60 protein-coding genes and 1 other RNA gene (2 of these 61 cut by a window edge) are annotated in these 57,671 nt (G+C 38.3%); 25 read left to right on the forward strand and 36 right to left on the reverse strand.

Annotated features, from left to right (window positions below; all coding sequences use genetic code 11):
* A protein-coding gene (locus DRF67_RS03945) for a TonB-dependent receptor (protein ID WP_115926855.1) crosses the window boundary here: on the reverse strand, window positions 1-2,710 show its 5' portion. The gene continues 476 nt to the left of window position 1, outside the view; only the first 2,710 of its 3,186 coding nucleotides appear in the window; it begins with the start codon at window positions 2,708-2,710; its stop codon lies beyond the left edge, outside the window.
* Between the two features lie 206 nt (window positions 2,711-2,916).
* Between DRF67_RS03945 and DRF67_RS03950 the strand changes: the two genes are divergently transcribed.
* Window positions 2,917-3,807: a DUF72 domain-containing protein gene (locus DRF67_RS03950; protein ID WP_115926857.1), complete on the forward strand. Its 891-nt coding sequence runs from the start codon at window positions 2,917-2,919 to the stop codon at window positions 3,805-3,807.
* Between the two features lie 100 nt (window positions 3,808-3,907).
* Here the strand turns inward: DRF67_RS03950 and DRF67_RS03955 are convergent, their stop codons facing one another.
* From DRF67_RS03955 to DRF67_RS03980, 6 genes are all read right to left on the reverse strand, one after another.
* Window positions 3,908-4,501 carry a hypothetical protein gene (locus tag DRF67_RS03955; protein WP_115926859.1) on the reverse strand — a complete coding sequence of 198 codons (594 nt, stop codon included), beginning with the start codon at window positions 4,499-4,501 and terminating at the stop codon, window positions 3,908-3,910.
* Between the two features lie 39 nt (window positions 4,502-4,540).
* A complete protein-coding gene (locus DRF67_RS03960) occupies window positions 4,541-5,185 on the reverse strand; it encodes an HD domain-containing protein (RefSeq protein WP_115926861.1) in 645 nt (214 codons plus the stop codon).
* Window positions 5,185-6,027, reverse strand: a complete 843-nt coding sequence (locus DRF67_RS03965; RefSeq protein ID WP_115926863.1) for an alpha/beta hydrolase family protein — start codon at window positions 6,025-6,027, stop codon at window positions 5,185-5,187. The genes DRF67_RS03960 and DRF67_RS03965 overlap by 1 nt, the downstream gene beginning before the upstream one ends.
* 91 nt (window positions 6,028-6,118) lie before the next feature.
* Window positions 6,119-7,009 carry a ribokinase gene (locus tag DRF67_RS03970; RefSeq protein WP_115926865.1) on the reverse strand — a complete coding sequence of 297 codons (891 nt, stop codon included), beginning with the start codon at window positions 7,007-7,009 and terminating at the stop codon, window positions 6,119-6,121.
* Between the two features lie 65 nt (window positions 7,010-7,074).
* Window positions 7,075-7,710: a DUF4241 domain-containing protein gene (locus tag DRF67_RS03975; protein WP_115926867.1), complete on the reverse strand. Its 636-nt coding sequence runs from the start codon at window positions 7,708-7,710 to the stop codon at window positions 7,075-7,077.
* Between the two features lie 92 nt (window positions 7,711-7,802).
* Window positions 7,803-10,418 carry a valine--tRNA ligase gene (locus DRF67_RS03980; protein WP_115926869.1) on the reverse strand — a complete coding sequence of 872 codons (2,616 nt, stop codon included), beginning with the start codon at window positions 10,416-10,418 and terminating at the stop codon, window positions 7,803-7,805.
* Window positions 10,419-10,545: 127 nt separating this feature from the next.
* Here DRF67_RS03980 and DRF67_RS03985 point away from each other — a divergent pair, with 127 nt between their 5' ends.
* The gene (locus tag DRF67_RS03985; protein WP_115926871.1) at window positions 10,546-11,010 is read left to right on the forward strand and encodes a DUF1573 domain-containing protein; all 465 of its coding nucleotides are present in this window, start codon (window positions 10,546-10,548) and stop codon (window positions 11,008-11,010) included.
* Window positions 11,011-11,133: 123 nt separating this feature from the next.
* Window positions 11,134-12,003 (forward strand): PPK2 family polyphosphate kinase, encoded by an 870-nt coding sequence (locus DRF67_RS03990; protein ID WP_115927096.1) that lies wholly within the window; start codon window positions 11,134-11,136, stop codon window positions 12,001-12,003.
* A gap of 59 nt (window positions 12,004-12,062) precedes the next feature.
* On the opposite strand, the gene rnpB is transcribed toward DRF67_RS03990, so the two are convergent.
* Window positions 12,063-12,386: RNase P RNA component class A (gene rnpB, locus DRF67_RS03995), an RNA gene on the reverse strand.
* A gap of 258 nt (window positions 12,387-12,644) precedes the next feature.
* On the opposite strand from rnpB, the gene DRF67_RS04000 reads away from it, so the two are divergent.
* Genes DRF67_RS04000 through DRF67_RS04010 form a run of 3 tightly spaced genes read left to right on the forward strand, consistent with a single transcriptional unit; the run spans window position 12,645 to window position 15,486 of the window.
* Window positions 12,645-13,136, forward strand: a complete 492-nt coding sequence (locus DRF67_RS04000; RefSeq protein ID WP_115926873.1) for an RNA polymerase sigma factor — start codon at window positions 12,645-12,647, stop codon at window positions 13,134-13,136.
* Window positions 13,129-13,803, forward strand: a complete 675-nt coding sequence (locus tag DRF67_RS04005; protein ID WP_115926875.1) for an MFS transporter — start codon at window positions 13,129-13,131, stop codon at window positions 13,801-13,803. The genes DRF67_RS04000 and DRF67_RS04005 overlap by 8 nt, the downstream gene beginning before the upstream one ends.
* A gap of 60 nt (window positions 13,804-13,863) precedes the next feature.
* Window positions 13,864-15,486: an AMP-binding protein gene (locus DRF67_RS04010; protein WP_115926877.1), complete on the forward strand. Its 1,623-nt coding sequence runs from the start codon at window positions 13,864-13,866 to the stop codon at window positions 15,484-15,486.
* 69 nt (window positions 15,487-15,555) lie between these two features.
* On the opposite strand, the gene rpoN is transcribed toward DRF67_RS04010, so the two are convergent.
* From rpoN to DRF67_RS04030, 4 genes are all read right to left on the reverse strand, one after another.
* Window positions 15,556-17,019, reverse strand: a complete 1,464-nt coding sequence (gene rpoN / locus DRF67_RS04015) for an RNA polymerase factor sigma-54 (protein ID WP_115926879.1) — start codon at window positions 17,017-17,019, stop codon at window positions 15,556-15,558.
* A gap of 160 nt (window positions 17,020-17,179) precedes the next feature.
* Window positions 17,180-18,628, reverse strand: a complete 1,449-nt coding sequence (gene asnS, locus DRF67_RS04020) for an asparagine--tRNA ligase (protein WP_115926881.1) — start codon at window positions 18,626-18,628, stop codon at window positions 17,180-17,182.
* Between the two features lie 137 nt (window positions 18,629-18,765).
* Window positions 18,766-19,365, reverse strand: a complete 600-nt coding sequence (locus DRF67_RS04025) for a CDP-alcohol phosphatidyltransferase family protein (protein WP_115926883.1) — start codon at window positions 19,363-19,365, stop codon at window positions 18,766-18,768.
* The gene (locus DRF67_RS04030; protein WP_115926885.1) at window positions 19,362-20,003 is read right to left on the reverse strand and encodes a hypothetical protein; all 642 of its coding nucleotides are present in this window, start codon (window positions 20,001-20,003) and stop codon (window positions 19,362-19,364) included. Before DRF67_RS04030 ends, DRF67_RS04025 begins: the two co-directional genes overlap by 4 nt.
* 105 nt (window positions 20,004-20,108) lie before the next feature.
* On the opposite strand from DRF67_RS04030, the gene DRF67_RS04035 reads away from it, so the two are divergent.
* Entirely contained in the window at window positions 20,109-21,035 is a 927-nt protein-coding gene (locus tag DRF67_RS04035; protein ID WP_115926887.1) for a helix-turn-helix domain-containing protein, read from the forward strand.
* 246 nt (window positions 21,036-21,281) lie between these two features.
* Here DRF67_RS04035 and rimM read toward each other — a convergent pair whose 3' ends face one another.
* From rimM to DRF67_RS04065, 6 genes are all read right to left on the reverse strand, one after another.
* Entirely contained in the window at window positions 21,282-21,824 is a 543-nt protein-coding gene (rimM, locus tag DRF67_RS04040) for a ribosome maturation factor RimM (RefSeq protein WP_115926889.1), read from the reverse strand.
* Window positions 21,825-21,838: 14 nt separating this feature from the next.
* Window positions 21,839-22,405 (reverse strand): 30S ribosomal protein S16, encoded by a 567-nt coding sequence (locus tag DRF67_RS04045; protein WP_115926891.1) that lies wholly within the window; start codon window positions 22,403-22,405, stop codon window positions 21,839-21,841.
* 106 nt (window positions 22,406-22,511) lie between these two features.
* Complete coding sequence (locus tag DRF67_RS04050; protein ID WP_115926893.1) at window positions 22,512-23,096, reverse strand: hypothetical protein; 585 nt, start codon at window positions 23,094-23,096, stop codon at window positions 22,512-22,514.
* Window position 23,097: 1 nt separating this feature from the next.
* Window positions 23,098-23,607 carry a nitroreductase family protein gene (locus tag DRF67_RS04055; RefSeq protein ID WP_115926895.1) on the reverse strand — a complete coding sequence of 170 codons (510 nt, stop codon included), beginning with the start codon at window positions 23,605-23,607 and terminating at the stop codon, window positions 23,098-23,100.
* Between the two features lie 125 nt (window positions 23,608-23,732).
* Window positions 23,733-24,347, reverse strand: coding sequence for a DoxX family membrane protein (locus DRF67_RS04060; RefSeq protein ID WP_115926897.1), 615 nt, complete (start codon window positions 24,345-24,347; stop codon window positions 23,733-23,735).
* Window positions 24,348-24,457: 110 nt separating this feature from the next.
* Window positions 24,458-24,907 carry a hypothetical protein gene (locus DRF67_RS04065; protein ID WP_115926899.1) on the reverse strand — a complete coding sequence of 150 codons (450 nt, stop codon included), beginning with the start codon at window positions 24,905-24,907 and terminating at the stop codon, window positions 24,458-24,460.
* A gap of 131 nt (window positions 24,908-25,038) precedes the next feature.
* Here DRF67_RS04065 and DRF67_RS04070 point away from each other — a divergent pair, with 131 nt between their 5' ends.
* Window positions 25,039-25,401, forward strand: coding sequence for a DUF805 domain-containing protein (locus DRF67_RS04070; RefSeq protein ID WP_115926901.1), 363 nt, complete (start codon window positions 25,039-25,041; stop codon window positions 25,399-25,401).
* 132 nt (window positions 25,402-25,533) lie between these two features.
* On the opposite strand, the gene DRF67_RS04075 is transcribed toward DRF67_RS04070, so the two are convergent.
* Window positions 25,534-26,064, reverse strand: coding sequence for an SRPBCC family protein (locus DRF67_RS04075; RefSeq protein WP_115926903.1), 531 nt, complete (start codon window positions 26,062-26,064; stop codon window positions 25,534-25,536).
* Between the two features lie 207 nt (window positions 26,065-26,271).
* Between DRF67_RS04075 and DRF67_RS04080 the strand changes: the two genes are divergently transcribed.
* The 6 genes from DRF67_RS04080 (at window position 26,272) to DRF67_RS04105 (ending at window position 32,456) form a co-directional block, all read left to right on the forward strand.
* Complete coding sequence (locus tag DRF67_RS04080; protein WP_115926905.1) at window positions 26,272-28,290, forward strand: M3 family metallopeptidase; 2,019 nt, start codon at window positions 26,272-26,274, stop codon at window positions 28,288-28,290.
* Between the two features lie 150 nt (window positions 28,291-28,440).
* On the forward strand, window positions 28,441-28,824 hold the full coding sequence (locus DRF67_RS04085) for a tetratricopeptide repeat protein (RefSeq protein ID WP_115926907.1): 384 nt from the start codon (window positions 28,441-28,443) through the stop codon (window positions 28,822-28,824).
* Between the two features lie 28 nt (window positions 28,825-28,852).
* The gene (locus DRF67_RS04090; protein ID WP_115926909.1) at window positions 28,853-29,053 is read left to right on the forward strand and encodes a YqaE/Pmp3 family membrane protein; all 201 of its coding nucleotides are present in this window, start codon (window positions 28,853-28,855) and stop codon (window positions 29,051-29,053) included.
* Window positions 29,054-29,135: 82 nt separating this feature from the next.
* A complete protein-coding gene (locus DRF67_RS04095) occupies window positions 29,136-29,867 on the forward strand; it encodes a class I SAM-dependent methyltransferase (RefSeq protein WP_115926911.1) in 732 nt (243 codons plus the stop codon).
* An 80-nt stretch (window positions 29,868-29,947) separates the two neighbouring features.
* Window positions 29,948-31,228 (forward strand): serine hydrolase domain-containing protein, encoded by a 1,281-nt coding sequence (locus DRF67_RS04100; protein ID WP_115926913.1) that lies wholly within the window; start codon window positions 29,948-29,950, stop codon window positions 31,226-31,228.
* 124 nt (window positions 31,229-31,352) lie between these two features.
* Entirely contained in the window at window positions 31,353-32,456 is a 1,104-nt protein-coding gene (locus tag DRF67_RS04105; protein WP_115926915.1) for a serine hydrolase domain-containing protein, read from the forward strand.
* Window positions 32,457-32,480: 24 nt separating this feature from the next.
* On the opposite strand, the gene DRF67_RS04110 is transcribed toward DRF67_RS04105, so the two are convergent.
* Both DRF67_RS04110 and DRF67_RS04115 read right to left on the reverse strand, forming a co-directional pair.
* Entirely contained in the window at window positions 32,481-33,899 is a 1,419-nt protein-coding gene (locus tag DRF67_RS04110) for an MFS transporter (protein ID WP_115926917.1), read from the reverse strand.
* A gap of 39 nt (window positions 33,900-33,938) precedes the next feature.
* Window positions 33,939-34,493 (reverse strand): TetR/AcrR family transcriptional regulator, encoded by a 555-nt coding sequence (locus DRF67_RS04115; RefSeq protein ID WP_115926919.1) that lies wholly within the window; start codon window positions 34,491-34,493, stop codon window positions 33,939-33,941.
* Window positions 34,494-34,681: 188 nt separating this feature from the next.
* Between DRF67_RS04115 and DRF67_RS04120 the strand changes: the two genes are divergently transcribed.
* From DRF67_RS04120 to DRF67_RS04155, 8 genes are all read left to right on the forward strand, one after another.
* Complete coding sequence (locus DRF67_RS04120; protein ID WP_115926921.1) at window positions 34,682-35,062, forward strand: VOC family protein; 381 nt, start codon at window positions 34,682-34,684, stop codon at window positions 35,060-35,062.
* A gap of 95 nt (window positions 35,063-35,157) precedes the next feature.
* Entirely contained in the window at window positions 35,158-35,778 is a 621-nt protein-coding gene (locus tag DRF67_RS04125; RefSeq protein WP_115926923.1) for a hypothetical protein, read from the forward strand.
* 75 nt (window positions 35,779-35,853) lie between these two features.
* Complete coding sequence (locus DRF67_RS04130) at window positions 35,854-36,348, forward strand: GNAT family N-acetyltransferase (protein ID WP_115926925.1); 495 nt, start codon at window positions 35,854-35,856, stop codon at window positions 36,346-36,348.
* Window positions 36,349-36,358: 10 nt separating this feature from the next.
* Entirely contained in the window at window positions 36,359-37,177 is an 819-nt protein-coding gene (locus tag DRF67_RS04135; protein ID WP_115926927.1) for a helix-turn-helix domain-containing protein, read from the forward strand.
* Between the two features lie 75 nt (window positions 37,178-37,252).
* Complete coding sequence (locus DRF67_RS04140) at window positions 37,253-37,846, forward strand: NAD(P)H-dependent oxidoreductase (RefSeq protein WP_115926929.1); 594 nt, start codon at window positions 37,253-37,255, stop codon at window positions 37,844-37,846.
* A gap of 465 nt (window positions 37,847-38,311) precedes the next feature.
* Entirely contained in the window at window positions 38,312-39,511 is a 1,200-nt protein-coding gene (tyrS, locus tag DRF67_RS04145) for a tyrosine--tRNA ligase (protein ID WP_115926931.1), read from the forward strand.
* Window positions 39,512-39,708: 197 nt separating this feature from the next.
* On the forward strand, window positions 39,709-40,230 hold the full coding sequence (locus DRF67_RS04150) for a 3'-5' exonuclease (protein ID WP_115926932.1): 522 nt from the start codon (window positions 39,709-39,711) through the stop codon (window positions 40,228-40,230).
* A gap of 23 nt (window positions 40,231-40,253) precedes the next feature.
* Complete coding sequence (locus DRF67_RS04155; RefSeq protein ID WP_115926934.1) at window positions 40,254-40,694, forward strand: GNAT family N-acetyltransferase; 441 nt, start codon at window positions 40,254-40,256, stop codon at window positions 40,692-40,694.
* A 46-nt stretch (window positions 40,695-40,740) separates the two neighbouring features.
* On the opposite strand, the gene DRF67_RS04160 is transcribed toward DRF67_RS04155, so the two are convergent.
* The 8 genes from DRF67_RS04160 to panD all read right to left on the reverse strand — a co-directional run bounded on the left by DRF67_RS04160 (window position 40,741) and on the right by panD (window position 48,204).
* On the reverse strand, window positions 40,741-42,252 hold the full coding sequence (locus DRF67_RS04160; RefSeq protein WP_115926936.1) for a helix-hairpin-helix domain-containing protein: 1,512 nt from the start codon (window positions 42,250-42,252) through the stop codon (window positions 40,741-40,743).
* A gap of 3 nt (window positions 42,253-42,255) precedes the next feature.
* Entirely contained in the window at window positions 42,256-43,527 is a 1,272-nt protein-coding gene (locus tag DRF67_RS04165; RefSeq protein ID WP_115926938.1) for a PP2C family serine/threonine-protein phosphatase, read from the reverse strand.
* A complete protein-coding gene (locus DRF67_RS04170) occupies window positions 43,527-44,570 on the reverse strand; it encodes a TerY-C metal binding domain-containing protein (RefSeq protein ID WP_115926940.1) in 1,044 nt (347 codons plus the stop codon). The genes DRF67_RS04165 and DRF67_RS04170 overlap by 1 nt, the downstream gene beginning before the upstream one ends.
* A gap of 17 nt (window positions 44,571-44,587) precedes the next feature.
* Window positions 44,588-45,226, reverse strand: coding sequence for a vWA domain-containing protein (locus DRF67_RS04175; protein ID WP_115926942.1), 639 nt, complete (start codon window positions 45,224-45,226; stop codon window positions 44,588-44,590).
* Between the two features lie 79 nt (window positions 45,227-45,305).
* Window positions 45,306-45,980 (reverse strand): TerD family protein, encoded by a 675-nt coding sequence (locus DRF67_RS04180; RefSeq protein ID WP_115927098.1) that lies wholly within the window; start codon window positions 45,978-45,980, stop codon window positions 45,306-45,308.
* 25 nt (window positions 45,981-46,005) lie between these two features.
* Window positions 46,006-46,581 (reverse strand): TerD family protein, encoded by a 576-nt coding sequence (locus tag DRF67_RS04185; protein ID WP_115926944.1) that lies wholly within the window; start codon window positions 46,579-46,581, stop codon window positions 46,006-46,008.
* Window positions 46,582-46,821: 240 nt separating this feature from the next.
* Complete coding sequence (locus tag DRF67_RS04190) at window positions 46,822-47,850, reverse strand: lysylphosphatidylglycerol synthase transmembrane domain-containing protein (protein ID WP_115926946.1); 1,029 nt, start codon at window positions 47,848-47,850, stop codon at window positions 46,822-46,824.
* 3 nt (window positions 47,851-47,853) lie between these two features.
* The gene (gene panD / locus DRF67_RS04195) at window positions 47,854-48,204 is read right to left on the reverse strand and encodes an aspartate 1-decarboxylase (protein WP_002976902.1); all 351 of its coding nucleotides are present in this window, start codon (window positions 48,202-48,204) and stop codon (window positions 47,854-47,856) included.
* Window positions 48,205-48,603: 399 nt separating this feature from the next.
* Here panD and DRF67_RS04200 point away from each other — a divergent pair, with 399 nt between their 5' ends.
* On the forward strand, window positions 48,604-48,894 hold the full coding sequence (locus DRF67_RS04200) for an HU family DNA-binding protein (protein ID WP_027379880.1): 291 nt from the start codon (window positions 48,604-48,606) through the stop codon (window positions 48,892-48,894).
* A 794-nt stretch (window positions 48,895-49,688) separates the two neighbouring features.
* Here the strand turns inward: DRF67_RS04200 and pdxH are convergent.
* Window positions 49,689-50,330 carry a pyridoxamine 5'-phosphate oxidase gene (pdxH, locus tag DRF67_RS04210; protein ID WP_115926950.1) on the reverse strand — a complete coding sequence of 214 codons (642 nt, stop codon included), beginning with the start codon at window positions 50,328-50,330 and terminating at the stop codon, window positions 49,689-49,691.
* Window positions 50,331-50,354: 24 nt separating this feature from the next.
* Here pdxH and DRF67_RS04215 point away from each other — a divergent pair, with 24 nt between their 5' ends.
* Both DRF67_RS04215 and DRF67_RS04220 read left to right on the forward strand, forming a co-directional pair.
* On the forward strand, window positions 50,355-50,903 hold the full coding sequence (locus tag DRF67_RS04215) for a YqgE/AlgH family protein (RefSeq protein ID WP_115926952.1): 549 nt from the start codon (window positions 50,355-50,357) through the stop codon (window positions 50,901-50,903).
* Window positions 50,904-51,006: 103 nt separating this feature from the next.
* Entirely contained in the window at window positions 51,007-51,588 is a 582-nt protein-coding gene (locus tag DRF67_RS04220) for an N-acetylmuramoyl-L-alanine amidase (protein WP_115926954.1), read from the forward strand.
* Window positions 51,589-51,671: 83 nt separating this feature from the next.
* Here DRF67_RS04220 and DRF67_RS04225 read toward each other — a convergent pair whose 3' ends face one another.
* From DRF67_RS04225 to DRF67_RS04250, 6 genes are all read right to left on the reverse strand, one after another.
* Window positions 51,672-52,487 carry an aminotransferase class IV gene (locus DRF67_RS04225; protein ID WP_115926956.1) on the reverse strand — a complete coding sequence of 272 codons (816 nt, stop codon included), beginning with the start codon at window positions 52,485-52,487 and terminating at the stop codon, window positions 51,672-51,674.
* Window positions 52,488-52,565: 78 nt separating this feature from the next.
* Window positions 52,566-52,952 (reverse strand): START-like domain-containing protein, encoded by a 387-nt coding sequence (locus DRF67_RS04230; RefSeq protein ID WP_027374691.1) that lies wholly within the window; start codon window positions 52,950-52,952, stop codon window positions 52,566-52,568.
* A gap of 188 nt (window positions 52,953-53,140) precedes the next feature.
* Window positions 53,141-54,316 carry an aspartate aminotransferase family protein gene (locus DRF67_RS04235; protein ID WP_115927100.1) on the reverse strand — a complete coding sequence of 392 codons (1,176 nt, stop codon included), beginning with the start codon at window positions 54,314-54,316 and terminating at the stop codon, window positions 53,141-53,143.
* A 164-nt stretch (window positions 54,317-54,480) separates the two neighbouring features.
* A complete protein-coding gene (locus tag DRF67_RS04240) occupies window positions 54,481-56,223 on the reverse strand; it encodes an OstA-like protein (protein ID WP_115926958.1) in 1,743 nt (580 codons plus the stop codon).
* Between the two features lie 3 nt (window positions 56,224-56,226).
* Window positions 56,227-56,700, reverse strand: a complete 474-nt coding sequence (locus DRF67_RS04245; protein ID WP_109623651.1) for a Fur family transcriptional regulator — start codon at window positions 56,698-56,700, stop codon at window positions 56,227-56,229.
* A gap of 67 nt (window positions 56,701-56,767) precedes the next feature.
* A protein-coding gene (locus DRF67_RS04250) for a KUP/HAK/KT family potassium transporter (RefSeq protein ID WP_115926960.1) crosses the window boundary here: on the reverse strand, window positions 56,768-57,671 show its 3' end. Its footprint extends 1,088 nt past the window's final position; 904 of the gene's 1,992 nt are visible here — the last part of the coding sequence; its start codon lies off the right edge, out of view — the gene reads right to left on this strand; the stop codon is at window positions 56,768-56,770.

The following is a 57,671-nucleotide window of genomic DNA, read 5'->3' on the forward strand; positions in this document are numbered from 1 at the left end:
CCGCATCCTTGAAGATATAAGCAAGACCTGCAGCCTGGCCGGTATTAGCAATCGTACTGTTCACAAATCCCCAGGTGAAAGGATTACCGGACTGCGCATTAAAGTATACGTTGGCAGATAATCTGTTTGATCTGGAAACATTAAAGCCATATCCGAGATTGGCAACCACCCTGTTCTTAATGGCAAAATTAGAGGTAGTAAGCTGTGGGTCATTAGGAGTGAGAGACTGGTTCATCTGCCAGTTGCTTTCCATAGAATTTCTGATACCATTGGTAATATCCCGGGCATCTCCATACGTATAGGCAACAAAGAAGTTGAATCCGAAATGATATGATTTTGAAAGCTGTGCAGTCAGATTATAACGGTATCCTTCTTTTGTATTGGACAAAAGATAGGCATTGGAAAAGTTGCTGTTGATATTCGTGGTATAAACAGGCATCTGGTGATTCACATCATAGCTGTAATAGGTAACATTATCCGTTTTATTCACCTGTTGGAATTTAAGATCATACAAAACTTTAGTATAAATACCTTCTAAAGTAAGCTTATATCCTTTCAGGGTATAATCGAACGCTAAAGAGCTTCTCCAGACTCTCGGCATTTTAAAATTGTTATCAATAAGATCTACCTGTACCTTTGAGGAATTCTGCCATTTCGGAAAATTGGAACCTACCAGAGGGTCTCCGTTAGCTGCAATCTGAGCAGCAGTAGGCGCATTGTAATCGTAACTTCCGAAGCCTACCCCATCATTATAATAAGCATACCCTAACCATGCAAAAGGAATTCTTCCAACAAAAATACCGGAACCTCCTCTCATCACCATTGATCTGTCTTCGGTAACATCAATCGTAAATCCTAATCTTGGAGATAAGGTTGGTTTATTAAGATAGGTATTGGTCAGCTGACTAAGCGGAGTGTAAGAATAGGTATTACCATAATAAGCATCCTGAGGTGAATTGGTAACCAGTGAGCTCAGCTGCGGTTTATTGGGCAAATCTGTATAATCTACACGGATTCCCGGTGACAGCCTCACCCTTCCCCAATTGATCTCGTCCTGTAAATAAAGGGAGAGAAGATTCACCTGATATTGGGCATATGGATTATTAAAAAGAGTCTCTCTGTTACTTCCGTTAAAAGGATATGTTCCTCTTATCCTTGCGGGATTTGAATTATAAAAATCATTAAGACTTTTATACGATATTCTGCCATTCAAGGCATTTACAAAACCGTAGTTAATAGAATAAAGCTCATTATGGGTCCCTAATAAAAAGGTGTGGTTTCCTGTTTTATAAGTAAGATTATCCGTAATTTCAAAAGTTTTCTGTTTCATATTGAAAACAGTGGCTTCCCTGTCATTTCCCAATAGAACCGTTCCTCCGTTATAGGCAATTTCTACCTGTGGAAACATCGCATTGCTGGACGTAGGATCTCTGTAGTCATGAATTGAAGAGTACCCCAACACAAGACTATTATTCCATCGGTCATTAAAACGGCTTTTCAGCTCAAGGGTGGTCGTGGAAGCTGTATTTTTCTGTACAAAGTCCATACTTGAAAATCTGAAATTGGCTCCGTCTCTCTCCAGATTGGAAGCCTGCGAAAATACCGTATTGTTCTTAAGGGATAGGGTATGCTTATCATTGATCTTCCAATCCAACTTATTGAATAGCTTGGCACTTTCAGAAAAATTATTGTACCGGTTAAAGCTGCCTACATTAAAACCATATTTATTTTGCACAAAATCTGAGATTTGCTGAGCGGTTGATTCATTGATCAGAGCATTTGGGTCGTTGGCATTATAAAATATGGGATCTGTTCTCTTGGTGTATTCCAAATTGGTAAATAAAAATACTTTATCACGCACAACCGGAAGCCCTACCCTTCCTCCATAGATAAAGTCCGAGAAATCCTTTGGCATCTTTGAATTGTCTCCCACTCTGTTGTTGCCTGTCATCGCGGCATTTCTTCCATAGACATACATAGATCCGGTGACCTCATTGCTTCCGCTTCGGGTTACTGCATTAATACTTCCACCAAGAAAATTTCCAAGTTTCACATCGTACGGAGCGATATACACCTGTACATCCTGAATGGCATCCAAACTTATCGAATTGGAACGTGTGCTGCTTCCGGGCATTCCTGAAGTTCCCGTTTGCCCCCCTAAAGACGGACTGAATCCAATCGCATCATTATTGATAGACCCGTCAATGGTAACGTTGTTATAACGGAAGTTGGTTCCATTAAAGGAATTGTTAGCACTTTGGGGAACCAGCTTCGTCACATCCTGTATTCCACGGTTAATATTCGGAAGCCCGGCGATTTGTGCCTGGCCGATTCCTACACCATATTTTACACTCGTCTTTTTAGAAGTAAGCTTCACCTCATCGATGGTCTTTTCCTTACTGGCCAATTCCACCACGGGCAGATCATTGTTTCCCAGGGAAAGCTGTAGGTTAGGGTTCTCATAAATAACCTGTGACCCATCCAGGATTTCTAGCAGATAAGGACCTCCGGGCTGAAGGTTATCCAAACTAAACTGCCCTTTGCTGTTACTTTTGGTCTCAAAAGTACTGTTGGTAGGAATATGGACGACCTTTACGGTAACTTCGGAAGAAATTCCTTTTAATCTTCCAAAAATCTTAGAGCTGGTTTCCTGTGAAAATGCCAACCCAAATGAAAGTAAAGCAAAGGCACAGATTATTTTTTTCTTCATAATTTTATTGCTACAAATTCAGGTGTAAAATTAGATTTCCTGCATATGAAGTGTAGTAACATAAAATTAACATTGCATGACAGCATGTTTAACAATTCCTTAAAAAAAACTTAATCCCAACGTCATCTATTGCGACAGAAATTCTCTTTATTCCATGAAAACCACTGAAAAAAAATGCTTAATTTTAAAAATTAAAATCGCTTAATATGAAATTCGGACAAGTAGAAGACCCCTCAAAAATAGATTTCACCCTTCCAAAAGATCACATGAAAACCAAAGAAATTCTGAGCCAGAATAAGGAAGGATTGAAAAACATCTCTATCGGATGCGCCAAATGGAATAAAACAGACCTTAAAGGCTTTTATCCTAAAGGAACAAAGGACGAACTGACGTATTATGCCACGCAGTTCAACTCCATTGAACTGAACGCTACTTTTTATGGTATGCCTACTCCGGATCAGGTCAATACCTGGAAAGAAAAAACCCCTGAGAACTTTAAATTTTTTCCTAAAATTACCAATACGGTTTCTCATTTCAGAAGACTGATTGATGTTACAGACCCCGTTACCCATTTTGCTTCTGCTGTCATGAACTTTGATGAAAAGCTGGGGATGGCATTTCTTCAGCTTCATGATAATTTCAAACCTAAAGATTACGACAGGCTGGAAAAGTTTGTTAAAGAATGGCCGAAGGAAGTTCCTCTCGCCATAGAACTCAGAAATACGGAATGGTTTACCGATGAAGAGATCCTCAATACAACCTGTGAGCTTTTTGAAGCACATCATATTACCAATATCATTGTAGATACTGCCGGAAGGAGAGATATGCTTCACATGCGCCTTACAACGCCGAATGCCTTTATCCGCTATGTAGGTGCCAATGCAGAAAGTGACTACGAAAGGCTGGATGACTGGCTGAAACATCTTACTAAATGGAAAAAGGAGGGACTTCAGAACCTTTATTTTTTTGTGCACCAGAATATTGAAAAAGCCTCTCCCCTTTTATCGGCCTATTTTATAAAAAAGCTGAACGAAGAATGGAAAACAGATATTCATATTCCGCAGATGGCCACAGAAAATACAGGAACACTTTTTTAATAGAGATTTGGCCGAGTTCAGGAAGAATAAATGGGACTCAAAAGCACATTCTTAATTCATCTATAAAAAAAGCAATGAGTAGCGCTACTCATTGCTTTTTCTATTTATTTCTTTTCAGAAGCAATACCAGGTTCAGGAACAAAAGCAGGAAATCTAAAGCAATCCAGATTCCAAGCTTTGTATTTTCATAATTGTAAGCATCAACCTCCTTTTTGGCAGATTCAGATAGCCTCATACTCTGGTTGATATAATTCTGGACCTCAACAATCTGGTCAATATTTTTATTGGGCACGGAATGTTGAGAGAAATAGACAAGATTCTTTTTTCCCAGATAGCCTACAATCCAGTATTCATCAGATTTATCCATTTTCAGATATTCTATCCTGTAATATTCCGGACGTATTTTCCCAATGTGTTTAGGATCAAGTATTGTATTCTTATCCATTTTATTCACATTGATCAGATAGAAATCCAGGGTCTGTGGAAGCTTATTGATCACCTGCAGCCCTACTGAATTATCTACAAATGCAACCGCACTTTTTTTGATAAACCAGTACGCGAATATAGAAATGGAAAAAACAACTGTCAGAATACGGAACAGTTTTGCCCATCTGGCCAGGCTTCCCGATTTTACTTTAGAAAAAAACAGGGAAAGTATACAGGCCCAAAAGATAACAAAAATGAAAAATACCATACTGCAAAGATACTGATTTAAGAATTTTGAAAAGGTATGTTAATCCACATTCCACTCTTTATAGAACTGATCGAGGAAATTAAGCATATAGTTATGTCTTTCTTCCGCCAGTTCCCTGCCTTTATCGGTATTCATCAGGTCTTTAAGAAGCAGCAGTTTTTCGTAAAAATGGTTGATTGTTGTACCTTTTGATTTTTTATACTCTTCTTTAGACATATTCAGATTCGGCTCCATGGCAGGATCATACATCAGATTATTTTTAAAACCTCCGAAATTGAATGTTCTCGCAATTCCAATGGCCCCTATGGCATCGATGCGGTCGGCATCCTGAACGATCTGAAGTTCAATCGATGGTTTTTCCTGTAGCTGGCCTCTGTTTTTGAATGAAATATTTTCGATCACAAACAAAACCTTGTCTATCGTCTCATGAGGCACATTTTGTTTTTCAAGAAACGCTCTGGAGATTTTGGGGGCGATGGTTTCATCACCGTTATGAAATTTAGGATCGGCAATATCATGCAGCAACGCTGATAGCTCTACCACATCCTTATCACAGTCCTCTGTTTCTGCTATCTTCCCGGCCAGTTTCCACACCCTTTCGATATGAAACCAGTCATGTCCCGCTTCTGCGCCTTCTAATTTTTCTTTTACAAATTCTACGGTGTTGTTGATCGTACTTCTCATTAATATATCAGTTCATTTAAAATAATATTCCAGAGCTTTTTATTATAATTTCTAAAAAAGTTAACATGCCCGATTTCTTTTTTATCAGATTCAGAAGTTTTCACCAGCCTGTACGTCGGCTTAAGGTTTGGATAAGTCGTATTCAATAAGCTCAGCACTCCTTTTTCCGTCAGCCAAACATCATCCTCTGCCCGTATCACAAAAACTTTCTGCGTTAACTCTTTAGAATAATCCCCAATTTTTTCCAGCAATCTGTTGGTTGATTTCTTGTTTAAAATTAAGGTTCTCCAGTCATATGCGCAATTTTTTGGAAGACTTTCTCCAAGTCCGAACCAATGGGCGGGAAAATAGCCAAGCAATGAAGTCGTTAACGGCTGAACAATTCCAAAACCCAGATATGCTTCAATTTTAGTCCTTAGTTTCAGATTCCCTACAAAAGCATTTTGGGTGCCTACAAAAATCAGTTCCTCAAACATTTTTGAATCTTCATTCATCCCCAGAATCAAAGCCCCTACGGAGTGTCCCAGGCAAAACTTTCTGTGTTCGGGAAAAGTATTTTTAATATATTGGGTGAGTGCCTTATAATCTTTTGAACCCCATGTTCTCATAGACCCGCGGAATCCTTTCATACTTTCAGGTTTGGAAAGTCCGATCCCTCTGTAATCATAGGTAATTACCGTAAATCCCTGTTCTGCAAAATAATTGGCAAAGGAAAAATACACCTGTTGTTTCACTCCCGTAGCAGAGTTGATGAGCATCAGCTTCCCATTCTCTTTTTCCGGCTTGAACAGATGCACCGCCAGAGCGACCGCGTCTTCCGTAGTTATAATTAGTTTTTCCATAGTATGTAAAAAGAAAAATCCACTATAAAAGTGGACATTTTACTTATATCTTTATGTTAAGTTTCAGACTTTCGATATGCCGTAAATAGCTTTAAGAAAAGAAATCTGAAATTTTTGGCAGCCCTGTCTGAGATCCTTTCCCTCCGGAAACCCTCGATGAAACTTCATTACCAAATTTCACGCATTCTTCAATAGAATTTCCATGACAAAGTGCGATGGCAAATCCTGAAGTAAAGGCATCACCCATTCCCATTTTATAGACCATTTCATCTTTATCATTCCTATAGTACTTCATTTCAGTTCCATCAAAATAAATGGTCGAATTGGTATCATCTCTCACAAAAACTTTGTTGAAATATTTTTTAAGCACCTCTTCTCTTTTCTCTTCCCCAAAGATAATATACAGTTCACTGCTCTTGGCAACGATAAAATCAACATTTTCAATAATTTCTTCACTTACCTTCATGGCTGGTGACGCATAAAGGCCAACCTTTTTACCATATTTCTTGGCCTTTTTTACCGTATATTCCACAACCTCCATAGAGACTTCAAGCTGTACCAGGACCAGGTCTGCAGTCAAAAAATAACGGTCTGCCTCATCAATATGAGCTTTGTTAAGGTAATTATTTGCAGCAGGCACCACAACAATAGCGGCATTCCCATGAGAAGTTGTTACATAAGCAGTTCCTGTAGATTCCTTATCGGTTTCATGCACAAATCCTACATTCACACCCTCACTTACCAGATTTCTCATGATCTGCTGACCGAGAGGATCCATTCCTACACATCCGATAAAGTAAACACTTGCCCCAAGCCTGGCTGTACCCACTGCCTGATTAGCTCCTTTTCCGCCAAAATAGCTGTCGGAATTTACGGCCAAAACAGTTTCATTAGGTAAAGGAAGCTTATTGGTTTCCAAAACAAGATCAATTGAGGAGCTGCCTACAACGATAATTTGGGGTTGTTCTGATGAGAGATTCATTGTGCTTTATATAGTTTTAAAATTGATTTCAGATAAATACTCTGTTCAAAAATAGATAATTTTGATTAACTAATTTCAATAAATTCAGTAATTATCTTCACGGGTGCCTGATCTTTATCGTAAGCAATATAGCTGGCATAGAAACCTTCACCATATCCGGTCTCAAAAGCAAATACAGTTCCTGGGTGATCTTTCGACGGCTTTAAAAAGGCATATTGATCTATCGCCCCGTTTTCATCAAAGAAATAATCATGGAAAAATTCTTCATAGATTCCCATAAAATCCACTCCTTTGCTGTGGTATAATTTCTGTTCCAGTTCATTCAGGCTGTTCTGGGTATCCACATCCATGAAGCAGCCCATTCCACTTTCTACCGGGTAGCCAAATACCTCCTCATCTGCCAGATCTTTGATATGCTGTCCCGCAGTGGTTGCCAGTTTCCATTCTGTAATATCAGATGCGCTGAATATGATCTCGGCATACGCTACACAGTTACTTTCTCTCTCTTTATGAAGCAGAACAGAAAATTCCCCCTTCGGAAATACGGTAGAAAAAGAAAGCATATCATTTGTGATCAAAGGATCACAAGCCACCAGTTTCCCGCTGGAAAGATAAATTTTCCCAACTTCAAAACTTTCCAAAAGTGGACTTTCCACAAAGTTCTTTGAGAATAATTTCTGTATATTTTCTAAATGTGTCATTTTTAATCTTTCTTAAACCATCAGGCTGGATACAAGTTTTCATCTGTACCCAGCCTGATTGTAAGACAACGTATTGTCTATATATGTTAAATTTACAAACTTTTCAGTTTCTCTTCCAAAATTGCAATCTTGTCAAGCGCATCTTTTTGTTTTTTGCGCTCTACTTCTACCACTTCCGGTTTTGCATTGGCAACAAACTTTTCGTTGGAAAGCTTCTTGTCAACAGAAACTAAAAAGCCTTTCAGGTATTTTAATTCCTCTTCAGTTTTTATTTTTTCTTCTCCAAGATCAAGGTTCTCACTTAGAGGAATAGAAACTTCAGTTGCTCCTACCAGGAAGGTAAAGCTAGGCTTATCTGTTTTCTGCCCAAACAGGATCTCAGAAATATTAGCCAGCTTTCGCACTACAGCCTCATTGGGAAACTCGGAAGCATTACTATATACTTCCACCGCTTCTCTTGGGGAAATCCCTTTGGTCTGGCGATAATTTCTTACTCCGGAGATCAGTTCCTTTGAAGTCTCAAAATTTCTTATCACTTCTTCACTGAAGTCACCTGCCGTTTTCTGCTGAGCAATCACAAGAGCTTCTTCGCTGTTTCTTTCAGATATCAACTGCCAGATTTCTTCTGACTGGAATGGCATGAATGGATGCAGTAATTTCATGAGTTCTTCAAAGAACACAATGGTTCTTTCATATACCTCTCTGGAAATACCTTCTCCATAATTAGGTTTAATCGCTTCCAGATACCATCCGCAAAAATCGTCCCAAATTAATTTATACACCAAATGCAGAGCATCAGAAATTCTGAATTTCTCAAACTGATCGTTAATGTCAACAATGGTCTTATTCAGTTTATTTTCAAACCATTCGATGGCCTGGATATCAGTAGAAATTGCCGGTTTATCTTCATGATTCCATCCCTGGATCAAACGGAAGGCGCTCCAGATTTTTGTCATGAAATTTCTTCCCTGAAGCATTAAATCTTCATCAAAAAGAAGATCATTTCCTGCGGCAGAGCTTAACAAAATTCCTACCCGCACGCCATCGGCACCATATTTATCCATCAGTTCAAGCGGATCAGGAGAATTCCCTAAAGATTTTGACATCTTTCTTCTCTGCTTATCTCTTACAATACCTGTGAAATAAACATTTTTGAAAGGGACTTCTTTTCTGTATTCCAACCCGGCCATGATCATTCTCGCTACCCAGAAGAAGATAATATCCGGACCCGTCACCAGATCAGCTGTTGGATAATAGTAGTTGATATCTTTATTTTCAGGATCAAGCAGCCCGTCAAATACAGACATGGGCCACAGCCATGAGGAGAACCAGGTATCTAACGCATCGTCATCCTGTCTCAGACTATCTGCTGTAAGCTCCTGATTTCCTGTTTTTTGTTTTGCTAATACCAGAGCTTCCTCTTTAGTCTCTGCGACTACAAAATCTTCATCTCCAGTACCGTAGTAATAGGCAGGAATCTGCTGACCCCACCAAAGCTGGCGGGAGATATTCCAGTCACGGATGTTTTCCATCCAGTGTTTGTAAGTATTTTTGAATTTCTCAGGATAAAACTTTACCTCATCATCCATCACAACATCTAGAGCCGGCTGAGCAATTTCAGACATTTTCAGAAACCATTGTACTGAAATTTTAGGTTCAATTACCGCACCTGTTCTTTCAGATGTCCCTACTTTATTCACATAATCTTCTGCTTTCAGAAGAAGATCCTTATCTTCAAGTTCTTTAGCGATTTGTTTTCTTACTTCAAATCTGTTTTTTCCAGCATAGTGCAGGCCATGCTCATTAAGGTTGGCATCGTCATCTAAAGCATCAATCATTTTCAACTGATGTTTCTGCCCGATCTCATAGTCATTGGTATCGTGTGCAGGTGTAATTTTCAAAGCTCCTGTTCCGAATTCAATGTCTACATAGTCATCCTCAATGATAGGAATGATTCTATTTACAATAGGTACAATTACCTTCTTGCCTTTCAGATGGGCATATCTTTCATCATTAGGATTGATACATACTGCAGTATCTCCGAAAATCGTTTCGGGACGTGTGGTCGCTACAGAAAGAAATTCTTCAGAACCTTCAATTTTATATTTAAGGAAATATAACTTTCCGTTCTGTTCTTTAAAAATCACCTCCTCATCTGAAATATTAGTCTTGGCCTCAGGATCCCAGTTAACCATTCTGTACCCTCTGTAGATCAATCCTTTATTATACAGATCTACAAAGCTTTTGATCACCTGTTGTGAAAGCTTATCCTCCATGGTGAAGCGGGTTCTGTCCCAATCACATGAACATCCTAATTTTTTCAGCTGCTCAAGGATTGTTCCTCCATATTTATCCGTCCATTCCCAGGCATGCTTCAGGAATTCCTCGCGGGTGATATCAGATTTATTGATTCCTTCAGACTTCAGTTTGGCAACCACTTTAGCTTCAGTAGCAATGGAAGCATGATCTGTTCCCGGAATCCAGCAGGCATTAAACCCGCGCATTCTGGCACGGCGGACGAGAACATCCTGGATGGTATTGTTCAGCATATGCCCCATGTGTAAGATCCCCGTTACATTTGGCGGAGGAATTACAATTGTATAAGACGGCTTATCATTGGGTTCTGAATGGAAATACTTATTCTCCATCCAGTAGTTATACCATTTCTGTTCTGTTTCCTGTGGATTATACTTTTCTGAAATCTGCATAAATTCTATTTCTTGGCTTACAATTTGCAAAAATAGTCTAAAGAAAAAAAATTTTAAGCATGAATTAAAATAATTTTTAACTTTGTTTCACAAAATTTATCTAACAAACATATTAACATTCAAGAATATGAAGAAATTAATCGCAGGAATTGCATTATTCGGAACATTTGCACTTGCATCTGCACAAACAATCACGTTTGATAAAACAACTTTTGACTATGGTACTATTAAGCCAAATTCTGAAGGAACAAGATTCTTTACAGTAACCAATACAGGGGATAAGCCTTTGATCCTTTCTAATGTAAAGCCATCTTGCGGATGTACAACTCCCGAGTTCAGCCAGGATCCGATCATGCCAGGAAAATCTGCTAAGATCAAAGTAGGATACAACACCGCTCTTACTGGAGGATTCAACAAGATGATCGAGGTTTTCTCTAATGACCCTGCCAACGGAAGAAGCGTGATTTACATCAAAGGTAATGTAGATGCTAACGCTCCTGAAGCAAAACCACTTACTCCTGCTGAGCAAAAAGAAGCGGCTAAAGCAGAGAAAAAAGCGGAAAAACTAGCTAAAAAGGCTGCTGCAAAGTAAGCTTTACTAAAAAAATAAAGGAACCGTCTCTATGGAGGCGGTTTTTTTATTACATTTATATAAGGTAGCGTCACATTTCAGATGTTTAACCCAATTTTCAATCTTTTAATCATTTTAAACTATATGGACACCAATTTCTCAGATGACTTCGAAGTAAAAGGCAAGTTTTCAATCAAAAAAAATTCGACAAAATACGAAGGTAAACTTACCAAAGAAGAAGGAGTTGCATTATTAATTAAGGAAAAGGAAAAACTCCGTGAATTACAGGAAAAGCTTTATGCTGATGGCAGCCAGTCTCTATTGGTTATACTTCAGGCTATGGATGCTGCCGGAAAAGACAGTCTCATAGAACACGTCTTCGGAGGCGTAAATCCACAAGGATGTAATGTCACCAGTTTTAAAACCCCAAGCTCGAAAGAATACACCCATGATTTTCTCTGGAGACACTATCTGGCCCTGCCTCAGAAAGGAATGATCGGAATCTTCAACCGTTCTCATTATGAAAGTGTCCTGGTCTGTAAAGTACATCCCGAATATAACCTCAATGAAAAAACATGGTCTTCCGTAAAGGATTTTGACAATACATTCTGGGAAAACAGATATGAAAGCATCCGAAATTTCGAGAAGCACCTTTCACAAAACGGAACAACCATTATTAAGATCTTCCTAAACGTATCAAAGGATGAGCAAAAGAAAAGACTTTTGGACAGGATCAACGAACAGGATAAAAACTGGAAATTTTCTGCAGCGGATCTCCCGGAAAGGGCATTATTTGACAAGTATATGGAAGTTTATGAAACAGCTGTTAATGAAACATCAAAAGATTACGCGCCATGGTATGTACTTCCTGCAGACAACAAATGGTTTGCGAGATTGGCCGCCATACAGATCATTATAGAGACTCTTGAAAAAATGAATCTGAAATACCCACAGCTTTCTGACAAAGAGAAACAGGGACTTGCAGATGCCAAAAAGACTCTTGAAAACGAGTAACAAACAGGGGCTGTTTCAAAATTGAATCAGCCCCTTATTTTTTTAAATATACTCAATAAAAAACGAGAAAATCTATAAGCCGGATTCTGTACTTCCAAAGAAGCGCCTGTTATTTATCTGCGTTTTACATTGCTGCAAAACTTGAGCTGATTACCCCTCGGTTTTTAGGACGAGCCGCCCCTATTTCCATTGCTGAAAAGAACCGATATACTTACCATTGCACCGCAAAGAGTTTACCTGGTTTCACTACAGCCGAACTGTACCTGCTTTCTGTTGCACTTGTCCTACCCTCACGGGTGACGGATGTTATCCGCTTTGCTGCTCTATGGTGTCCGGACTTTCCTACCCCTGCCGAAACAGGAATCAACAAGCCAACTTTCTCGAGGAGGCAAAGATACGTAAAATTTGCAAAAGAGCGCAGCCAGCAGGACACAACCATGCAAATTGGCCGCCGTACATTTGTTGTTACTGATTGAATAAAACCTTATTGATGATAGGCTAGCGAGAGCTTGTCCTAAAGTTTAAGAGATCCACAAGGCTATGGGTTGCCACTTTCCGTGCTTTTTTGCCCTTTAAAGATTTTGCTGTTATATTTTTCACCAGTTACCACTTTATTATTATCTTCGTGCCATTATATATCTATGAATTCCAGAGAAAAAGAATTTGCGCAGCTTATCAAGGATAATCAGGGCCTGATTATCAAGGTATCGCGCCTGTATACCAATTCCCTGGAAGATGAAGAGGATCTTTTTCAGGAAATTGTGTTACAACTCTGGAGAAGTTACGACTCATTTAAAGGAAATTCAAAAATTTCCACGTGGATGTACCGTGTAGCGCTTAATACAGCCATTACGCTCTTTAGAAAAAAAAGCAAAAGCCTTCCGACCAATGAACTGGACATCAACCACAAAGACTTTGTGGAGGATGACGATGACAAACAACAACAGATCTCGCTTTTGTATACTGTAATCAAGACTCTTCCTAATATAGAAAGAGCCATCGTCATGATGTATCTTGATGATCTTCCTTACAAGGATATTGCAGAAAACCTGGGAATCACTGAAGTAAATGCCCGAGTGAAAATGAACAGATTAAAGAAAACCCTTAAAGAACAGATGGAAAAATATGCCTGAATTTGATTTAGACAGCTTTAAGAAAACATGGCAGGAACAGCCTGTACAGCCGAAATATGACAACAGCGAGATTCTTCAGATGCTGAATAGAAAATCACGTAATTACATTAAATATATTTTCTGGATCAGTGTTGTGGAATTTTTATTTTTTTCGGTGCTAGGGTTATTTTATTTCTTTCAGGAGGAAGAGTCTGACAGCTTCCGTAAAGTATTGGAAAGACTGGGAGCAGAGGAAGCTCCAGAAGTGGAAAACAATTTTGGCCATGTATATCTGGCCATTAAAGTTTTAAGCTTGCTGATCACTGCGTATTTTGTACTGAAGTTTTATCAGAATTACCGCAGAATAAAAATTGAAGAAAACCTGAAAGGACTTATTACCAGAATCATCAATTTTAAAAAAACTGTCAATGCATTTATCCTGATCAGTATTGTGTTACTCATTGCTTTTACATTTGTACTGACTGCTTTTATATTTTATACTTTAAACTCCCAAAATATACAGCCTACCAATTCCAATCTCACGATTATTATCGTAGGAATTACGGTAAGTACACTGCTTGCGGTCTCTATGATCTGGCTTTATTACAAATTGGTCTACGGAAGTATTATTAAAAAACTTGATAAAAATCTTAAACAGCTCAAGGAGATAGATTCCCACGAAAATTAATATGAACAGGCCATAGTTTCGGGATTTAATTATTATTTTTATTCCGCCAAATCTTAAACTATGCCCTTATCTTATGTGTATGGAACTTCTGAAGTTCCTTTATTAGGACAGACCATTGGAGGAAATCTTAAAAGCACTGTCGAAAAATACCCTCACCAGGAAGCCTTAGTCTGTGTTCATCAGGATTACAGAGCCACTTATCAGGAATTTTATAATCAAACTACTGCTGTTGCGAAAGCGTTGTTATTTTTAGGAGCAAAAGCCGGTGACAGAATTGGGATATGGTCTTCCAACAGGTACGAATGGGTACTCTTACAGTATGCTACTGCCCGGATAGGAACCATTCTTGTCAACATCAATCCCGCGTACAGAACCCATGAGCTTACCTACGTTCTCAATCAGTCTGAGGTTCGTTTTATTTTTTCTTCTTTACATTTCAAAACGAGCAATTATAAAGAGATGGTGGAATATGCCAAGGAAGTCTGCCCCACATTGGAGCATGAAATCTTCTTTGATGAGAGCTGGGAAGATTTTGTAAACAACGGGCAGGATATTTCGGATGAAGTGCTTCACAGCTTTGAGGAGCATGTACAGTTTGATGATCCTGTCAACATTCAGTATACCTCAGGAACCACCGGGTTTCCAAAAGGAGTAACGCTTTCGCACCATAATATTTTAAATAACGGATACTTTATTGGCATTAGGCTGCATTATACGGAAAAGGACCGAGTATGTATTCCGGTACCCTTTTACCATTGCTTCGGGATGGTCATCGGAAATATATGCTGTACTGCACATGGCGCCTGTATGATCATTCCCAATGACAGTTTTGATCCTGAGATTACCCTTAAGGCTGTTTCGGATGAAAAGTGTACTTCGTTGTATGGTGTTCCCACGATGTTTATTGCAGAACTGGCTGTTAAAGATTTCACCTCCTATGACTTTTCGAGTCTCCGAACAGGAGTAATGGCTGGTTCAGTATGTCCACCAGAAATTATGAAAAAAGTGGAAAGCCTGATGAATATCAAAGAAATGAGTATCTGCTACGGAATGACGGAGACCTCTCCGGTTTCTACCCAGACTCTGATAGGAACATCCATAGAAAAACAGGTCAGTACTGTGGGAACTGTTCAGGATCATCTTGAGATAAAAATTGTGGATGAAAACGGAAGAACCCTCAGACGTGGTGAACATGGAGAACTTTGTACCCGAGGCTATTCCGTAATGCTGAAATACTGGAATGATCCTGAGAATACCAAAAAAGTACTGGACGATGCCCGGTGGATGCATACCGGAGATATGGCAGTGATGGACAATGACGGTTATATTACGATTTCCGGCAGGATAAAGGATCTCATCATCCGTGGCGGAGAGAATATATCTCCAAAAGAAATTGAAGATTTTTTATATACCTATACCCACATTCTTGATGTTCAGATTATTGGCGTTCCAAGTGAAAAGTTTGGGGAAGAAATAATGGCCTGGATAAAAGTAAGAAAAGGCTTCACCCTTACAGAAGAAGAATTGGGGGAATATTGTAAAGGGAGAATCGCCCATTATAAAATTCCGAAATACTGGAAATTCGTGGATGAATTTCCAATGACTATCTCAGGAAAAATAAGAAAAGTGGAAATGAGGGAGATTTCAATAAAGGAACTGGGGCTGGAAAATAACAAAGCTTAATTATTTTTCACTCATACATTTTATAAAAACAAAAAAAGCATTTCAGTCAGAAATGCTTTTTGTTATATTTTAAAGTTCTTTTCTTAATCTTGCGACAGGAATATTAAGCTGTTCACGATATTTTGCAATCGTCCTTCTGGCAATATTATAGCCCTGTTCTTTTAAGATCACCACTAAGGCATCATCTGTAAGCGGTTTTCTCTTGTTCTCCTTATCGATCACTTCCTGAAGATGGGTTTTAATCTCTTTGGTGGAAACTTCTTCTCCATCGTCATTGGTCAGACTGTCTGAGAACAGGTCTTTAAGATAGACAATTCCGTTGGGTGTATCGGCATACTTGCTTTTTACCACCCTTGAAATAGTGGATATATCAAATCCTGTGATATCTGCAACGTCTTTCAGAATCATTGGTTTCAGGGATTTTTCATCACCTGTAATAAAATAGTCCTTCTGAAACTTGACGATAGCAGTAATGGTTTGTAATAAAGTATTTTGACGCTGGTTAATCGCATCGATATACCACTTGGCAGCATCCAGTTTCTGCTTGATGAATAAGGCAGCCTGTTTATGTTCTGATGAATTTTTATCATGAGAATAGGTTGTCAGAATATCTTTATATTCTTCAGAAACCCTTAAGGTAGGAGCATTTTTACTGTTAAGCATAGGAACTACCTGTCCGTCTTTTACCTGAATCACAAAATCCGGAATAATTTCCTGGTTGATGGTGATGGTTTGGGTATCAAAGTTTCCTCCAACTTTTGGTGACAGTTTTGAGATTTCATCCAGAGCGTCTTTCAGGTCATCTTCTTCGATGTCATATTTTTGGATAATCTTATTGTAATGCTTGTTGGTAAGGGCATCAAACTGATGTCTCAGGATATTGGCAGCTAAGGAAACAGCTTTATCAGAGCTCACCTTCTTTTCGATCTGCAGAAGTAGACATTCCTGTAATCCTCTTGCTCCCACACCAGACGGATCCAGTTTTTGAATGTAATTCTCCAGGATATCTTCTACCCTTTCTTTGGTCGTATAAATCCCCTGTGAGAATGCAAGATCGTCTACAATAGATTTGATTTCTCTTCTCAAATATCCGTCGGTATCTAAGTTTCCGATAAGATACTCTGCAATTCTAAGATCTTCATCACTGATATTCACCAGATGAATCTGTTCCATCAGATAGTCGTACAATGACTGTCCTTCTGTCAGAAGGCTTTCATTGTCAAATTCCTCATCATCCGGAGAGTAGTTGCTGGATGCGGTTTTATAGCTTGGTTCATCGTCATAAATATATTCATTGACGTCGAAATCTGTTTCAATGCTCTCTGTACCCTCATCCTGATAAGCGTCTTCCAAAGAAGAATATTCATCTTCTTTAGAATCCTCCTTTGCAATTTCCAAAGCAGGGTTTTCTTCTAACTCTCTCTCCAACTCCTCTTCAAATTCAAGAGTATGAAGCTGAATAAGCTTCATCAACTGGATCTGCTGAGGCGCCAGCTTCTGTCCTAATTTGAGTTGTAAGTGTTGTTTAAGCATATTTCTGGTTGCGTTTTAACATAACATATTCTACGAATTTAATGAATATTTTTGACAAAAAACATACCTAGCATGATTTTTGCATTATCATACCCAGTATAATAAACTATAAAAAAATAAAAAAAAGCCTTAATTTGTCATTAAGGCTTTTTTTATTATTCTAGAATTCAGCGCTTTTCGGCGTTCTTGGGAAAGGGATTACATCTCTGATGTTGGTCATTCCCGTTACAAAAAGAACCAGTCTTTCTAACCCTAAACCGAAGCCTGCATGCGGTACTGAACCAAATTTACGGGTATCCAGGTACCACCAAAGTTCGTGCTCATGGACATGCATATCTGCCATTTTCTCTTTCAGCACGTCTAATCTTGCTTCTCTTTCCGAACCACCGATGATTTCACCGATTCCCGGGAAAAGAACATCCATAGCCGCCACTGTTTTATTGTCATCGTTTAGCTTCATGTAGAAAGCTTTGATCTCTTTCGGATAATCAAATAATACAACCGGGCTTTCAAAGTGCTTCTCCACCAGATATCTCTCATGTTCAGACTGCAGGTCAGTTCCCCATGCCTCAACCGGATATGCAAATTTTCCTTTTTTGTTCTCTTTAGAATTCATGAGAATCTCGATTGCTTCTGTATAGCTTACACGCTTGAAACGTTTAGCTACCACGTTCTGAAGTTTTTCGATAAGTCCTTCTTTTGCTCTTTCCTTTTCAGGCTTTGTTTTCTGCTCTTCTTCGAAACGCTTGTCTAAGAACTCAAGATCATCTTTGCAGTTGTCCAATACATACTGGATCACATATTTTAAGAAATCTTCCGCAAGGTCAATGTTATCTTCAAGGTTGTTGAACGCCACTTCCGGCTCAATCATCCAGAACTCGGCAAGGTGTCTTGTTGTGTTTGAGTTTTCAGCACGGAACGTAGGTCCGAAGGTATAAATTCTACCCAATCCCATTGCTGCCGTTTCTCCTTCCAGCTGTCCGGAAACCGTAAGGTTTGTTTTTTTCCCGAAGAAATCCTGTGCAAAATCAATTTCACCTTCTTCCGTTTTCGGAATATTGTTCAGGTCAAAGTTGGTTACCCCAAACATTTCTCCTGCTCCTTCGGCATCTGCTCCGGTAATTACCGGTGTATTGATATAAAAGAACTGGTTCTGGTTGAAGAAAGAGTGCACCGCAAAACTCACGGCATGACGCACTCTGAAAACAGCCCCAAAAAGATTGGTCCTGAATCTTAAGTGTGCCTGCTCACGAAGTTTCTCCAGACTATGTTTCTTCGGTTGAAGTATTGTACTTTGAAGTTCTTCTGTAAGGTTTTCTCCTAAAATGATAATCTTTTTTGCGATAATTTCAACAGTTTGTCCCGCTCCCTGGCTCTCTACCACTTCACCTATTACTTTCAGGGAAGAAGCTGTACTAATATTCTTGATGATTGCTTCATCAAAATTTTCGAAATCAACAACTATCTGCAAATTATTAATCGTAGAACCATCATTAAGCGCAATAAAGCGATTGGCACGGAAGGATCTTACCCATCCGTAAACTGTAATGTCATGATGTAATACTTTCTTGTAATCCTTTAGGATTTCTTTGATCGTTTGCTTTTTCATTTGTTGATGATAAATTTTTGAATAAAAATTAATGGTTGCAAAGTTACAAAAAAACGGCGCAACTTGATGATTGTACCGTCCTTTTAAAAAATCATTTATCAAAATATATACTCAAAAATTATGTTCTGAATACGATTTCAGTTAAAGAATATGGTTTTTTTTCTTTCTTTTCCGTTTCGGATCTTCCAGGCGTGATAAGAACTTGGCACGTCATATTGCCATTGGGGAAGCAGCATGACAATCAGGATCACATCAATATGGGATATAAATCCTAATCCCACCGCGAGATAAAACGCCCATCCCATTTGCTGAAACCCAATTAAATAAGTAAAAGCAATCAGCAGGCTCACTCCCCACATTTTAGACAAAAAAGCATGGGTACAAGTCTCTTTTCCGAATTTCCAGATACTGACGACATAGCAGAGTGCCTCCATGACAAAGATGAAGAGGATTCCCAGCCATTCACTTTTAATTAATTCAGAATTGAGGAAATAGGCTGCAAAACCTAATGACAACCAGAAAATCAAATCCGTCTGGCTATCCAATCTTCTTAATTTTTCTGAGGAAACACCAATCTTTCGGGCAATAATTCCATCAAAGATATCGGTCAACAATCCGAAATACATTAATGCTACAATTAAAAATCTTACTTCTGCTTCTCCAAAATAAGCCAGCAACAAAATACACGGTGCAAGGATCAACCTCATGGCAATCAATATATAGGGTAGCTTTTTCATGATTTTTTATTTTTAAAGTTCCAGTTGATCAAAGGAAACTTCCTCTTTTCATTTTCGTTCCAAAAGCCAATCTGAATTCCTCTTGAATCTTTACAGACATTAAACAACGAAATCTGAATACCCCTGCATTTCTTACTCACGTTTGCAAAAGTTGAAATAGCCATTCCATTTGTCGTATGATGAAAATTGTATAGGGGTGAAACAGCCACTCCATTTGTTACTGAAGGAGCACTTATATTGCTTGATACATTAACCTCCAGGCCGTTGGTAATGGTAGGCTCCATGTTGATGATGGAAAGCTGCATTCCATTGATCTTATTCATTTTGTCCGGTAATGGCTCCCCGCCAATATCATTAATAGCCCAATTATCGATGGACGGAATGCTTACAAGCAGTAATGCGGGAAAAAAGATCCCCAGTCCATTACATCCTAATCCAACACCATTAACTTTTTTAGGCTTTATCTCATGATCAATTTCATCATAATACTTGATCAGCATTCCATTAACATTTTTTGTGTTTTTGGCGGGTGAGAAACCAATAATCCTGGCTCTATCCGGTCTTGTATCTAAACTGTCCTGAGCATAGATGATACTCCCTGTAAAAAGGCCAATCATCAACAAAAATTTTATTTTCATAATTGATTATTTTTAAATTACAGTTCAAAATTATCTGCAGGAAGCACAATTCCGAATGCGAAAAAGAATTAAAATAAATAAGTACATTTGTGAAAATCACAAAAAATGTATCAGGAACTTTTATTGAAGGAGATCAGAAGAAAAATTGGCACTCATTCTCTGAATGACGAGATCGCCAATATTCTGAATATAAGTTATGATGCAGCACACAGAAGAACATCTCTGAAAGCAAAGTTCAGCCTTGAGGAAGCTATTGAACTGGCAAAATATTACCAGATTTCTCTCAATCAGTTTATTACTTCGGACCAGCAGCTTGTGGTCCAGAAAACCTCAGCGGTGAATAAAACAGAAGATCTTCAGTCTTTTTTTCAGAATAACCTCAGTATCTTTGAAAATCTATCGCTTTCTGATGAGATGACTATTTATTATTCTGCTAAGGATATTCCGTTTTTTTATACGCTCTCGGATACATTACTTTCCCGCTTTAAAATTTATGTATGGATGAATATGCTGAATGCGAAACAGGTGTTTATTCCTTTTCTGCAATTTTCACCTCCGTATTTTGAACCGGACACCCAGGAACTCAGGAAAAAATATGAAGAACAAAATGTAGTGGAACTCTGGAATGACAGAACAATTTCAAGTATTTTGCAACAGATTTTATACTATTACGACACGGGACTTTTACAAAAAAAAGAAGGTCAAATTATTCTTAAAGAACTGAAAGAACTTATACAGCATATTGAGCAAAAAACGGAAAGCAATCCAAAGTTTCATCTGTATGAAAATGAAGTGATGCATCTTTCCAATGACATCTTTTTCCATCATCCGAAACAATCCCTATTCGCATTGCCTGCGAATATGTTTGGGTATATTCTGATCAATGATGTGATAACCTGCCGGGAAACAAAGAATTATTTTGAACATCAGATCCAGAATTCAAAATCCATGAATACCTCCGGAAACCGTGACAGAAAGATATTTTTCAATAAAATGTACCAACAAATTGAAAATTTAAATCAAAGCTTATAACGTAAACCTACAAGCTGGAAAAATTTCTACTTTAGGGAAGGTGGAGCAGGAATTTCTTACCCAACATTCATCATATGCATATTTATGCTATATTGATAACCGTTTCAGGCTGTGTTACAAATGCCAGTTTATTATGCTTATTCATTCTCAAAGTCAGTGTAGAAAGAATAATCAATTGATAATGAGGAATAGAATTAATAAGGGGAATAGCTCGAAGAGAAACTTCTGCTTTTTGAAATATAAAAATTACTCGTCCTTTTTAGATGGAACCAGAAATACATCAATAAGACCCTCAGGAAGCGCCATTTTGATCGTTCTTTGTTCTCTGTCTACTTCAAGGATCCAGTCTTTGATCATGGGAATAACCACTTCTTTTCCATCCAGATTGGTGATGAAATACACCTGTGCTGTCTGATCATTTACGGATCTGATGACTCCACAGTTATTGTCATTTTGGTCAAAAATTTCAAATCCGATGATTTCGTGGTAATAGAATTGTTTTCCTGAAAGTTTAGGCAGTGTAGTCAACGGAAGGTAAACACTTTTACCTAAAACCTGGTCTACTATTGCTTCAGAAGAGTTTTTGAATGCAAGATTCAGAGCATCTAATTTGCTCCAGGATAATTTTTCAATAAAAAATGGAACCAATAATCCGTTGATTTCAACGAATATTGATTCCAATTTATTGTAAAGCTCGGGTTGATCGGTATCCAATTTAAGGATTACGTTACCCGCAAGTCCATGTCTGCGTGTGATTTTACCTAAAAAATAGCAATCTTCTTTACGCATAACAGGATTTGTTCTTAAGCTTCAGTGTTTTCTTCAGTTTCAGCAGCAGGAGCTTCTCCTTCTGTAGTAGCTTCAGTAACTTCTTCAGCAGGTGCGTTAGCAGCTTCTTCAGCAGCCTTAGCATCAGCATCAGCTTGTGCAGCAGCAGCGATTCTAGCTTCGTTTACTTTTACTTCAGCGTCTAAAGCAGCTTTTTTAGCGTCAGATTTAGCAGTTGCTAAACCGTCAACTTTACCTTTTACTTTAGCATCTTTAGCATCTACCCAAGCACTGAATCTTTTTTCAGCTTCAGCTTCGTCAAAAGCACCTTTAGCAACACCACCTTGTAAGTGTTTTTTGTAAAGGGCACCTTTATAAGAAAGGATAGCTCTAGCAGTATCAGTAGGCTGAGCACCATTGTTTAACCACTGTACAGCAGAATCAACGTTTAGTTCGATAGTTGCCGGGTTAGTAATTGGGTTGTAAGTTCCTAGTTTCTCGATGAATCTACCATCTCTTCTAGCTCTTGAATCTGCAACCACGATGTGGAAAAAAGGCTTACCTTTTTTACCGTGTCTTTGTAATCTGATTTTTACTGACATAATGTTTGAATTTTACGGGAACTCGTCCCAGTTAAATATTTAAGAGTGCAAAGATAAAATAAATTTTTCAATTAGGTAATTTGAAAAGGAGATAATTTTACTTTTTTTACATTATATACACCAAAGATAAGACTGTTGAAACAATCACTGAGATCAAAACCGCGAGAAACACAATCAAATTATCTCTGGTTTTCCCTGTAATTATTCTAATCACAAAATAGTTGATGATGTACACGGGGACCAGCAGAAAAAATGAAAAGTGAGCAGTAAATAATATAACTGCATCTAAGATAAGAGTTCCAATAACAGAAGCTATTACAATTCCCAACAGGCATTTGTAAACTGTTTTTTTATCTATTTTATTATTCTCCTTTACTTTTGAAAATTGACTGAATTTCTCCAATATAAAAACCTTCAGCCCTTCCTCATCCATGATTTCTGAAGATATATTTTCCATTATAAAATCTATATCTTTTCCCTCCTGCACCCTATTGTGAATCTCAAATGAGATTCTTCCTTTTTCCTTGATCAAAAGCTTTCTATAATCAGCTTTCTTTACAAAATCATTATAATTAAATTTCTGATTGATCGCTTCAAGCATTTCATTATTGATTGTACCTGTATGATCAACCATATAGAGATAAGCTATAAGCAGATCTTCTTCATTATAACTTCTGTAAATATTTTTCATTTTACATTACTCCCATATAGAAAAGTCCCAGGCATTTCTGATTATCTTCAATCGTCAGAGATTCTTTGAGATCATCCACAATTTTGGGAGAACTCCAATAGCAGCCAATGTTATTGGCCGTACACGTAAGATACATATTTTGTACTGCCATTGACGTTGCAGCAACCTCTTCCCATTCAGGAACCATTCCGCTGAAATTCACTACAATAGAAACCACAACGTCTGCCTTATTAATTTTAAAGCCTATGTCATTGTATTTTTTCTCTAAGAACAGCTGTTCAGGCTGGGAAGCCTTATAGATGGCCTGCATTTCAGAGGCCAGTTTTGCTTTTTCTTCCCCTTTAAATATTTTAAAACGCCATGGTTTTGTACGTTTATGATTGGGAGCCAATGTTGCTGAAAGTAAAATTTCATCAAGGACCTCCTGAGATATTTCTGCGTCTGTATAATCTTTTGGGAAAACACTCCGTCTCTGTGCTATGATTTCTTTTAAAACTTCTGCTTTATTCATACCTGCAAATTTACAACATGAAATTCAATCTGTTCCATTTAATATTATTGAAGTTGCTGATTTTTTTTGAAAATATTCAATCCTTTTTGTCATAAAAAACAGCTAAGTTTGTTAAGCATTCAGCGTTAATTCTGATTTTTATACGCTTTATAATTAGTAAAAATAAAAGTAAGTACAATGACGATAACAAATATTCCGATTAACCATTTTTCGTAGCTATTCCCTTTTACAGGATCAAGTATGTACAGAGCAATACAACTGACTGCATAAATAGCCCCTGCAATGCCCCAGGCTGTCTTAGGCTCAGGATATTCTTTTAGATCCGTCTTATAATTAAAAAGCGGAAGCAGTTTGTGTTTATCCCATATCAGCAGGACGAAAACGGCGATCATCATCAGAGAGGTTATCACCCAGGTTCCTTTGAATGAAAGACTGATCGTAATGATCCAGATATTGGTCAATATTGCTAAAAACATCATCGCTCCAAGGGCAGCAAAGCGCTGGGTCATCAATAAAATTCCCGCAGTGATCTGGGCAAGTCCCAGAAAATTCCAGTAAAAACCTGACTGATATAATGCTTCAAAGAAATATCCGATCGGGTTATCCGTTGAGATTCCTGTAAACCGATTTCCCATGAGCTTTACCAACCCTGATGGGAAAAAAGCAAATCCCACCAGGTAGCGGAGATGAATAATCACCCATTGATTGAATCTGTTGGTTCTTAGTTTTTCAAATGCCATGATATAAAGTTTAGAATATGAGTTGCAACGTAACCATTAATAGTTACAGAGGATGCAGCGTCTGTATTCCTTTGGGAAATTGTCTCACCAATACATGGGCTCGTATTTTATTATAGAACCTCCACTATTTTCTGATGGATCTTATTCAGGGTAAATTCTTCTCCTGCCGTCATACCCATCATTTTCTTGGCCATAGGGCTTTCCGGGGAAATCGCATAAAACCTGTCACCTTCAAAAAAGAACTCACCTAATGAAACTGATATATAGAAACGGGCTTTATTGGTAATCACCAATGATCCCAGCTGAACTCTGTTTGTAGCGGTATTGAGAACTTTCGCCATGTTTTGTTTAAGATCATTCAAAGCTCCGAGCTGGCGCTGCATCTGATAGATCTCTTCCTGCATCTCTTCCCTCATGCTGTCATATTTAGGCGTTTTTTTTATATCACGACTTGCCTCAAGGGTAAATTCAATGAAGTTTTTGAGCTTTTCAATTTTCTCTGCAATGGTAATTTTTACAAAATCTCTGATATCACTTTTTTCAAATACTAACTTCTCCATACAATCGATTCTTTATATAAAGATAATATTTTTCTTATAATATTGTTTGACTTAACATAAAATACTCTTTTTCAAAAAATTCTGTTTTTCTTGAAAATTATGTCTAGATTTGCCTTCTAAAACTAGAAATCATGTTTAAAGCACCATTTTCATTTGATGGGAGAATCAGAAGAACAGAATATGGATTATCATATCTTATCTATCTGGTATTTTCTATCCCCTTCAATATTTATTTCCAGACCAATTACGAACCTTCAGGAATGGTTATGATACTTTTCTTTATCTTGCTTGTACCGTTTCTTTGGTTTCTTCTTGCACAGGGTGCAAAAAGATGCCATGACAGAGGAAATTCGGGTTGGTTCCAGCTAATTCCTTTCTACGGTTTATGGATGCTATTCGCAGACAGCGATCACGGACCTAATGAATATGGCCCAAATCCTAAAGGAGAAGGAAATTATAACTCGATTAACGAAATTGGAAAAAAAGAAATTTAATCAATGAGGTTCTCCTGAAAGTCAGACAAATCTCTTGAGAATCGAATATTTGAAGATGCGTCCCGTATAGGGGAACAAATAAAACCGACAAAATGAGAGGCTGCCCAAACTTTTTGGACAGCCTCTACTATTTTATTTTTCTGAGAGTTTTTTCAGGTCATTAAGCCCTTGGGTAAACATGGTTTCCATATTACTGTCCATCATCGGCTTCATCGGCTTCATGAATGTATTGATTTCATTATCAAACAGCCAGGTCACCTTTGTGCTGTTTCCTTCCGGTATGACTACAAAAGCAATATCAGCATCCCCTTCAAAGGGTTTGATAAAGTGAAGTTTTGCAGCCAGCTTCTCATTCGGAATGATCTCGGTAACCTTCTGCTCACCTTCACCTACTTTATCATTCCCTCTCCAGCGGTAGGTGTCCCCTATCTGCCCACTCGTTCCCGAATATACAATCTGAATGTTGGGGTCTCCCTTGGCGAAAGGATTCCATTCGTTAATTCCTTTATTGGAGCCTACATATGGCCATATTTTTTCCTTTGGGGCATTAATGACAATAGATTTTTCGTAATGGTATTTCTTATCGAAAGCCAGCATCGCAATCACTGCATACACAATAATCAGAAGAATGATTATTCCGAGGATTTTTAAGAGTGTCTTCATAGTATATTATATTTAAAGTTATTTGTTGTAACGATTAAAGATCCGTTCTCAAAATTAAATATTCCGACATCATCCCTACTTTTCATATGACAAGATTAATTAAAGGTACGGCATTTTTGTCACACCTTGATATTCGGGCATTATTTTTGTGGGTCTCAGCGGGGATTCCTGATGAATCCTTACATTTACCTAGCAAAAAATTGAAAAATGAATATTCTAACAGAAAAATTTAATACCCCATATCATTCAGCACCTTTCAGCATCATTAAAAATGAAGACTACCTTCCGGCCTTTAAGGAACTGATTCAAAAATCTGAAGCAGAAATTGATGCTATCGTGAATAATCCGGAGCCTCCTACTTTTGAAAATGTCATTGAAGCACTCGCCTATTCGGGAGAGCAACTGGATGTGGCTTCCAATATTTTTTTCAACTTAAATTCTGCAGAAACCAGTGACGCTCTTCAACAGATTGCACAGGAAGTGTCTCCTATTTTAACGGAATATTCTTCAAAAATCTCGCAGAATGAGGCCCTTTTCAATAAAATAAAAAAAGTATATGATGCAAAAGAACAGTATCATCTTAATGAAGAGCAGCAAATGCTTTTGGATGAGACCTACAAAGGTTTTGTAAGAAGCGGCGCCCTACTGAATGAAGAGGACAAAGAGAAATTAAAAAAAATCAGCATGGATCTTTCTTTAAAGTCCCTGCAATTCGGACAAAATGTATTGGCTTCCACCAATGCCTATTTTAAACATATCACCGATAAAGAAGCTCTGGCGGGCATTCCTGAAGCGATCATTGAGCAGTATGCTGAAGAAGCGAAGGAAAGAAATCTTGAAGGCTGGGTCGTTACCCTGCAGTATCCAAGCTATATCCCGTTCATGACTTATGCTGAAAATCGTGAATTGAGAAAGGAACTCGCACTCGCTAACGGTAAAAAGTCCTTTGATGGTGGAGAATATGACAACCAGAATCTGATCAAAGAACTTCTTCAATTAAAACAGCAAAAAGCAAATCTTTTAGGATATAAAGATTATGCAGATTTTGTGCTGGAAGAAAGAATGGCCAAGTCTCCAACTAAAGTTTTTGATTTTTTAAATGAATTACTTGCCAAGGCAAAGCCGTATGCAGATAAAGAAATTGAAGAATTAAAAATATTGGCACAAGCTGACGGAATTGCAGATATGCAGGGCTATGATCATGCATTCTACGCCGAAAAGCTTCGCAAGCAGAAATTTGATCTCAATGATGAAGAACTTAAACCATACTTCCCACTGGATCAGGTTCAGGATGCTGTATTTGGGCTGGCTGGGAAACTTTTCGGATTGACTTTTGAAGAAAGAAATGATATTCCGAAATACCATGAAGATGTAAAAGTGTACGAAGTAAAAGAAAACGGAACGTACAAATCTCTTTTATATGTGGATTACTTTCCTAGAAAGGGGAAGAGAGCCGGTGCCTGGATGACCAGCTATAAAAATCAGTACAAGCAAAACGGCGAAAATTCCCGTCCGCACATTTCCATTGTCTGTAACTTCAGCAAACCCACCAAAGACACCCCGAGCTTACTGACCTTCCAGGAGGTAACCACTTTGTTCCATGAATTCGGACATGCGCTTCACGGGATGATGGCCGACACGCAGTACCCTACGCTTTCAGGAACATCTGTAAAATGGGATTTTGTGGAGCTTCCTTCTCAGTTTCTGGAAAATTTCTGCTACGAACCGGAATTTCTGAAAACCTTTGCCAGACATTATAAAACAGGTGAAGTACTTCCGGACGAAAAAATTGAAAAGATCGAACAGTCTAAAAACTTTATGGAAGGATATCAGACGATGAGACAACTTGGATTTGGACTGCTGGATATGAACTATCACACCAAAGTTGAAGAACTGGAACATGAGACGGTAAAAAACTTTGAAGATAAATATACCAAAGCAACAAGCCTTTATCCTGTGAATCCTGAGACAGCGATGAGTCCTAGCTTCTCGCATATTTTCCAGGGTGGATATTCTGCAGGATATTATTCATACAAATGGGCAGAAGTCCTGGATGCCGATGCGTTCCAGTATTTTAAAGAAAATGGTATTTTCAATCCGGAAATTGCCGCTCAATACAAGGTCTTGCTTTCTTCAGGCGGGACTAAAGATCCGATGGAGCTGTATAAAAATTTCAGAGGAAGTGAGCCCAAAGTAGAGAGCTTACTTAAAAGAGCATTTGGATAAATAAACAAGATCATCTCTGGATAAGAATTACCCCTTAAAAGCAGAAGCTTTATGGGGGTATTTTTTTTCATCAAAAAAATTAAAATTTTATTTCAGGATAGCTAAATTTGTATAGGATTAAGATAAGCTTCCTTTCTGTAATTTTATAGTATGAATACAATAACACTGCGATTAGAAAACGTAAAAAAACTCCAGGCTAAAAGATGGGACCACGAAGATCACTGGGATACTTTAAATGATCTGTTAGTCAAAGAATTGGATGAGATTCTGTCTATTGATCCGCAAAATACCGCTGCTTTGATCAATATCGGTGCTGTGTATTCTGATATGGGCGAAAATGAACATGCTTTATATTATTTAAGGAAAGCACTGGATTTAGGTTCAAATGACAAAAATTTATATGTAAATCTTGCAGTTGTACTCATTTATATGGAGAAACATCAGGAAGAATATTTAGAATATCTGGAAGAAATTGAAGATAAAGTGGAGGATCCGCTTACCTTTAAAGCATATTTTGATCCTCAATCTCATTGAAATTTATTAACAATTAATACTTTACACCATGTTATTAGCCATTCTACTTCCCTTCTTGTCCTTTATGGTTCGTGGAAAAATTATTACGGGAATCATCTGCCTGATCTTACAATTTACTTTAATCGGATGGCTTCCCGCCGCCATATGGGCGGTATTATCTTTACAGAACACAAGAGCAGATAAGAGAACTGACCGCCTTATCCGTGCCATGCGTGAAAACGAAAGGTAACTATTAACCTGTTTTTACATTGATAGGATTTTTTTAATCTGTCTAAAAGTTATTAAAGAAACTAACCCCCTTATTCTATCCTATGAAAGAAAATAAATATGACCAGCCTTCTTTTTTTGACCAGTACGAAAAAATGCTCCGTTCTCAACTTGGGTTGGAAGGTGCCGGAGAATGGCATGTTTTAAAAGGAATGATCCCTGATCTGAAGGATAAAACTATTCTTGATCTCGGATGCGGATTCGGCTGGCATTGCCGCTATGCTGTTGAAAATGGTGCGGAGTCTGTTACCGGAATTGATCTTTCTGAAAAAATGCTGAACAAAGCACAGGAGATCAACAAGCACGAAAAAATCCGATATGAAAGAAAAGCGGTAGAAGATGTTTCCTACTCTGATGAAACCTTTGATATTGTTTTAAGCTCATTAACGCTGCATTATGTAGAATCATTTGGTACCGTTACCAAAAATATTTATCAGTGGCTAAAGAATGGAGGCCATTTTATATTTTCTGTGGAACATCCGGTTTTTACCGCAGAAGGAGGACAGGACTGGGTATATGATAAAGACGGACAAAAAACCTGCTGGCCCGTTGACCAGTATTTTATAGAAGGAGAAAGGAACACTACATTTCTGGGTGAAAATGTGATCAAGTATCACAGGACTTTAACTTCTTATCTGAATACTTTACTGCAGCATGGTTTTAAAATCAAACAGATTATTGAACCGGAACCAGGCAGTGATCTGCTTAAAGAAATTCCGGAGATGAAAGAAGAACTCCGCCGTCCTATGATGTTACTCATCTCTGCTGAAAAGTAGTTTTATTGATACCCCAACCTCTTCGCAATAAAAATATAAGTGATTAAAATGTATATTTGTTTCAATACAAATTACAGATTATGAAGATTTTGACCCTTTTCTTCATTTTTATTTGCTCAGTGAAGGGCTTTGCCCAGCAGTACACCAAAGAGCTGGACGAATATTTTACGGCGTTATCAGGCCTTAAAAGTTTCAATGGAAATGTAAGGGTTGCTAAAAATAATACAATTCTTCTCGATAAGTCTTATAACATCCCTAATGAACAAAGTACTTTAAAGGTTAATAAAGAAAGTAAGTTTATTATTGCTTCGGTTTCTAAAGTATTTGTAAAATATGCGGTTTTGAAACTTGTTGAGCAGGGAAAACTGAAGTTATCTGATCATCTCAATCAATATATTCCCGATTTCCCCAACGGAGAAAAAATTTCAATTGAAAACCTGCTTTATCATCAATCCGGTCTTCCAAGAGAAATCACCAACTATGAGAAATATGAAAGTCTGAGTCTGGAAAAAACAATAGACCTTGCGAAGGACGAAAAATTAGAATTTGAACCGGGAACACGGACGCTCTATTCCAATGTCGGTTACTTTATCCTCCACGATATCATTGATCACTCTTCTGACAAAGGATACTGGAATTTTATGCAGAGTGAGATCATCAACAAATATCAGTTAAAAAATACAGGAGAGTTTAATACCTCACAATCTGTATCAGATTTCGCCTACGGATTTTTTACGGATGCGGGGAAGATTCTTCCTGTTCCCGTGAACAGCATCAACAGATTTGAAACCGGAAACTATTTTTCAACGATTGACGATTTGTATACGTTCAGTACACAGCTGCTTTCAGGAAAGCACATGAAAAAAGAGACTGCCCTTAAAATGTTTGGAAGTGATCAGCTTCTGGTACAGGCTGGCGGGAGGCCAGGTTACAGAGCTTACTATTACCAGAATTTAAAATCCGGAATTACCTTTATCTTCACTTCAAACTTTACGGATATTCCTTTTCAAAAAGTAACCGAAGATATCATCAACCTCTTAAATGGTGAACCTTACAGCCTGCCCAAAAAAATTAATAAAAAAGCAATCAGCATCTCTGATGAAGTGCTGAAAAATTATACCGGAAAATTTGCGCTGGAAGCCGATAAAACCCAAACGTTTACCATTATTCTGGAAGATCATTCTTTGTATATTATCGATCGAGATGGAGAAAAAACAAAGATATATCCGGAAACACCGTCCTCATTTTTTGATCATCCTGAGTCTGACGATGCTTATCAGTTTTCAGCCAACAGTAGCGGTCAATATGAGCTGACGATTATTTCAACGGGAATTAAATTGAAGACCAAACGGATACAATAACCCATATTATTCACGTGAATATTTACAATGAGAATCGCTCTTTAATCTGATAAAAAAACAAATCACTATATTGTATAACATAGTAATTGTAAAAAATCATATCTTTGCATAACAAAGCATTAATATGAATACCAATAAACTGATAGCCGCTATTCTATTGCTGTTCTTCTTTGGGCAAAGAACCGAAGCGCAAATACACAGCAAAAATTATGAAAAGAAAATTGACAGCCTTATTCTTACAGGATTTGGAAATAAAGGGGAACCCGGCGGTGTTTTCATGATCAGCAGAAAAGGTAAAACTGTATACCGTAAAGCTTTTGGAAAAGCCAACCTGGAACTGGATGTCAATATGACCCCGGACCACGTTTTCCAGATAGGGTCTATGACGAAACAGTTTACAGCAGTCGCTATTCTGATGCTCGAGCAGCAGGGAAAGCTTAAGGTGACTGATCCTGTTTCCCAATACATCAAAGAGTATCCTGGTGGGGATAAGATTAGCATTCATCATCTTCTAACCCATACTTCGGGTATAAAAGATTTTACCAAAATGAAATCTTTGTCCACGATCGCCCAGAAAGAAATGAAGCCGGAAGCAATGGTAGATTTCTTTAAGAATGAACCTGTTGATTTCGCGCCAGGTGAAAAATTCGACTATAACAATTCCGGATATGTGATTTTGGGATACATCATCGAACTTGTTTCGGGGGATACCTATGAACATTTTATTAAAAAAAATATTTTTGATAAAGCAGGAATGGCCCACTCGTACTATGCTTCCGATCGAAAGGTGATTCCCGGAAGAGCCTATGGTTATCACCAGAAAGAACATGGATTTGTGAATAAAACGGTCATCAGCTTTAGCGTTCCCTTTTCTTCAGGATCTTTGATGTCTACCGCTGATGATATGCTGAAGTGGCAAAAGGCTTTGAATCAGAATATACTGTTAAATCCTGAAGAAACTCAAAAAGCCTATCAAAAATACACCCTGAACAGCGGTGAAGAATTCACGTATGGCTATGGATGGCACCTTAAAGATATAAACGGAATTCCGGATCGGGAGCATGGCGGAAGTATTTTCGGATTTAAGAGCATGGGAGTTTATATTCCCTCAGAGGATATTTATGTTACAGGGTTCAGTAACTGTGACTGCCACTCCCCTACGGAAATTACCAGAAATATTGCTAAAGCTACTCTGGATGAAGTAAGAACAACCGTAAAGAAACCATAACCCCCGAAGTTTTTTGTTCAAAAATCATTTTTGGAATGGTACCCGTTTCTTTGTCCTGGGAAGAATATGTTCCGGAACCTTTATCATACAAATCATGACAAAGAACAGGCAGAAGATATTAATCAGTAAAGCGATGGAAAAAGCCTTCTGGTAATCATCTACAGACGGTCTTTCACCCAGAAAATAATAAAATACACTTCCTACTGCAACAATTCCCAGGATAGCGGCCATCTGCTGAACGGTATTAAATACCCCTGATGCATTTCCCATCAACTTTTCAGAGATCCCCGATAAGGCGATATTAGCCAGTGAAGGAATGATTGAGCCTACACCCACACCATGGAAAAACAGTAACAGGCAGAAGAGGTAAAAATCTGTTTTCATCCTGAATAAAAACAGCTGAGCGGCAAGGATCATGACAATAAAGCCTGATGCTGCAATAAGAGCATCTTTCCCATATTTTAAAATCAGCTTAGCAGAGAAAACAGATGCCAGAATAAAGCCGAGTCCCTGAAAAACGATAATTTCTCCGGCCATCATAGACCCCATCCCCAAACCATCCTGGAAAAATAAGGATAGAATATAAAAATAAGAATCCAGCATGATAAAAAAGAAGGAGACTGATACCAGCCCCAGATTAAAGTTCTGATACCGGAAGAGCCCAAAATCTACGAGGTAAGGCCGCTTATTGGTCAATCTGCTTTTTTGATTCTTTATGAAATACAGCAAAACACATGCTGCCACAATCAGCAGAACCGTATTTTGTATATGAACTCCCCGATGTTCAGAGGTGGTCAATGCATAGGTAGCACAAAACAGCCCGGCAGAAAGTACTGCAATCCCCCAAAGATCAAAAGACTGCCGGACCGGAGCTTTCGATTCAGATAATACTTTCAGACTGCTTAAAGCAGCCAGGATACAGATGGGAATATTAATGAGAAATATAAGGCGCCATGGCTCTTCCATGATGGTTAATGAAGAAAAACAGCCCCCCAGAAACTGCCCTGCAATGGTTCCCAGACCAATGGTTATACCATACCACCCCATTGCCCGCGTTCTTTCTTCATGCTCGGGAAACAGGATTTGTATCATCGAGAGTACCTGCGGAGCCATCAAAGCTGCACTAAGTCCCTGTACAAATCTCCCTGCCATCAGCTGGGGTACACCTGATGATAGTCCGCATCCCACAGAACTTAACATAAAAAGCACCGTTCCACCCATAAAAATTTTCTTTCTGCCATAGACATCTCCCAACCTACCTCCGGTAATAAGGAACGACGAAAATCCGATCAGATAAGAAGCAATCATCAGCTGCATTTCTCCATGGGTAGCCCGCATATCACGTTGTATGGAAGGAACGGATACATTGATGATAAAAATATCCATAATGGTGAGCAGCTGTCCCAAAAGAATAACGAATAATTTCAATTTACCAGATTTCATTTTTATATAGATATATCTATTTTTAATTAGTAAAAAAAATCAAGGCAATAAACCCTGAATAATTTTTTGGATATGATCGAAAGAAATGTCCTCCTTATTTATTGTTGAAGTCACAACCGCTCCTTCAATAAGCAGAAAGATCTGTTCGGTAACAGCATCACTGTCCACCGTGTTCTTATTTTGTTTCACGAGGGTACGAATGAGCTCTTTTTGTTTCATCTTATGCGCCTTTACAAAATTTGAAACTGCCGCATTGCTTTCACCGATTTCAGAAATAATTTTGATAAAATGACATCCGGCAAATTCTGAGGTCTCCTGCAATTTTTTCCGGTAATCTATTAATGCTGATATTTTTTCTTTCGGCTCTGAAATCTCGGAGATCACTTTTTCAGCACCGTCAAACCAGGCTGCCTCTTCCTGGATAAGATAAGCCTGGAGAAGGTCATTCTTGGATGAAAAATGATTGTACAGAGAGCCAATAGCAATATCTGCTTCCGCAATAATCTGGTTGATTCCCGTAGAATTAAATCCCTGCTTATAAAACAGATCAGAAGCCACCCTGATAATCCTATCTCTTACTTTCTCTTTTTTCATCCTGAAAATTTTTACAAAGCTACATAAAAAATAGATAAGTCTATCTATTTTTATTCGTAACAAAGTTTTATGGTATCCGGATCCAACAGTTTTTCCATCATTACTGGATATGGAAATCAGCATCTGTTTTATATTTTTAAGAGTTCTGCGTATCTTGCAGTCAGTACACCAAAAAACATATTAAACCTATGAGCACATCCAATCCAGTTGTTTATTTCGAGATTCCGGTCCATGATCTGAAACGGGCGGAAAAATTTTATACTGCGGTTTTCAATTTTCAGTTTGAACATGAGATTATTGACGGTTATGCCATGGCACTGTTTCCCTTTGAGGAAAAAAACAGCGGGATCACCGGTGCACTTGCTAAAGGTGATGTCTACAGGCCTACCCGGGATGGGGTGATTATTTACTTTAGAACGGAAAGCATTGATTCTACCTTGCAGAAAGTTCTTCAGCTGGGAGGTTCCATACTCTATCCCAAAAGAACGGATGAGAAATACGGCTGTGCGGTGGCCGAATTTGAAGATTCTGAGGGGAACCGAATTGCCCTGCATGAGACGCTTTTATAACAAGCCATTCACTGCATATTATTTTTTTTAATAAAGTTGAGGCATAATTTGTATCTTTAAATAGCACTTTTACAAAATATTATTTGAAACAAACCATGGCAGAAGAACTTTATTTCATCAAAACCAATCCTAACATTGCCAAAATTAATTTGTACAATAAACTCTGCCGTGAAGAGGAAGATATTATGAAGTATCTGCAGGCTGATGCGAAAACCAGTCTTGAAATTATCAAAAACAAAGTAAAAGATTCTGTGGAAGATCTTACAAAAGACGAGCTCCTTACCATTTTCTCATGGTTCAGCAATGCCTACTCTTCAGATCATGAAGAAGTAAAAACCCAGCTTTTTATCCATGGCATCGATCTTTTTTACGAAATTCCACCCACGGGCCATGCTGTCAATTTTCTGCAGATTCTTTCCGATTATGAAAAGCATTCGCAACAGCGTCTGAATTATCTGGTCAATTCTCAGAACTTTAATCAGTTTGTCATTTACGGAATTTTCTTAACCGAAATTTTCAATAGGGAGCAAGGCCGTGAACATATCCTTTCAGACTACCTGAAACCGAATTATCAGTCTCTTTACACACTGGCTGAGGCCCAACTTCAGTCCAATGCCCTTTCAGCCGATGTATCTCCCGAACTTCAGCATTATTTTGCGGATCTATATGATCTGACAAAATTTTACAAAGGTTCTATAATCAAATTGGAACACTAAGGCACAGACGCACCAGCTTTACTGAGTTACCTGATCCTTTTTTTAACATTAATACCCAAGACCAACAACAAAAGCATGAACTGTCATACATCCGGTCATGAAATAAGCATAAGAACAGGCACTGAAGATGATCTTCAAACTATGCTGTCCCTTTTTAAAGAGACGATCAGCTCCGTCTGCCGGAAAGACTATACGGATGAGCAGCTTGAAGCCTGGAAATCGGGAGCTGAAAACAAAGAACGATGGTACGAAGTCATCCGGAACCAGCTTGTCCTCATCGCTGAATCTGAACATCAGATCGTGGGGTTTTGTACGCTGGATAAGGGAAGTTATATTGATTTGCTATTTGTTCATCACCAATATCAGCACAAAGGTATTGCTTCTATGCTCTACACCCGCATTGAGGAAGAAGCCTTAAGGCAACATGAACAACAGCTCACCGCAGATGTCAGTAAAACAGCAAGGCCTTTTTTCGAAAAAGAAGGGTTTCATATCCTCAACGAACAAAATGTTTCCGTACAAGGTATTATGCTTACCAATTACAAAATGGTCAAAAACCTGGAACCCTAATCCATTGCTCATGAACATAAAACCGGACTATCATGAATTCAGGATTTCAGTTCCTCAGGGATTTGAAAATGTATTCACTCACTTTTATTTTGCTGAAAACGGCTCTGAAGCGCCTGTCACAAAAACACTTTTGCCTACTTATCAGACTATTTTATTGTTCTGCTTTGGAGAAAGTGCCACAATATCAACCCGCGAAAAAACAATCATTGATGTTGATAAATGTATGGTATTCGGCCCGGTAAGACAAGCTTTTGAATACACACTTCCGGCAGGCTGTTCCATTTTGGTAGCTAATTTTAAAGATGATGCATTCTTCAGGTTTTTTGGAAAAGTATCACTTGAACAATCAGTAAAACATCCTGATGAATTATTGAAAGACAACTGCTTTACAGATCTGTGGTATCAGCTTAAAGAACTACATTCCGCTGCAGAACAAGTGAATCATATTCTTGCATTCTGCAGACCTTACCTCCAATACCAGGATACTACCAGTAAGCTTCTGAGCAGTTTTGACAACGATTTTTTAAATCCCATCAAAATTATTGCTGAGCAGACCCAACAGACCGAAAGAAATATCCAGCGTAAACAGAAAGAACAATTTGGATATTCGTTAAAGGAGCTTAACCGCTACAAGCGTTTTTTAAAAGCGATAAAAATTATTGAAGACAAAATCGAAAAACTGGATTCCGTAAAATGGTTTGATATCATTCATGAATGCGGGTACTATGATCAAAGCCAGCTTATCCATGATTTTAAACATTTCATCAACATTTCACCCGCGCAGTATTTAAAATTCCAACAGGAAATCTGTAATCCTAAATCCAAATAATCCATTTCGTTTTCTTACAATTTCTGAAACGTAAAGCGGCCTACATTTGTCTCATTAATCTTAACAATCAAAACAATGAGACATTTAATCATCTACGCACATCCTAATGAAAACAGTTTAAATCATAGTCTTTTAAATACTGTTATTGAAAATCTTGAATCCCAGGATCATGAAATCAGAATCAGGGATTTGTATACAATCGGATTCAACCCCATTCTTTCACTTGCTGATATGCAGGGTCAGCGAATGGGACAAGTTTCCGATGATGTGAAGCTGGAACAGGAGCACATTCTCTGGGCAGAGCAGATTACCTTTATCTATCCTATCTGGTGGACCGGGCTGCCGGCAATTATGAAAGGATATATCGATCGGGTGTTCAGCTATGGTTTTGCTTATCGCTATGACCAGGGAATACAGAAGGGATTACTCAAAGGAAAAAAAGCAGTGATCATCAATACACACGGAAAATCTGTTGAAGAATATGAGCAGACAGGAATGGATAAAGCATTGAGCTTAACTTCAGACGCCGGTATTTTTATTTATTCCGGTCTGGAAATCATCCGTCATTTCTTTTTTGACAAAGCCGATAAAGCAACTCCGGAAAATGTTAGCATCTGGAAAACACAAATCACCAATACCTATTCGCAACCTGCTTTGAATCTCAAATAAAAGAAAGAAACCATTCATAATGATAATCAAAATCTTACCTACAATACTTATCACAATCCGTACGCTTATAAAAAAGCAGTATCCCACAGTTTTGAGATCTTCGCATTTTATTTCTCCACCGTGTATTTGTGGCATGGAATTCGCTTCAAAAATGGCAAGTAAAATTGTTTTGAACCATTATTTTAAACCATTAGGATCAGTCACCGGTCTAGTTTTTCTTAAACAAATCTTGTTTTGACCCTGTCTGCCTCTTAATGGTTTAAATATTGGAATCATAAAAACCGTATCTTTACAGGGCAGATGAAACATCTTAACAGCATATTACGCCTTCCTTTCTTCAGTGAGTATTATACCCCGGCCTATTGTTCGGGAAGATTTTCTATAGCTGTAATTCGATAAAAATAATCTAACATATATAGAGCCCGGACAGTATTGTCCGGGCTTTTTCATTTTAAATAATTCAATATGATTACTACATTACAAGAAAACGTGGCCATCATCCTGCCGGATAATGGATTAGAAGAAAAACTAAACCAGGCTCACAAGGAAAACAGAAAACTAACAATTAAACTTGGATTTGATCCGACAGCTCCTGATCTGCATCTTGGGCATGCAGTGGTGCTTAAAAAGCTGAAACAGTTCCAGGATCTGGGACATCAGATTGTTATTGTTGTAGGGAGCTTTACGGCAAGAATCGGTGATCCCACAGGAAAAAATAAAGCAAGAAAACCACTAAGTGCTGAAGATGTACAGCACAATGCGCAAACGTATATCAACCAGCTATCCAAGGTTATTGATGTAGAGAAAACAAAAATTGTTTTCAATTCCGACTGGCTAGATGCTCTCAGCTTTTCAGAAGTGATACAACTGCTTTCTAAAGTGACTGTAGCACAATTGATGCACCGTAATGATTTTAATAAAAGATTTACAGAGAATACGCCTATTGCTATGCACGAGCTGGTATATCCTGTTCTCCAGGGTTTTGATTCCGTAAAAATTGAATGTGACATTGAGATGGGAGGTACCGATCAGCTTTTCAACTGTACCATGGGTAGGCAATTACAGGAAGTTCACCACATGCCGGCCCAGATCGTTATGTGTATGCCACTTTTGAAAGGTCTTGATGGAAAGGAAAAAATGAGCAAATCCCTCAATAATATTATCGGACTCACCGATGAACCTAATGAAATGTTTGGAAAAACCATGTCTATTCCGGATGCTTTGATCGAAGAATTTATCGAGCTGACTACGGATTTTTCCCTGAAAGAAAAGACTGATCTTAAAGCAAGAATCAAAAACGGAGAAAATCCGATGGTCATCAAAAAACTAATTGCCAAAAATATCATCAGCCAATACCATGACGATATGGCTGCTGAAAATGCGGAGCTCTTTTTTATCAATCAGTTTCAGAATAAAAATTTTGAAGAAAAAATCTATGAACCGGTTCATATCAGTACTCTTGTGCATTGTAAGCATAAAGTGTCCTTACTTGAACTTTGCCATCAGCTAAAAAATGACCTCAGCAAATCCGCTGTCAGAAGATTAATAGAAAGTGGCGGCATCCAGATTAACAGTCTTAAAATGATCAATCCTGATGAAGAAACCGAGCTGAAGCCCCAGACTAAAATAAAAATTGGAAAAAGAGCATTCTTTGAATTGGTATAAAGGAGGGAAGATGGCAGCTGGAAGAAGGAAGGTTTCAAAAAAGCATAAACAAATGGAAGATTTTTGGATAGGAATATTGTAAAGCATTCGTTAAATTTAAAAAAAACAACTCCCAGCCTTCCCCTGCCAGCTTCCAGCCCTTTATTATTCTGGATCCAGGTTATTTCAATATCTTCGTTCTGTTAAAAATTTTTCCAATGAGCTACATCATGGTCGACATAGAATCGGACGGCCCGATTCCCGGTGATTTTTCAATGATCTGTTTTGGAGCAGTCCTTGTCACTGATGAACTGGACATTACTTTCTATGGAAAACTAAAGCCAATTTCTGAAAATTTCAATCCTGATGCTTTAGCGGTTTCCGGTTTCAGCAGGGAAGAAACCCTGAGTTTTGATGACCCTGCAAAGGTAATGCTGGAATTTGAAGACTGGATTAAAAATAATTCTAAAGGAAGGCCCGTGTTCATCAGTGATAATAACGGCTTCGACTGGATGTTTATCTGCTGGTATTTTCATCATTTTACCGGACGAAATCCGTTCGGATATTCTTCAAGAAGACTTTCTGATTTGTATTGCGGATTGGAAAAAGATACTTTTGCCCAGTGGAAACATCTGCGTGGAACAGCACACACCCATAATCCGGTAGATGACGCCAGAGGCAATGCAGAAGTTTTGCTCTATATGAAAAGAGAAATGGGACTGAAAATTGCATTGAAATAACAATATTAAACTTTATTTGAAATATGGATCTTGACCTGCGATACGAAAAAGCTGATGAAGGTGATATTGACTTCCTTCTCAATCTAAGAATGAAAACCATGAATCCTCATTACGAAACTTCAGGGCTTTCCACTGACCGGGAAACAACCCTCCAAAGAATTCTGTATAAGTTTGACAAAGCGAATATTATTCTTTTGGACAATCAACCCATCGGACTTTTAAAAGTTGACAGAACATTTACCAATATTGACGTCCTGCAGCTCCAAATCGACCCCAGCCAACAGGGTAAAGGACTTGGAAAAAGAATTTTGTCTGACATCCTTGAGGAAGCTTCACTAGCAGGAAAAACGGTATCATTAAGTGTCTTAAAAACCAATAAGGCACAGCATCTTTATAGAAGTCTTGGTTTCAAGGTCGTAGATGAAGATCAGTATTCTTATTTTATGGAAACCGAAAGACAATAAAATCAGAATGACACTCCCGGCACAAGTCCTTGCTGTTGATTACTTTTTACTGATTGGCCATGGTCACATAGAGCAATCTTCCACCTTCTTCTGGAGACAGCAGTATTTTCTTTCCGTCAGTCAGTTCAACCATTGAACCGGGTGGAATTTCTTTCTGCTCTGTAACATCTTTCATTCCGGACAAACTTTGATTGACAAGCACCCATTTTCCCTGATGAAATGTAAAATATCCTACAGGCATTTTATCCTGCATCGTCAGGTTTTCGTTTCTTATTACTTTCCTTGAAACATGCCATTTGAATACATATTGATTATGATAAACCATCAGTCTGTGATGCTCAGATTTCCACACTTCTTCATCAAACTTAAAATAGAGATCCAAAACAGGCAATGTTCCCTGATGCGGTGTTCCGCAGAACGGACATTTAGGTTGGCTGGTATTATCAAAAACATACCATTTTTCTGTACAGTCTGTATTTTGACAAGGCTGGATCAGATCTACCGTTTTCAGTAAGGCAGCTTCCCATTCATTAGCTGTAGGCCGTCTGATGGGATCGTGCAGCCCATCAACAAAAGCCTTTCTGAACAACTCTGAAAGGTAGGGTCCTGTTACGGTATAGGAAATTTTTTGAGGATTCCCCCAGAAGGCATCCCATTTCCTTAAATGGTCAGCTTTTATATAATTCGAAGAGTTTTCCGGATGTTCTACAAACATCGCTTTTTCTCCCATTGATAAAATCTCATCTTTTTCAGCATCAAGATCCCATATTTTTCCTCCACGTAACGGATGCCTTCTCAACAGATACATATAAATTAAAACAGCGAGAGCATGCAGGTCTGTTTTTTGATTGGGCAAATGCCTTCCCGGATCATGAAGCGGCAGATGTTTGGTCTTTAGAACTTCAGGCGCAATAAAATCTGCCGTCCCGATTACTTCCGGTGGGAACAGCTTCGGAACGACAAGACCATCAATATCAATAATACAGGCAGATTTCGTCACGGGATCCACGAGAATATTATTGTAGGAAAGATCAGAGTGAGCCAGACCCATCTGATGCAGCTTTTTAACACCACGACTAATATTCACTGCGATCTGAAAATAGCTCAGCCAATCTCCCACCTCCGACGGGTCCAGTCTCAAAGGATATTGCTGATTCCGGAACATGGGAGCCGTAAACCACTTTCCCACCTTGTCCTGCCCCATGATATTATCTGAGCCGATATATCCCTTGGCAAAATAGAACTTCTTATGGTAAACAGGAACTACAATTCCGGTAAGCCGGTCTTTTTCAACAATATCATAAGGCCATCTGAAGATTTCATTAAGAAAATATTCCGAAGCATTTCCATTTTGTATACTTTGCAGATAGGTAGAGACTATTCTTATTATCCGCTCTTTTTGTCCTTCATCCAGCGGTTTCCGGTAAAAGGCCACTACATATTCGCGGTCCGGAGAGAAGTATACGTCTTTTACTCCACCCTGAACCGGCTTTTCGTCAACATATTCATACGATTTGGCTGTATCTAGGACAGAGACCACCCGGATTGTCTTTTTCATGTTTTAATAAATTATGGCAAGTGTTCTGTCGTCGTGATTTCCTCTGCTCCAGAAATCAGTCCATATTAAAAGCTGTTCGTCAATCTTTTCATCGTCGATAAAATCTACTTTTGCCCGGTCATCGTTATTTCCGGCCAGGTCTTCAAAAAAAACCTTCCAGCTTTCGGGATCTTCCAGCTTATTTTCTGTAATAAATTTGGGATCATAGATACCATCTGTCATCAGCACGAGATACAAAAAATCATCTGTCACTGTAATTCTGAAACGAGAAGCCATATGACCATTGAAAATTTCTTTCATCGTGATAAAGCGGGTACCGCCTCCAAATTCACCTACATCCATCTGATTGAGAAGATTTACTTCAGAAAAACCACGATGAATAAGATTGACCGGGCAGTCTCCCACCCCAAAGCTGAGGATGACATATCCAAAACTGAACTTTTTAAGCAATACAAAAACAAGTGTTGCATGCAGATCACTCAGAGACAGCGCGTTTACGCCTGCCGCATTTTCCAGTGTATGGTATACATGAAAAACACTTTCTGACAAGATATCGATGATATTCTGCCGGGCTTCCAACGGTTCTTCACCAGGAAATCCATTCATCTGATGAATATTATTTTCTATTTCATGCAAAATCTCCCGTGAACTGAAAAACTCATTGATAGCTGCTACAGCGAGTCTCGAACCTTCTCTTGCCGCAGTTGCCGAGCCTGCTCCATCTGAAACAGAAATAATATTCCATTCTGCTGGAAGTCTGTTCACGGCAAAATCATCTTCCCGGAATTTCCCTTCATGAGCATGAGAACGCCCTCTTTTGGAAACAACAACAATTTTTTTATCTGAAAATCCCCCTTTGAATGCCTCTTCTTCAGGTTTGTAAAAAGCGGCATTTTTATCGCATGGAATATTTTTCCATAAATCTTTCGGATCTGCATTGACCAACAGCGGGATCTTCTTTGTTTCTATCTGATTCTGATCATGGAGGTGATAGAACTGAATGTCCAGATGATAGATATTGTTGGTCAACGGAGTTCCTGAAATGGTATTATTTTCAAAGGTAAGACCTGTTTCCTCAAGATTTCCGATCGTCTTGATCCTGATGCTCGGAAAATCCTCCATATCAAAACTGAATTCATAGAATTGTTTTGCATTCGCATTCTTCAGTACCCAATAAGCATCTTTGAACGCTTCTTTTTCCTTATAAATAAGAGATTGTTCCATCATCTTCGGCTTAGAGTCAGCAGCTGATTTTCTGAAAAATTTTCCCATCATTAGCCCAGCGTTCTGTTGATATCATATCCACCGCCGGAAAATCCGTAATAATCCGAAGTTCCACACCATGGACATTTGCTGTATCCTTCTCCTCTCAGACAGTGGATGCCGCCACAGGAACAGGTCGCCAGTGCAATAGGACTGGCACAATGGGGGCACGATGTACCTCCTTCCAGTTCTTCTATATTGATTTTAAGAGGTGTTTTCTGATTGGACGAAAGTCTGTAATATGCTTTTTCATCAATTTTATACGCACCATCAAGCCTGTAATATCTTGTGGACATCCCGGGAATCCCAGATTCTGCAAATGCTTTTTTAAATTTCATCAGATACAGTTTGTCAGTTTCCTGGCATTTTCCATTCAACACAACAAAATTATTATCCGGAAATCTCTGTTCCATTTCGGGATCTACTTTTTCAAGAATCAGGGAATCTATTTTAGATAGGTTAATCCCTTCTTTTTTGGCTTCGGTCACACTCTGACTCGTTGTTTTTATAGAATCTGTTACCCATTTGAAAAATTCTTTATAGGAATTTTCATCAGAATTATTGAACAGCAAAACATGATCTGCTAATGCACCCAAAAGCTTATAGTTTGTATTTTCACCGATGGACACAGCAATGGTATTGGATTTTCCACTGTATTTGGCATTCCATCTTTCAATGGCTTTGGTGGCATCATCCGTAGGAACTCCGTCTGTAAACAGGAATACAATAGGTTTCCAGTCTCCTTTTATTTCATAGGTCGTTTTCACAATATCCCTGTCAATACAATCCATTACCTGGATCAGGCCCTGAGAAAGTGACGTTCCGCTTCCGATAGGAATTTTGGGAGGGTAAAAACTGATGATATCCTGTAATGGAGTAATCACCTCTGCTTCTCCCGCAAAGCCAATCACCGAAATATAAACAGTTTCCAGGGAATATGGATCTTTTTTAAGCTCCCTGATGATATCCGCAATACCTTCCTGTACCTGCTCAATAGGCTCTCCTACCATAGATTCGGAGATGTCCACTAAAAAATAAATAGGCAGTCTTCTCATAATTGTTAAGACGTTTTTTAAATAATAATATTCAGCTCCGATGGTGGCGGAGGCAGTGTGATATTTTCTCCCGTATTCTGTGAGTGTCCTCCCTGTGTAATGGAAGAGCTTACCCACCTGAAAAACGAGGAAAGGGTAATAGCATCTGTAGTATCAAGTTTCACCACGTGATCGGTAAGTTCTTTCAAAAACTGTTCATCGGCTTTTGGACCTGCTGCACAGCCTACGATGGCTCCAAATTCAAGTCCTCTGATAACGGGGATCATTTGTCTGTATTTCTGGATATCCGAAGGTTTGCCGTCTGTAAATATAAAAAGTAAGGGCTGCCAGTCTCCTTTTGTATCAGCTGATTCTTTTACGATTTCCTTTTGAACCAATCCGGAAACCATTTCCAGGGCAGCGCCTGTATGTGTTGGCCCACTGTCCGGACAGGTGATTTCCATCGGATAGAAACCAGCCAGATCTGTTAAAGGAATAATATTCTTCACTTCCCTGTCGAAGGTAATGACACTTAAATGCAGACTGTCCATCGCCTGAGGGTCTGCACGAAGCATACTGATGAGGCCATTGAAGCCATTGTTCAACGCCTGAATAGGTTCCCCGTTCATAGAACCGGAGGTGTCCAGTAAAAAGTAGGCTAATAATCTTCTGCTCATAAGAAAAGAGTGATTCTGAAGCCGGCGGAGGAAGTCGAAGACTTCCAAGCCGGCTTTTATAGGTTATTAGAAATTAAATCTAGTGGGAATAAGAATACTGCTGTCTCAGGATATCTATAAAGTTATCCGTATGATGAGGTTCTCCCAGCGCCCGGAATTTCCAGTCTCCATTATGACGGTATGCTTCAGCAAAAACCATGGCACACATTCCGTTCATACTGGCATCACCGGAAAGGCTATATCTGGTGATTTCTTTTCCAGTAGCATCTACCGCACGGATAAATGCATTTTCGATCATTCCGAAGTGTTGGTTGTTACTTCTTCCCTGGTAAATGGTCACAAGAAATATAATTTTCTGATAGGTCTGGTCCAGCTGGTCCAGTTTAACGATAATCTGCTCATCATCTCCGTCTCCTGCACCCGTTCTGTTATCTCCCGTCAGCCAAACGTTTCCACTGGGATGCTGCATAGAATTAAAGAAAATCACATCCCCCTGATAAAGTCCCAGCTGTCTTCCATCATTAGTCTGCACCGTTCTTCCCAGATTAGCTACTTTTCCGTTGCCATCCAGTAGAAAAGCCACTGCATCAAGATCATATTCTGCTTCCTTATTGAATATCTTTCCAAAAAAACCACCTTGTTTTCTGACATCCCATCCTAATCCGATCGTTACTTTTGAAAGATCATACACACTTTCTCCACGGTCATTTTTTCTTAAATCAATCGTTTGTCCTTTCTGTAAATTAATTGCCATAGCTATCGTTTTGTGTAATTGATGATTATTTAATGATTTGTCCTTTATAATATTTCTCAAGGAAAAAGCCAAGGTCTGCCCGGTATCCTATGCCTGAAGCTTCGAATTTCCAGCTTCCGTTTCTCTTATACAGCCTTCCAAACTCTACCCCTGTTTCAATAGAGAAATCTTCATCCAGTTCATACTTTGCGATTTCCTGATTGTTACTGTTGTCTACGACCCTGATGTATGAGTTTCTCACCTGCCCGAAATTCTGTCTTCTTCTCTCAAAATCTTCTATGGTGACTACAAAAAGTATTTCTTCCACTCTTGAATCCACTTTATCAAGATCAATGATGATGGCTTCATCATCGTCACCATCACTATTTTTCCCATTAGGATCATCTCCCGTATGAGTAAGAGCACCATCCGGAGAATGTAGGTTATTATAGAAAACAAAATATTCTTCGCTTACTAATTTTCTGTCAGAATCTATCATGATAGCCGAAGCATCGAGGTCGAAATCGTAGCCTGTTCCTTCATTAGGGTCCCAGCCCAATCCTATCGTCATTTTCGTCAGCCCTATCTCAATCTTTTGCCCTTTCTGTAGATTAATTGCCATAGTGTTTTATATTATGAATTATTTTTTCCATTAAGATATATTTGATTTACGAATTGACCAAATTTAAAGGTAACAAATCATCAATAACCATAGAATTAAAACCACTTTCAGTTCAAATAACGCTGCTTTTAACTTTTGAGCCAATACGCTTCTCACTTCTGACGTCTCCGGAGGATACTATAACAAAAAAGGCTCAATTAAAAATAATTGAACCTTATATCATCAATAAAGATTATCTGATTAGTGCTTGTGATCTTTTTCTAAAACAGCCGCATTTCTTGCTTTTGCCAGCATTGGAATGGAAATCAGTCCCATGACCAACATAATAACAATCTGAAGCGGTAAAGAAATAAAGGAATAGGTAAGTCCCATTTCACCTCCGAACTCAGCACTTTTTCCTACTGAAATAAAGAGCGCCATAAAACCGTACTTCATTGCAAGATTGTAGGCACCGATCCCACCGCTGGCAGGAACAATCATTCCCAGCGTTCCTACTACAATAATGAAGAAACCATCTGCAAAGGTAAATGCCGAGGTTTCAGGAAGGGCAAAACACACCAGATACGCAGCAAAATAATAGGAAATCCAGATGCCTAAAGTATAAAGAATGAATTTTCCTTTTTCTTTTAACTTAAAAATGGTCGTCAGTCCTTGAAATATTCCGTCTATAAAATTGACAACCTTATCCAAAAACGGAACATTCGCCAATCTCTTTCTAAACATAAAAAACAAAACGATCCCTACAATCAGTGCAGAAAAAATAAGTAAAACTTTATTTGGGTTAATATTGATACCGGAATTTTTATAGAAAGACAGAATTGCATCATATTTAAATAATAATGTTAACCCCAGAAATCCAAGCATGCAAACAAGATCAACCACTCTTTCCAAAATGATCGTCCCAAAAGATTTGTCAACAGGCACTTTTTCCACTCCGTATAAAGCCGTAGCTCTTGCCACCTCACCACTTCTCGGAATGGTAAGATTCATCAGGTATCCAAATGATATTGACCAAAGCGCATTGGAATTTGAAATGCTATATCCCATCGGCTCCAGCATCAAATTCCAGCGAATAGCCCGAAACCAGTAGGCAAGAAGACCAAATACAGAGGCAAACAACACCCAGAGATAATTGGCTTTCGCCAATGACTGCCTGATGACTTTAAAGTCCAGGCCTCTTAAAGCAAGCCATAAAAAAAAGCCTGCAAAAGCAAGCGATATTACTATTGTGAGGATAGATTTGAGAGGTTTTTTTGATGTTTTCTCCATGAACTAGGTAAGAAGATTTGTTTTTTCGTCCGGGAAAACTATTTTCGGCTGGAAATCTTTTGCTTCTTCAGGAGTCATCTGAGCATAGGCAATGATGATGATGATATCATCTTTCTGCACTTTTCTTGCTGCAGGCCCGTTCAGGCATACTTCACCCGATTTTCTTTTTCCCTTGATCACGTACGTATCAAACCGTTCTCCGTTGTTGACGTTCACGATATAGACCCTCTCTCCAACTACCAGTCCGGCAGCTTCTATAAGATCTTCATCAATCGTTATACTTCCTATATAATTAAGGTCAGAGGCTGTTACCCTTACCCTGTGGATCTTAGACTTAAAAACTTCTATTAGCATGGTGCAAATTTATTAATAAAAATTAATAAAACGATCTATATCGATCATTTAAAAACTCCCACAAACACAGGTGTTTAATTTCATAGAATACAAAAAAAATAAATTTTGGTTGTAGAATTAACAATCATATCCTTAAAAACATTAATACTTTATACTCAATTTAGGATTTAATAAATACAGAAAATAATACCACCTTTTTCCTAAAGTCAATACACATAAGCATTTGGCATGATTTTAGTGACGCGTAACGTAGATTTTACGTGGAAGTTGGAATTATCATATTTTAACTGATTTCACTGAAAAGCAAAAAAATTTTACAAGTTTTAATAAAAAAATTGCACAATTAGAAAATAGTATTATATTTGCTATAATTACGAACTAACTTTAATATTAAAAATTATGAACAAGTCTGAATTAATCGACGCAATCGCAAAAGATGCTGGTATCACTAAAGTTGCAGCAAAAGCTGCTTTAGAATCTTTCATTGGTAACGTAACTTCTACTTTAAAGAAAAAAGACGGAAAAGTTTCTTTAGTAGGTTTTGGTACTTTCTCAGTAGCTGAGAGAGCAGCTAGACAAGGTATTAACCCTGCAACTAAAAAACCAATCAAAATTGCGGCAAAAAAAGTTGCTAAATTCAAAGCGGGAGCTGATCTATCAAATGCAGTTTCTGGTGCTAAGAAAAAATAATCATTCAGATTACAAAAATTCAAAGGCTGTTTCATTGAAACAGCCTTTTTTCTATTTTAAATGTAGATCATTGGGAAAAATCTTCATTGACTGCATCAGGAATCAAAGATTAACAGCAGAGATCATCAGTGCGAAAGGAAAAAAAGTATTGGAAAAGATCAGATCACTGATGGAAATGCATTGATATATTTCGGCAATACCTGCCGGAGTCTGTTTTACTTAATCTGAAACCCGGGGAGCTGAAGTCTTACAGCCGGAAGATTATCATTAAGTAAAAATTAAATTGTTTACCACGCAAAGGGGCGCTAAGTTTTCTTAATTCTTATACAAAAACGATCGCTAAGGCGTTTCACTCAGCAGAAAAACCCTTTGCTGAACGAAGTGCCACTGCGAACGAAATCGTACACAACATCAATAACCTTGCGAACGTGGCGTTAAAAAAAAACAGGTTCAAGCTTTACAGCTCTTGAAAAGAGTAAACTAAAATTTTTTTAAAAGCAAATAACAAAAACAAAGATAGTGGCCGACATAAACCGACAACTATCTTATATCTCATAAATCTGTACTGCTTATTTAGGATTAGCCAGGTCAACCAATACATTAAATAGGCGCAATTAAAATTATTAAGAAGTTAAGAGATTAAGTTTCGGCTCAAGCCATTTACCATGGTTGCAAACAATTAAGCGGACTAAGTCCGCCTCTATTGATATTACAAAGTTTATATATTTAAGATGCTACTATCATATTTTAAAAACATAATCACTGACATCTTATTTGTAGTTTCTAACCTCTCATTAAGGTGCCAGTCTTGAGATCTTCCAGTCCAGGCCCTCCAGTGTATATATAATCCTGTCATGAAGACGGTTAGGTCTACCCTGCCAGAATTCAATTTCGTATGGTTTAGCAAGATAGCCTCCCCAATGTTCCGGCCTGGGAACTTCAACATTTTCATATTCATTTTCCAGATCCTTCAATTTTTTTTCCAGAAACTCTCTGTTAGGAATTGGTTGACTTTGCGGAGAAACCAATGCTCCCAGCTGGCTCCCCTTCGGTCTTGAGTGGAAATAACCGTCACTAAGATTTTCAGCTACCTTTTCCAGATCCGCTTTTATGATGATCTGCCTTTCCAGATTAGGCCAGAAAAAATGCAGGCAGGCTTTATGGTTATTCTCTATCGCTTTTCCTTTACGGCTGTTATAGTTGGTATAAAAAATAAATCCTTCATGAGTATATGCTTTAAGAAGCACCATTCTCGTCCGCGGACAGCCATCTTCTTCTACTGTAGAAACAGCCATAGCATTGGCTTCTGAGACCTCAGGGCTCTCATTAGCGTCCAAAAACCAATCTCTGAACTGCTCTATTGGATTTTGTTTTATCTCACTTTCAATAAGTTGGGATTTCTCGTACACTTTTCTTTTGTCGTGCAGGTTTTCCATAAATATTTTTTATTAAATTTGAGTATGAATCACTCATACAAAGGTAAAATATTAATCTCGACACCTGACATTTCCGGCGATATTTTTTCCAGATCAGTCGTATTGGTTATTGAACATAACGAAAGCGGTGCATTTGGTTTGATATTAAATAAAAAAAACAGCCAGATGAGTAGTAAATTCAAAGATTTCTTTGACTTTAAAATTGAAGTCTACGACGGAGGTCCTGTAGAGAATGATAAGGTATTTTTCATCGTCAAAGGTCCAAAGGTTACGGAGGTTTACACAGAAATCACCAGTGAATTCTACCTTACAGAAGATATCGAACGTATCATCAATGCGGTTTTGAGCAAGGAGCTTGATATCAACAATGTAAAAATATTCTCCGGGTATTCTGGATGGTCTCCCGAGCAGCTGGATACGGAAGTTCAAAGAAAAGTATGGACGGTAGTGGATGTTTATAATCTGGACTATACGCTTCCTAATGATCAGACCCTATGGAAATCTATTATGCAGAATCTGGGTGGAGAATTTTTGCTATGGGCCAATTCACCTGAGGATATTTCACTTAATTAGCAATATGGTTTTCAATACGATAAAATAATTAACAAACTTTAAGATTATCTTAACCAATTTTAAAAAAACTTTTCCCGTTCTTTGGATAACCAAAATCACAGAAATGAAAGGTATTACTTTACTTGCTGTATCAGTCTTTTCTACTGCATTTTTATCATTTACACCGCTCAACAAAAAATACATCATTATTGATGCCGGACATGGCGGAAGTGATGCCGGAGCAGTATATGGTCAGTTTTCTGAAAAAGATATTTCCTTAAACATTGCAAAAGAAATTCACAAGATCAATAAGAGTCAGGATAAGTATGAAGTGATTTTAACAAGGGACGCAGATATATCTTCCAGCCTTCCTGACCGAACTATCCTAATCAACAATCTGAATCCGGAAATGGTGATTTCTCTGCATGTCAACAAGTCTCCTGAGAAAGAGACCCCAAAACATGGTTTTGAAGTATTTATTCAAAATTCTGAAGGTTCAAAAAAGCTGGCTGACAAAATCTCTAAAAAATTTAGTGCCCAAACGATCGTAGAACGCAACCTGCACATCTTAAGAGAAACCAAAGCTCCTGCAGTATTGGTAGAACTTGGATTTATCAATAATACCCAGGACAGAAATTATATGACGAGTGAAAAGGGGCAAAAAGAAATTGCACAAAAATTCGTTGAAATCATCAACGAGTACTAAAATAAAGAAACAATTTCTGATTTAATCAGAATAAAACCCGGTAAAGGACTTTGAAATTTCGTTGTTTACCGGGTTTGTCAATTCTATGACTGAAAACTTTTCTTCCAGCTTTCTACCAATTCGGTAAAACGGAGGTTTTCAAAAGTCTTATTTCTTATTTTACCTACAGAAAATATGCCTTTCTCATCGGAGATCATTAAAATCTCTTCTGCCTTCTGTGATTCGAAGGCAATAATCTCGTGTTCCTGAATGTCGGCAAGGTTACTTTTATGTAAGAAAGTCACAAAATTTTCCAGCAGCGGAGAGATATAAGCTCCTTCGGAGTGTTTGGGGATTTTTATGACATTCCCTTCCAAAAATAAAAGATTTCCTGAGGTTGACCGGGCAATTCTCTTATTAGGGTTTAAAAGAATAACGTCATCAAGATCATTTTCCTGTGCATAAATCTCTCCATAAATATTTTCGGGGCAGTGAACCCTAATATTGCTCAGAAGGTTGTTATTAACATTGATTTCCTTGATCATATCCAGTTCCAGAAGCCTTTGGTGAACCGTAAGAAGGTCTGCAATTTCTGTAACTTCATAAAAATAGGAAACTGAAGATTTTGCCAGCGTCAGACCATCATTATTTCTGAACACCTGGAAATTGATGATTCCATTGTGTATTCCTTTGCCCTCGATAATATCTTTCTGAAAAAGAGACTGAAAAAACTCCAGGGTATAGGTCAAAGGAATATTCAACCTCATCTTTCTCATAGAAGCCATCAAGAAAAAATAACATTCCTCATCCATGATGAGTCCTCCATTTCTTACAAAGAAAGAAACCTTCACTGAATCCCCCCAAAGAAAAGCTCTGTTTTTTACCTTTAATTCGTCTGATGTAAAATATTGATTTTCCAATTTTCGATGCGATTTATTTATAAAAAAATAATGAACGATAAATCGTTCATCAGTTTTATCATTTACAATGGTACAACCTTATGCCGCACCTAATTTTATTCTAAGGTTTTCAATAAGATTTTCCCAATACATTGCATTTTCTTCTTCATCACCTTCTTCACAGAAATCTGTAATGTTCAGGGCCAGGTCTTCTGTAATATCATCTATAACGATAGTCATTTCAAAGAAGTTTTTAGTTCCTTCATCTTCTTCCCATCTGAAACGTACGAAACCTTCAGGCTTATATCTGATTAAAGTGGCCTTTTCTGCAGGACCTCCACCCCAGCTAAAAAAGAAGTCATCGCCTTTTTCTGTTACCTCATCCGCAAACCATTCAGACAACCCTTCCGCAGTCGCCAGATATTCATATAAAATCTCTGATAAACAGTGCATTGGGAATTCGTAATGGACTTTATGTTTCGCCATATAATCTTTGTTTTTATCGTCCCGCAATATATAAATTAATTTTTTTATTACACAAGAAAGAGGTTACTTTTTTAAAGGATCTTCATGATATTTATCAGAGATTTTCAACCTGTATTATGTTAAGTCCAAATGTTTACAAGTGTGATGGTAAGCATAAAAATATCCCTCCTATTTGGAGGGATATCCGGTTAGTTTTCATCAAGGATTTCCAGAATAATGCGGCATCCTTCGCGGATTTCGTCCAGCGATAATGTTAGCGGTGGAGATATTCTTAGGTATTCGTTTCTATAAAGCTGCCAGAAGACAATAAGCCCTCTATCCATACACTTTTTGGCGACTTCCAGGGTGTATTCAGGCGCGCCAAGATTTACGGCAAGCATCAGGCCTTTTCCGTTAATATTTTTGATTTTCGGATGGACCAGCAGCTCTCTGAACAATTTTTCTTTTTCGTCAACCTCTTCCATCAGGCCGCTTTCCAATACTTCTTTCAAAGTAGCATAGCTGGCAGCTGCAATAAGAGGGTTTCCTCCAAAGGTAGTCACGTGACCAAGCTTTGGAGAATGGGACAAGGTTTCCATTATTTTTCGGGAACTCATAAAAGCACCTACAGGTACACCGCCTCCCATTCCTTTACCCATGACCAGAATATCGGGAACTATTCCAAAATGTTCGAAAGAGAACAGTTTTCCCGTTCTTCCGAATCCGGGCTGTATTTCATCCAGGATCAGTAGGGCTCCCACTTCTTCGCATCGTTGTTTCAGCTTAATGAGATAGCCGGGATCAGGTACCAGAAAACCTGCAGCTCCCTGAATAGTTTCCAGGAGGACACATGCTGTTTTATCAGTAATTTTATCAAATTCCTTTTCATCGTTGAACTCAATGAAGGTCACCATCGGTAGTAAAGGGCGGAATTCTCTCTTATGATTCTCATTTCCGGAAACACTCAATGCTCCATGGGTATTTCCATGGTAAGAATTTTTAAAAGAGATAATTTCTTCCCTTCCTGTATATCGTTTCGCCAGCTTTAAGCTTCCGTCAATAGCCTCTGCCCCGCTGTTTACAAGATAGGTTACTTGCAACGGATCAGGAGTAGCTTCTGCCAGCAGTTTACACAAGGCTATAGGTTTTTCCTGTGCGTATTCACCGTATACCATGACATGGAGATATTTATCGGCCTGTTCTTTTATCGCGTTTACCACCTTAGGATGTGAATGTCCCAATGTATTGGCTGAAACCCCCGCAACAAAGTCCAGATATCTTCTTCCGTCTGTACCGTAAATATAGTTTCCAACTGCCTTTTCAACTTCAAAACCTGCTGCAAATTTTGTGGTTTGTGCCTGGTATATAAAAAAATCTTTGTGCATTTCCATTGTCTCAAAAAATTTCAGCAAAGCTATAAAAGATTCACCAGATGCCGAAATTATTGCTTTAGAATAAACTGTTCCCTTACCAATTAAAGAGGATCAGAAACTAAAAGATAATACATGCCTAAAAAAAAAGAACCACTCTTTAAGTGATTCCTTTTATATTATTTTCTAACCCGTTTAGGTTTTTTAGCTTCTTCTTTAGCTTTTTCATCATCTACCGCCTTCTGAGCTTTATCAAAGAGCTCATTATCCGCTGTATATTGTATTTCTTCATAATTAGGACTGTCTACCAGAATATCCTGCCATTTTCTGATCCGGTCCCGGGTGTTCCAGTTAAAGTCCGGAAACTTTCTCCGTGCCGGCTCTATCATGCTCATCGGATAGGTATCTGAAGTAGCGCCAATACTACAGGAAATAATCTGCAGTGCTCTTTCTTCAAATAAAGCCCCAATGATTCCACATGCAGAAAGGGTGATTCCTATTCTTTCAGGCTTTTTGGTTTCCTGATCTTCATCATCCACATACACAATAGACTGTGCATTTCCTACCACTCTGGCTTCTCTGATATCATTGTTCTGATAATACACCGTCATAAATTTGCCTTTTACCTGATTGAATTCATCTTTCAGGGTTAAAGAATCTACTTTACTGATGGCAAAGGCGTTTCCTATGACTTTTAATGAATCAATATTTTCGCTTTGGGTATTGAAATAAGCTTCCACTTTATCTCCGGTTACCTGCTTTTCACCACTCCAAAGAATGGGATTGGTATACATGTGCATCACCCCATCCGTCTCATTGAAGGCAATGGAGTCTGCCCTTCCCTGTGCATTGGACTTAAATACCCTTGCTTTTTTATAGGCTCTAAGGAAACTTTTCTTTACTTTGATGTCCAGAGAATCCGGTCTCTGATAAGAAATAATTCTTTCTGCAGCAAAATACACAGAATCCTTTTCCATTATTTTTACAGCATAAGGGTTTCTGGTCATCATGGCAGAGTCCTTTTTCTCAAAAATCTCCCCGTATCCGCCTTTGATATATCTTTTTTCTAAAGGATCATCCAAGGTCACATTTCCGGTTGCCTTACCAAAACCTGAAATCTGATTGTAATACATATCATCACCGGTAAGGATTTTATCATTGTAGAAGATCTTCGAATTTTTATTCAGGAAAGCCTCCTTCGTTTCCATTTTATAGGTTCCCCTTTCGGTGTAAATCCTGTTTTTAGGATTCGCTTTGTTGGTAATGGTCGTAGGGCCGAAAAACTCAGCAACTTTGGTATTCTGATTCTGTTTGATATTCACCCCTTCAATCAGGTATTGCGGGTTGTCTATTTTTACATTCCCAACAAAATCAATCATCTTGGTATTCAGAAAATAAGTTGCAGACTTGGTATACATCACATTTCCCTGGGTATCAGAGATTGTTCCACCCGTATTGAAGTATGCCTGATTGGCCATGCGGTCATAATACAGGATATCTGTTTTTATGGTTTGTTTCGGGTCGGTAAGAACAACATTTTTTCTGGCAACACCTTTCTGAGTATTACCGTCGTATTCCATTTCTCCTGCAGTAATTACGGATCCGTCAGCATTCTGAAGCCTTGTATTGCCGATTGCTTTTACAAAGTTTTCTTCACTGTACAGAACCACTTCGTCTGCGGTAAGAACAGACCCCTGATGCTCAATCTGAACATTCCCTGTAAAGTACTGATTGCCTTCGTACTTTTCAGCGTCTTTTATGATTTTATCCGCGTGGATGATCTTTATTTTATCTTCGGGCTTCAGCGGCTTAGGCTGCCCTGGTGAGGGAGCCTGCAAATAAGGATCTTTCTTCACGGGAAGTTTGTCCTGCGCAACACTCAGCGTAGAAATAAAGATGAACAGAAAAAGGATTATTCTCATTGATTAATCATTCTTAGTGCCATAGAAATACAGCGAATGAGAATCAATATTTACGCCAAAAGCTTCTTCAATGGCTTCTTTGATTCCCTGGATCCTTGGGTCACAGAACTCAATAATTTCTTCGATTTCTTTATCAGAATCTTTTTTGTAGATCACCAGGTGATCGTGCTGTTTATCAAAATAAGATTTTTCATAAGATGAGGAAGTCAGTGTCTTTTCTCCAAACTGATGCTTACGGATAAGCCCTGCATCAAGGAAAATCTCGATCGTATTGTAAATCGTAGCTTTGGAAACGTGATATTTTTTCTGCATCATCAAAAGATACAGATCATCTACATTGAAGTGATGATCCATATTATAAATCTCTTCCAATATCGTATATCGTTCAGGGGTATTCCGGAAACCTTTTTCTAATAAGTAGTTTCTCAAAACATCCTTGATCAAAGCTATATTTTTTTCTTTTTGTATTGTATCCATTAAAAAAATTATCTACAAATTTATCGATTTTTATTTAAATAGATATTATGGTTAGATACTCTCGGGTTTAAGAATTGTGACGGAAGTACCCCGACTGCTCAATTTTGTTATCATAAACAGTGAGCTCAGTAATAGGAGCAGACTCCACTTCAACGTTGTGAGAAGATACTCCCCAGGCCTTAAAGTCATCACTTCCGATATACTTCACAAAGCTGTAAATATTGAGTGTAATCTTCTGTTTAACAGTTAAAAGGATATCATTGATATACGTATTATCTATAATCACGTACTTCAGATCCGGTGGTATATTGTGTGCTCTCAGAGATGGGTGGCTGCTTCTTGACGGAATAGTCCCGTCTGCCATAAGATCTCTGAGTACCATGTTGAAGTAATCATTAATTCTACGGTCTACTTTGAATCCCAAAAGGAAGTTGATCTTATAAACGGTTCCCGGTAAAATTTCATCCACCGTATATTTGAAAGTATAAGGATCTTCCTGATTCACGATGCTCAGGATGAAGTAATGATCGGCTCTTTTCGGCTGCTTCTTAATGATGGAGTAAATAATTTTGGACTCTACCTCATCATTTCTCTTGGCCCGGCTCAGATACGCCAGATTGGTGGCATATTTAGGAATCGTTTCATCCAGCTTCATGTCTTTGATGATAGAGACGTATTTGTCAATCTTTACATACTGGATAAAGTTAGCCTTGATGAGTCTGCCGTTATACCAGGCATACATACAGACCGCAATAAATCCACCCAATACCATCGTAAGCCAGCCTCCATCTACGAACTTGATCACATTGGCATAGAAAAACCCTGATTCAAGAAACAGATACACTGCTGCAAAACCTGCAATAAAGATCTTATTGACTCTTGTACGGCTTAGCCAGAACAACAGTAGAATAGTTGTCATCAGCATTGTAATGGTAATGGTAAGTCCATATGCTGCTTCCATACGTTCTGAC

The organism is Chryseobacterium pennipullorum (assembly GCF_003384725.1).
Lineage (GTDB): Bacteria > Bacteroidota > Bacteroidia > Flavobacteriales > Weeksellaceae > Chryseobacterium > Chryseobacterium pennipullorum.

Coding starts and splice junctions, on each gene's coding strand:
- DRF67_RS03950 (WP_115926857.1), top strand. CDS start 2,917: ATGAAATTCGGACAAGTAGAAGACCCCTCAAAAATAGATTTCACCCTT.
- DRF67_RS03955 (WP_115926859.1), bottom strand. CDS start 4,501: ATGGTATTTTTCATTTTTGTTATCTTTTGGGCCTGTATACTTTCCCTG.
- DRF67_RS03960 (WP_115926861.1), bottom strand. CDS start 5,185: ATGAGAAGTACGATCAACAACACCGTAGAATTTGTAAAAGAAAAATTA.
- DRF67_RS03965 (WP_115926863.1), bottom strand. CDS start 6,027: ATGGAAAAACTAATTATAACTACGGAAGACGCGGTCGCTCTGGCGGTG.
- DRF67_RS03970 (WP_115926865.1), bottom strand. CDS start 7,009: ATGAATCTCTCATCAGAACAACCCCAAATTATCGTTGTAGGCAGCTCC.
- DRF67_RS03975 (WP_115926867.1), bottom strand. CDS start 7,710: ATGACACATTTAGAAAATATACAGAAATTATTCTCAAAGAACTTTGTG.
- DRF67_RS03980 (WP_115926869.1), bottom strand. CDS start 10,418: ATGCAGATTTCAGAAAAGTATAATCCACAGGAAACAGAACAGAAATGG.
- DRF67_RS03985 (WP_115926871.1), top strand. CDS start 10,546: ATGAAGAAATTAATCGCAGGAATTGCATTATTCGGAACATTTGCACTT.
- DRF67_RS03990 (WP_115927096.1), top strand. CDS start 11,134: ATGGACACCAATTTCTCAGATGACTTCGAAGTAAAAGGCAAGTTTTCA.
- DRF67_RS04000 (WP_115926873.1), top strand. CDS start 12,645: ATGAATTCCAGAGAAAAAGAATTTGCGCAGCTTATCAAGGATAATCAG.
- DRF67_RS04005 (WP_115926875.1), top strand. CDS start 13,129: ATGCCTGAATTTGATTTAGACAGCTTTAAGAAAACATGGCAGGAACAG.
- DRF67_RS04010 (WP_115926877.1), top strand. CDS start 13,864: ATGCCCTTATCTTATGTGTATGGAACTTCTGAAGTTCCTTTATTAGGA.
- rpoN (WP_115926879.1), bottom strand. CDS start 17,019: ATGCTTAAACAACACTTACAACTCAAATTAGGACAGAAGCTGGCGCCT.
- asnS (WP_115926881.1), bottom strand. CDS start 18,628: ATGAAAAAGCAAACGATCAAAGAAATCCTAAAGGATTACAAGAAAGTA.
- DRF67_RS04025 (WP_115926883.1), bottom strand. CDS start 19,365: ATGAAAAAGCTACCCTATATATTGATTGCCATGAGGTTGATCCTTGCA.
- DRF67_RS04030 (WP_115926885.1), bottom strand. CDS start 20,003: ATGAAAATAAAATTTTTGTTGATGATTGGCCTTTTTACAGGGAGTATC.
- DRF67_RS04035 (WP_115926887.1), top strand. CDS start 20,109: ATGTATCAGGAACTTTTATTGAAGGAGATCAGAAGAAAAATTGGCACT.
- rimM (WP_115926889.1), bottom strand. CDS start 21,824: ATGCGTAAAGAAGATTGCTATTTTTTAGGTAAAATCACACGCAGACAT.
- DRF67_RS04045 (WP_115926891.1), bottom strand. CDS start 22,405: ATGTCAGTAAAAATCAGATTACAAAGACACGGTAAAAAAGGTAAGCCT.
- DRF67_RS04050 (WP_115926893.1), bottom strand. CDS start 23,096: ATGAAAAATATTTACAGAAGTTATAATGAAGAAGATCTGCTTATAGCT.
- DRF67_RS04055 (WP_115926895.1), bottom strand. CDS start 23,607: ATGAATAAAGCAGAAGTTTTAAAAGAAATCATAGCACAGAGACGGAGT.
- DRF67_RS04060 (WP_115926897.1), bottom strand. CDS start 24,347: ATGGCATTTGAAAAACTAAGAACCAACAGATTCAATCAATGGGTGATT.
- DRF67_RS04065 (WP_115926899.1), bottom strand. CDS start 24,907: ATGGAGAAGTTAGTATTTGAAAAAAGTGATATCAGAGATTTTGTAAAA.
- DRF67_RS04070 (WP_115926901.1), top strand. CDS start 25,039: ATGTTTAAAGCACCATTTTCATTTGATGGGAGAATCAGAAGAACAGAA.
- DRF67_RS04075 (WP_115926903.1), bottom strand. CDS start 26,064: ATGAAGACACTCTTAAAAATCCTCGGAATAATCATTCTTCTGATTATT.
- DRF67_RS04080 (WP_115926905.1), top strand. CDS start 26,272: ATGAATATTCTAACAGAAAAATTTAATACCCCATATCATTCAGCACCT.
- DRF67_RS04085 (WP_115926907.1), top strand. CDS start 28,441: ATGAATACAATAACACTGCGATTAGAAAACGTAAAAAAACTCCAGGCT.
- DRF67_RS04090 (WP_115926909.1), top strand. CDS start 28,853: ATGTTATTAGCCATTCTACTTCCCTTCTTGTCCTTTATGGTTCGTGGA.
- DRF67_RS04095 (WP_115926911.1), top strand. CDS start 29,136: ATGAAAGAAAATAAATATGACCAGCCTTCTTTTTTTGACCAGTACGAA.
- DRF67_RS04100 (WP_115926913.1), top strand. CDS start 29,948: ATGAAGATTTTGACCCTTTTCTTCATTTTTATTTGCTCAGTGAAGGGC.
- DRF67_RS04105 (WP_115926915.1), top strand. CDS start 31,353: ATGAATACCAATAAACTGATAGCCGCTATTCTATTGCTGTTCTTCTTT.
- DRF67_RS04110 (WP_115926917.1), bottom strand. CDS start 33,899: ATGAAATCTGGTAAATTGAAATTATTCGTTATTCTTTTGGGACAGCTG.
- DRF67_RS04115 (WP_115926919.1), bottom strand. CDS start 34,493: ATGAAAAAAGAGAAAGTAAGAGATAGGATTATCAGGGTGGCTTCTGAT.
- DRF67_RS04120 (WP_115926921.1), top strand. CDS start 34,682: ATGAGCACATCCAATCCAGTTGTTTATTTCGAGATTCCGGTCCATGAT.
- DRF67_RS04125 (WP_115926923.1), top strand. CDS start 35,158: ATGGCAGAAGAACTTTATTTCATCAAAACCAATCCTAACATTGCCAAA.
- DRF67_RS04130 (WP_115926925.1), top strand. CDS start 35,854: ATGAACTGTCATACATCCGGTCATGAAATAAGCATAAGAACAGGCACT.
- DRF67_RS04135 (WP_115926927.1), top strand. CDS start 36,359: ATGAACATAAAACCGGACTATCATGAATTCAGGATTTCAGTTCCTCAG.
- DRF67_RS04140 (WP_115926929.1), top strand. CDS start 37,253: ATGAGACATTTAATCATCTACGCACATCCTAATGAAAACAGTTTAAAT.
- tyrS (WP_115926931.1), top strand. CDS start 38,312: ATGATTACTACATTACAAGAAAACGTGGCCATCATCCTGCCGGATAAT.
- DRF67_RS04150 (WP_115926932.1), top strand. CDS start 39,709: ATGAGCTACATCATGGTCGACATAGAATCGGACGGCCCGATTCCCGGT.
- DRF67_RS04155 (WP_115926934.1), top strand. CDS start 40,254: ATGGATCTTGACCTGCGATACGAAAAAGCTGATGAAGGTGATATTGAC.
- DRF67_RS04160 (WP_115926936.1), bottom strand. CDS start 42,252: ATGAAAAAGACAATCCGGGTGGTCTCTGTCCTAGATACAGCCAAATCG.
- DRF67_RS04165 (WP_115926938.1), bottom strand. CDS start 43,527: ATGATGGGAAAATTTTTCAGAAAATCAGCTGCTGACTCTAAGCCGAAG.
- DRF67_RS04170 (WP_115926940.1), bottom strand. CDS start 44,570: ATGAGAAGACTGCCTATTTATTTTTTAGTGGACATCTCCGAATCTATG.
- DRF67_RS04175 (WP_115926942.1), bottom strand. CDS start 45,226: ATGAGCAGAAGATTATTAGCCTACTTTTTACTGGACACCTCCGGTTCT.
- DRF67_RS04180 (WP_115927098.1), bottom strand. CDS start 45,980: ATGGCAATTAATTTACAGAAAGGACAAACGATTGATTTAAGAAAAAAT.
- DRF67_RS04185 (WP_115926944.1), bottom strand. CDS start 46,581: ATGGCAATTAATCTACAGAAAGGGCAAAAGATTGAGATAGGGCTGACG.
- DRF67_RS04190 (WP_115926946.1), bottom strand. CDS start 47,850: ATGGAGAAAACATCAAAAAAACCTCTCAAATCTATCCTCACAATAGTA.
- panD (WP_002976902.1), bottom strand. CDS start 48,204: ATGCTAATAGAAGTTTTTAAGTCTAAGATCCACAGGGTAAGGGTAACA.
- DRF67_RS04200 (WP_027379880.1), top strand. CDS start 48,604: ATGAACAAGTCTGAATTAATCGACGCAATCGCAAAAGATGCTGGTATC.
- pdxH (WP_115926950.1), bottom strand. CDS start 50,330: ATGGAAAACCTGCACGACAAAAGAAAAGTGTACGAGAAATCCCAACTT.
- DRF67_RS04215 (WP_115926952.1), top strand. CDS start 50,355: ATGAATCACTCATACAAAGGTAAAATATTAATCTCGACACCTGACATT.
- DRF67_RS04220 (WP_115926954.1), top strand. CDS start 51,007: ATGAAAGGTATTACTTTACTTGCTGTATCAGTCTTTTCTACTGCATTT.
- DRF67_RS04230 (WP_027374691.1), bottom strand. CDS start 52,952: ATGGCGAAACATAAAGTCCATTACGAATTCCCAATGCACTGTTTATCA.
- DRF67_RS04235 (WP_115927100.1), bottom strand. CDS start 54,316: ATGCACAAAGATTTTTTTATATACCAGGCACAAACCACAAAATTTGCA.
- DRF67_RS04240 (WP_115926958.1), bottom strand. CDS start 56,223: ATGAGAATAATCCTTTTTCTGTTCATCTTTATTTCTACGCTGAGTGTT.
- DRF67_RS04245 (WP_109623651.1), bottom strand. CDS start 56,700: ATGGATACAATACAAAAAGAAAAAAATATAGCTTTGATCAAGGATGTT.